Here is a 57,671-nt window from a genome sequence, read left to right as displayed (position 1 = left end):
AACCTCAACTCGATGTGGAGATCCGTGATGCCGGCGGGCGGCTCCTCGGGATCGCGGATGCGGCGTACCCCGAGTTCCGCGTGCTCGTGGAGGTCGAGGGTCAGCAGCACCGCACGAGCGATGATCAATGGGAGCGCGACCTCACCAAGCACGCAGCCTACGCCGCCGCCGGGTGGGAGGTCGTGCGCGTCACCGGCCGGCGCGTGCGGCGGGGTCAGGCGGTGCCCCTTGTCCGCGCAGTGCTGCGCCGGCACGGCTGGGAGGGGTGAGCCGCCACCTCGTCACGTGCCTGGCACTCGTTGTGGGTTCACGCGTGAGGAGGGGACAACACGTGCCAGGTCATCGCGTGGGCGCGGCCCGGCATCCACTTCCCGGGCACTCGTTGTGGGCTCACGCGTGAGCAAGGGGCAACAAGGGACACGGGAGCCGCAGCCAGCGGCCCCTGGGATGTACTCGGCCCCGGAAGCTCAGTCCGGGATGCGCTGGAGGTGGAACTCCTCGTCGCCGAGGAAGAAGTGCTCCCCCACCTCGAGCCCCCCGCCGGGTTCGACCTCGACCTCGTCGCCCATGAGGGTGCGCACGAGCACGCCGTTGGTCGAGCCGAGGTCGGTGACCGTCCACGCGCCGCCCTGCAGCTCGAGCCGCGCGTGCGTCTTGGACACGGTGCGCGCCGCGCCCGGCACGGCGACGAGCTGCGCGGCGGGGAAGGTCGCGTCGCCCGACGGCCGCCGCCCGAGGATCACGACATCCGAGGTCAGCGGAACCGGCGTGCCCGATTCCGGCACCAGCTGCCACGTCGGCTTCTTCGCGCGCCGGGTGATGACCGTGCGGTCGAGGTCGTCCGGGTCGTCGACGACTTTGCGGATCGTGTCGTCGGGCGCGTCGAACCGGCGCTGCTGCGCCGACACCGAGCTCAGCGCCGAGCGCGGCGCGCCGGCGGCCGGCGATCCGATCACGGCGGACACCTCGCCGGACATCTCCGGGAACGCGTCGGGGTCGATCGGCGCCACGGCACGACGACGTGCCGGGGGTGGCGTCACGGCAACGTCGGGCGCTGCGGCAACGTCGGGCGCTGCGGCCAGTTCGGGCGCTGCGACCACCGGCGCCGGAGGCTCGGCGGTGGCGCGACGCCCGGGCACGTGGTCGATCGGCTCGTCGTCGTCGAGCACGGGCGGCACGATGTACGCGCGCCCCGCCGCCGAGCTCGGCGTGAACTGCGAGGGCGCGATGGCCGACACGTCGTCGATCTCGGAGGGCCACCGCTCGTCGTCGCCCGGCACCGCCGGGCCCGGGTAGGCGCGCGGAGGCTGCGTGAGGGGCGCATCCGCGGGCGCCTCGCCCCAGCCCGCCGGGGCGGCGCCGCGGGGCGGGGCGAACGGCGCGGCGGGGGCGATCCCGGGCGGCGTCCAGTCGGGGAGCGCCTCGACCACGGGCGGCGCGAACGCGTCGAGCCCCGACGGGGCGGGTGCGGGCGGCGCGGCATCCATCGACGCGGAGGCCGCGGGGCTCGCCGCGGGCGGCGCGGCAGGCGGCGGGGAGGTCGGGGGCGGAACGAGCCCGGCCGGAGGGGCCGGCAACGGCGGGAGGGGCGGCACGGGAGGGATGCCGGACAGCGCTGCGTACGGCGCCGGCCCGCCGACGGCGGGTGCGCGCGGCGCCTCACGCGGCGTCTCGCTCGGCGCCGCGCCGACCGTCGCCGGTCCGCTCGCGCCCGGGGCCTTGGCGGGCGCCGGCGTCCACGATGCCGCGCGCGCGCCGAGCCACCGCGCGGGGCCGAACCCTAGGATGCTCGCCCAGATCACGAACAGCAGCGCGGCGAGCACGGTCATGCCGCCGCCGTAGCCGAATCCGGGGTTGATGCGGTGGGCCGAGACGATCAGCAGCACCAGGACGATGATCGGCCCGACGACCGGGATCAGGCCCAGCAGGATCAGCCAGGGGTTGAATCCGCCCCACGTCAGCACGGTCGCCTGGTTGAGCAAGGGCACCCAGCCCTTCCAGGGCTCCTCGCCCATCTTGCGGAACATCGCCGACAGCGCCAGCGCCATCCAGACGTAGACCGCGAGCCCGAGCGCGAGCCCGACCAGGCCCAGGAGTGCGGCGAGGGAGTCGTCCACCAATGGGGGGTTCATGACCTGTAGGCTATCCGGTCCGCGCGGCGCCTTCATCCCCGGCGGCACCCGGATGCGGTCCACCCGCGCGAACCCGGCCTGGCGGGCAACCGCCGGGAGGGCGCATAACTCAGGCAGAACCGGTGCCGACGGGGCGGAACCGGGCGGTTCGAGCCGATTGCCTGAGTTGTGATGCCGCGCGACGGACAGTGGCGCCCGACGCGAAGCCGGACACCGCTCAGGAGGATGCCGACGCCGCCGGCTCGGCCGCCCGAGCGGCGCCACGCGGACGCGCGCGCCGCGCGGAGACGCCCCGCGGCGCGCGCGTGCGCAGCGCGGCGGGCAGGAACGACCGCAACGACAGCGCCGCGCGCCAGCGGCGCCAGCCGGCCGGTGCCAGGGCTTCGCGCTCGGCCTCGACGATGCGCCAGAACTCCTCGGCGTCGTCGGCCGTCGCCGGCTGCGACGAGAACACCGCCTCGTCGGCCCGCGCGGCGAGGCCGGCTGCCCCGACCGGCGCGGTCGGCGCAGCGGCGGCATCCGCGGCGAGCTGAGCGTCCGCAGCGGGCTGGGCATCCGCGGCGAGTTGGGCATCCGCGGCGGCAGCGGCATCCGACCCCGCGGCCACAGCGGCCACCGCGGCCACACCGGCCCCCGCCCGCACCGAGGCTTCGAGCGCGGCGGCCACCTCGGTGCGCGTCGCGGCGGCGGGCGCGGCGTGGCCGGCATCCGTCGCGGCGTCGAGATACTCCTCCCACCCTCCCGCGATGCGGTCGACCGGTTCCGGCGCGCGGCGACGGCCCCGGCGGCGCACGGCCTTGGCGACGAGGATCAGGACGAACGGCCCCGCGATCAGCGCGGCGCCCGCGACGACCAGGCCCGACACCCGCAGGGTCGCCCACAGCCACGCCAGGTCGGGACCCTGGTCGGCGGCGGCCGTGCCCGATGAGTCCTCCTGGGTCGACTTGGGCGGCAGCACCTCGTCGACGCCGTCGGGACGCACGGCGGTGCCGATCGTCGGGTCGGGCTGCTCGGTGACCTCACGACTCGGCGCCTGCGTGTGCTGCGGGGTGACGTCGACGGCGATCCACTCGCCGCTGGCGGCGCGCACCTCGACCCACGCCGAGATGTCACCGGCGCGACAGGCGCCGGCCTGGCAGGTCGCGACGCTCGCATCGTCGGAGGTCAGGCGCGCCCCGACGACGATGCGCGCCGGAAAGCCGAGCTCGCGCGCGATGAGGGCGACGGCGACCGAGAACTGCTCGTCGTCGCCGACCGCCGCGACGTAGTTGCCCGACGCCGCTGCCCGCGGGTCGGCCTCGCGCTCGAGCAGGTCGGTGAACAGGTCGTCGATGCGCGCGAGCGAGTGTCCCGACGCGCTGGGGGCGAACTCGTACCCGCCGAGGTCGTTCATCCACAGGGCCGTGCCCGGATCGGTGAGGGCGTGGCTGAGGTAGCCGCGATTGCGCAGCAGCGCGACGAGCTGCTCCAGCGCCGCCCCTCCCGTACCCGACACGTGCTGCTCGACCCACGTGCGCAGGCTCGCGGGAGCCTCGACGCCGTCGAGCTCGCCACCCTGTCCGCTCCCCTGCCCGCCGGGAGCGGATGCCGCGCTCAGCGCGGGCGAGGACGGCTGCACGGCCCGGAGGCGATAGGCGTCCCCGGGCAGCCACGGCGTGGTCTGCACGGCCGCCGACAGCGCATCGCTGACATAGAACCCGTCGGAGAGCGTCGCCGCCCGCGACCCCTGGAACGTGACGGAGGCGAGCGTGCCCGCCGAGGGCATCCAGATGCCGGTGGGGAAGGCGGCCCCGAGCGTGCCGAGCGTCACGTCGATGTCGACGGCCGCGCCGGCCCCGGCATCCCGCGCCGACGCGACCCGCACGAACGGCGCCCCGTCGGGATCGGTGCGGAACGTGGCGCCGTCGTAGTCGTCGAGCACCGCCAGGCGCACCCGCGCGGGCGCATCGTCGCCGGTCACCGTGAACAGCGTCTGCTCGAAGACGTCGTCGGCGAACAGGCCCCGGTAGGCGGTGAGCGGGCTGACCGCCTGCGACAGCTCCATCCGGGGCCCGTCGCGGCCCGGAGCACGGACCGCTCGGTCGGCACGGCCGCCGCCGGCACCGCGAGGGCCGCGATGGCCGCCACGGCGACCATGCCCGCCCCGAGGGCACCGCGACGCACGTCGGCGGCCGACACCGCCGACGCCGTACGACGCGGCATGTGCACGCCGCTGGTGTCGGCGGCGCGGCGCAGCGCCCGCACCCGCTGGTCGCGGCTGCGCCAGGCGAGCCAGAGCACGCCGGCCAGGAGCGTCCCTGCGCCGACGGCGGTCTCGGCGGGGGCGTCGAGGGTCCACGGCCCGATCGCGATGGGCGCGCTGACCGCAGGGCGGCCGAACAGCAGCCCGAAGGCCGCCATCGCGATCGCCACCGGCACGGCGCACACGGCGTAGACGTCGGTCCGCCAGGCGAACAGCAGCAGGCAGGTCGTGCCGACGAGGAAGATCACGAGCGCGGGCACCAGCAGGTTGCGATACGACCCGACCGGCAGTTCGACCGTCAGCAGATCCTTCCACCCGAGCACCGCACCCGTGGCGAGCTCGCCGAGCCCCTGCAGCAGGTCGCTCGGCCCGCCCAGCCGGCTCGGCACGGCCAGGGGCACGCCCACGACGAAGAACACGGCGACGGCGAGTCCCGCGGCGGCCCAGCCGCTCCAGCGGCGCCAGGTCGCGGCGGCGGCGATGCCGGCGCCGAGCACGGATGCCGCGGCCACCAGCACGACGAACGCGCCCGACCGGTAGATCGGCCACGCGGCGACGGCGGCGAGCACGACGGATGCCGCGGCATACAGCCCGCCCGCGAGGATGCGCATGCCGCTCCCCGTGCTCTGCCGTCCTGACCTCCCCGACCCGGCGCGCCCGCTCACGATGCCGACCCCCGCAGGAGCAGCCCGGCGAGGTCGTCGAGCGTGCCGACCGTGATGACGGTGAGCGAGCCGACCACCTGCGAGCGCGGATGCGCCCGCTCGTCGCAGACGACGGCGATGAGCGCCGCGTCGACCGGGAAGGCCAGCGCCGCCTGGCGCAGTCGGGCCAGGCCCACCCGCGACCCCGTGACCATGACGGCGATCGACAGCTGCTCGTTGGCCTCGGCCGTCAGCCGGCAGACGTCGGGGAACGCCATCGTGTTGGCGAGCGCGTCGACGCCGCTGAAGCCGTCGAGGGCGGCGCGCGGCGACGCGGCGGAGATGTGGCGGATCGCGCGGAGCCGTCCGCGCACGACGCGCGGGATCTCGGCGCCGACGACGATGTCGAGATCGCGCGCGTCGTGCACCGCGCGCAGGGCGAGCGAGGCGGCGGCGCTGACGGCGAGCTCGAACTCGCTCGGCGAGGCGTACTCCGCCTCGGCCAGGCCCAGCACGACCGCCATGCGCGAACGGCGCGACTCCTCGTACTGGCGCACCATGAGCCGGCCCGTCTTCGCGGTCGACTTCCAGTGGATCTGGCGGCGGGCGTCGCCGGGCGCGTACTCGCGGATCGCGTGGAACGACATGTCGGCGTCGACGAGCCGGCGCGTGGGGGCACCGTCGAGGTCGCGGATGAGCCCCGCGCTCGTGGAGGGCACCGCGACGGTCCGCGGGTGCACGTAGAGGTCGTGCACGTCGTCGAAGGCGTGCTCGCGCCGCAGCAGGCCGATCGGGTCGGTGCGCACCGTCGTGGCGGGGCCGATCCGCACGATGCCGCGCGGCTGCGGCGGCAATTCGAGCGCCTGCTCCGACACGGCGCCCGCGCGCAGCAGGGGCACGGCGAACTCCACGAGACCCGCGCCGACCGGCACGTCGATGCGTCCGGGCAGGGCGATGCGCGAACCGCTGTTGCGGACGGTCACGGTCGCGCTGACCGCGCTGCCGGCGACGACGCGCTCGTGACCGAGCGCGAGAGCGACCTCGTAGGCGCGGGCGTGGAGCAGGAACGGGACACCGAGCAGCAGCAGGACCAGCGCCGCGACCCCGGCCACCATCGCCTCGACCCACCCGAACACGACGCCCGCCCCCAGGCCCGCCGTCACGGCGGCCAGGACGAGCGCGCCGGCCGGGCGGATCGTCGCCTTGCACCACGCGGCGAAGACGCGCAACCCGGCGCCCACGGCGGCCCACGCACGCGATGCGCGCACCGCGGCGCCCACGAGGGCGCGGCTGCGCTGGCTCGTGACCTCGGTGCGCTCCCCCGTGACATGCGCGGTGGACGTGCGGGTCAGGCGGGTGTCGCCGAGGCGTGACGAAGAACGGGTGTCGGTGGGCGTCACGGCGCCTCCCGGCGGCTCGACGCGCCGCGGCGCGCGCTCATGATTCCTCGCGGCGCGTGGGCGGCTCGACGTCGAGCAGCACCTGGCCGATGACGGCCTCCTGTGTGACCCCGTCGAACTCCGCCTCGGGGTGCAGGATCAGCCGGTGCGCGAGCACCGCGACGGCGAGGCGCTTGACGTCGTCGGGGGTGACGTAGGTGCGGCCGTGGGCGGCCGCCGTCGCGCGCGACGCGCGGGTGAGCGCGAGGGCGCCGCGGATGCTGACCCCGAGCCGCACCTCGTCGGCCGAGCGCGTCGCGTCGACGAGGCGGGCGATGTAGTCGAGCACCAGGGCGTCGACATAGACGCTCGCGGCGAGCTCGGCCATTCCGGCCAGCGCACCGGGGGTGATGACGGGGGCGAGCTCGCCCGTCGCGACGGCCGCCTGGTCGAGGATGCGCACCGTCGCCGCGTGGTCGGGGTAGCCGAGGGAGGTGCGCAGCAGGAACCGGTCCAGCTGCGCCTCGGGCAGGCGATAGGTGCCGGCCTGCTCGACCGGGTTCTGCGTGGCGAGCACGAGGAAAGGCTTGCCGACCGTGCGCGACACGCCGTCGATCGTGACGCGGCCCTCCTCCATGACCTCCAGCAGCGCCGCCTGCGTCTTCGGGGAGGCGCGGTTGATCTCGTCGGCGAGCACGATGTTGGCGAAGACGGGGCCGGCGTGAAACTCGAACGCCCCCGTCTTCTGGTCGTACACCGTGATGCCCGTGATGTCGCCGGGCAGCAGATCGGGCGTGAACTGGATGCGCGTCGTCGTGCCCTGCACCGACTGCGCGAAGGCGCGGGCGAGCGAGGTCTTGCCCGTTCCCGGCACGTCTTCGATGAGCACGTGCCCCTCGCTGAGCATCGCCGTCAGCACCAGCTCGACGATGTGCCGCTTGCCGAGCACGGCGCGCTCGACGTTGTCGGCGAGCTGGGCGAAAGTCTGCTGGAACCAGGTGGCCTGTTCGGTGGAGATCGTCATGGGGTTTCCTCGGCGGGATCGGTCGGAGTGGGTGCGGGGGTGCAGCTGCCGGACAGTTCTGCGGAGGCGGCGTCGAGGTTCCAGCCGCGCGCCGACCAGTCCACGACGACCCGGATGCCGGACACCTGCGTCGCGGTGTCGGGCACCACCCACGGGTCGGAGCCGGTCGGCAGCACCGCTCCGGACGCATCGAGGTAGACGATATCGTCAGCGGAGAACGAGATCGCGGCGAGGCTCCCCGTGGACGATCCGGTCGGGGCGAGGCTGCCGCCTCCGGTGCACACACCCAGCGACCAACTCGCCTGCACCTGATAGGGCGCGCTGCCCGAGGCGGGCGTGACCGTCCCCCAGGCCGACTGCCACCAGCCCGACGTGTGCTCGTACCGCACCCGGATCTGCGGGTCGGTGTCGAAGATCGACGTCGGCCAGCCGCTGAAGGCGACGACGTTGTCGTTCGGGATCCGCTCGCTCGAGGTCGGAGCCGTGTCGATCGTCCAGGTCGACCGGCCCGAGCCGACGTGCGCGGTCGGGCCGACGACGAACCTGTAGCCGGTCGGCGCCTGGCCGCTCTGCACGGCGCGCACCTCGGCGCTGGTCGTCGCACGGCCGTACGAGACGCCGTCGTACCACGACTCGACGCACAGGACGAAGGTGTAGGCGCGGCCGTCCGCCAGGCCGCGGAACACCCGCGTCGGGCCGTCGGTCGAGACCTGGCACTCCTGCCCCTCGCGGACGATGCCGAAGCGCACGGTCGCGCCGTCGCCGCCGGGCGTGGCGGCCCCCGTGGCGGTGATGTCGGCGAGTCCGTTGCCGGTGTTGACCGCGCTGAGGGTCAGCGCGAGCCCCGTCGGCGCACCGATGCCGTTGGCCTGCACGATCGTCGAGCCGATCACCGGCCCGGGCAGCCCCGGCGGCACGTCGTAGCGCGACACCGGCGTCACCGTCACCGGCGTCGCCGTGTTCGATCCCACCCGGAACGTCGGCACCGACACGGTGGTCTGGTCCGCCGCCACGGTCACGGTCTGCGTCTCCCCCGTCGGGCTGGAGATGATGAGCGCACTGGTGTCGGGGACATCCACCCCCGTCATGGTCAACGCGGCCACCCCGCCGTCGGAGCCGGCCACGACGGGCCGCGCCGACACCGAGGTCGGTGCGGCGGGCGGATCGTACGCCCACGCCGTCGTGCTCACCGACTGGCGCGACGTGCCGACGGCGTTGACGGCGAAGGCCTCGTACACGCGCTGCTCGCCGTTGGGCGCGGCCACGGCGGGACACACGCCCTGGGCCGAGCACTGCGCCACCGTCTGTCCGCCCTGGCGCACCTCGAAACCGGTCACGGCCGGATAGGCGGTCTGCGCGGCGCCCGGGTCGACGCGCAGGGTCAGGGTGCCGTTGCCGTAGGCCGATTGCGCGATGCTCGCCGGGGCCAGCGGGTACCCCTGCAGATCGAGCACGAGCCGGCCATCGCGCGAGCCGGCGCTCTGCCGGCCCTGCGCATCGCGCACCGTGAAGGTCGCCGTGCAGGTCGCTCCGGGCGCGTCGGCGGTCCAGCTCGCGACGATGCGGGTCGCGGATGCGACCGAGAACGTCACCCCCGCGCACGTGCTCGTGGCGGCGACCGAGACGACCTGCAGCGGCGTCGCCGGCAGCGGGTTGACCTCGCCGGTCGCACCGATCACGTCGATCGCGCACGACGAGCCGCCGGCCTGGCTGCACTGGTGCGACACCGTCCCGCCCTGCGGCAGCGCCGACGGCGCGGCCCCCACGCGCAGCGTCATGCGGGCAGGGGCGACCCCGGAGTGGCTGGTCACCTCGACCATTACCACCTCGACCGTGCCGGGCAGCGCGTCGTCGCGGCCGCGCACGGTCAGCTGCGTCCCCTCCAGCGTCACGTCGAACGACGCCGCGGTGTCCTCGACGCGATACGCGATCGCCTCGGCGCTGCCGTGCCAGGTCGTCAACGAGGTCAGGTCGTAGACGTACGTCTGCCCCGGCGACACCTCCAGGGAGGCCGGCGCGAGAATCGGCTGCGGGTCGACCGGGACGACGGTGATGGGCACGGACAGGACCGTCCAGTTCGACTGCCCCGCCAGGCGCACCTGCACGAGACACGCATCGACCCAGGGGGCGTCGGCGCCCGCGACATACCGCACCGTCGTGCCGGTTGTGGCCGTGCACGTCGCGTTCGCACGGGCTCCGGATGCCCGCACCGCAGGCCCGACTTCGAGCGTGCTGCCGCGGGGCAGGGCGACGAGTGCGGCCAGGTCGAAGTCGGTCTGCTCGCCCTCGCCCACCGTGACCGGCGCGGCGCCGGCGCGCAGCGCCAGCGCGACGTCGGAGGCAGCCGGGATGCGCAGGAAGGCGTACGTCGTGACGGTGCCCGATGCGGTCTCACCGGTCACCGAGAAGGGGATGATGCGAGCACCGTCGCCGACGTCGCCGCGCAGTTTGCCGCCGACGACGCTGATGCCGTCGGCGGGGGCGCCGTCCCACAGCCCGACGGTCAGATCCGCGGCCTCGCCGCCCGACCACAGCACCTTTCCGCTGAGGACGTCGACCCCGCGCGCGAGATCGTCGCGCGTGTCGGCGGTGAGCACGGTGTCTTCGACGACGGGGAAGTCGGGCACCCGCTGGGCGACGACCCGCACGACCAGCAGACCCTGCGCCGTGTTGCCCGACGAGGACGTGACGTCGTACAGGAACGTCATCGTCCCCGGTGCGTCACCCGCCGCGATCGTGACCGTGTCGTCGGTCATCGAGATGATGCGCTCCTTCAGACGCGCGTACTCCTCCGACGGCGTGCCGTCCTGCGCGTACTCGGGCAGGTCGGGCGTGACGGCGGTGAGCGTGAGCGTGCCGCGCATCGGGTCGAGGTCGTTGGCGAGGGGGTGCACGCGGATGACGCTGTCGGCGCCGGCCTGCACGTGCACGTAGTCGGTGTACGTGATGGGGCTCGGATTCGCGTCGCCGCTGAGCACCCCGATGCGCACGGTGCCGATGCCCGTCGCCCCGTAGGGGTCGACGACGCGGTAGGTGAACGTGTCCTGACCGCTCGTGCCGGCGATGCTCGTGTACACGATCGAGGTGCCGTCGGCCGAGATCATCGCCGTGCCGTGGCTCGGCTGGTCGACGATGCGGTCGAGCCGCACGACGTCGCCGTCGGGGTCCATCCCGAACCCGTCGACGGAGATCGTCGTGGACAGTCCGCTGAGCACGCGCCCCGAGAGCCGTCCCGGCAGGGGTTCGCGGTTGGCGTCGTCGCCGACGACCCGCACCCGCACCGTGGCGATGTCCCCGAGCGCGGGCGACCCGGTCGTGAAGGCCCGGTAGCCGATCGTGTACTGCCCGGGAGTGTCGGGCGCGAGGTAGCGCAGCACGTCGCCGGACGCGAAGGCCAGGGCATCCGCGCTCGACGACTCGATCGACTCGGGGTCGAGCCTCGGACGGGCGCCCGGGGCGGCGACGTCGTTGTCGAGCACCGGGATGTCGATCTGCGCGCCGGCGCGCACCACGACGGTGTCGTCGACCGCGATGGGGGCCTGCTCGGCCGCGGGCGGCAGCAGGTACACGGTCGCCTCGCCGGTGACCTGCGAGCCCTCGTCGGCGGTGCCGTCGCTGACCCGGTACGACACCGTGCCGAGAACGCCCGACTCGCCGGATGCCGTCGACCCCGACACGCGCAGCTGGCTCTGGCCGACGGCATCGGCCTTCAGCGACGAACCCGCCGCCGCGTGCACGACCACGTCGCTCAGCAGCAGCACCCGGCCGGTGGGGTTGGACACCGCCGCGAACACGTCGACCGTCGCGTCGGCCTGCGGGCGCACGAAGGCGACGACCGGCGCCGTGGACAGCCCCGCGGGCGCGTCGGGCGGCAGGAGCGTGATCCGCACCGTGCCGGTGGCCTCCACACCGCCCGCCGAGACGGTGACGGCGACCCGGTAGGCGCCCGCCGCCGCGGCGGCGAAGTCGAACTGCGTCGAGCCCCCGACGACGGTCGCGGTCGCCTCGGCGTCGTCGAGCACGCGCGCCGCCGTGATCGTGAGGTCGCCGGCCGTGCCGGTCACGTGCGAAGCCACGTCGACGGTGAGGCGGTCGCCGGCCGTGTCGACGACGGCGAACGACTGCAACTGCGGCTGGGGAGCATCGCGTACGCGCACGACGAGGTTCTTGCTCGACGCCGCGCCGCGCGTGTCAGCGACCGTCAGCGCGACCGACGCGACCTGCTCGCCGTCGTCACCGGAATCGACGTGCTGGAACACGACATCGCCCTCGGGGGTCGTCGCCACCTGCCCCAGGCCCGACTCGTCGACGGCCGACAGCAGGATGATCGGGTCGCCGTCGGGGTCGACCCAGTCGCCGAGCACGGGCAGGCTCACGGTGCCGCCGGGCGCGACCTCCGGTGACGGCCAGTCCTGCTGACAGCCGTCGACGCCGCACCACACCGGGGCGGAGTTCTCGTCTTCGGGCACCACGCGCAGCGTCACGGTCGCGGGCTGCGACAGCAGCCCGCCGTCGCTCGTCCCGTCGGAGACGGCGTAGGTGAACGTGGCCGTCCCGGTCGCGTCGGCGGCGACCCGCACCGCGAGCCGTTGCCGGTCGTCGGTCGTCGTCAGGGCGCCGAAGGCGGGATCGAGACCCGCGACCGACGACGCCTCCACCGCCAGCACGTCTTCGTTCGGATCGTGGTCGTTCAGCAGCACCGGCAGCGTCACGAGAGCGCCCGCGCGCACGCCGAACGCGTCGTTCTCCGCGACCGGGGGCCGCGGGTCGATGACGGCGGGCGGCTCCTGATCGTTCGTGGTGGCGGCGGTGTCGACACGGTCTTCGAGATCCCAGTCCTGGCTCGAGGGCAGCAACGCGCCGCTCGGAACCGACCACACCCACCCCGAACGGGCGTCGTTGAGGATCATCCCGTCGCCCGCCTGCACGAAGACCGGGCGGCGCTGGGTCGACAGGGTCTGGCCGGCGTAGTCGAGCGTGACGTCGCCCGCCGCGGACGTCCACAGCGTGCCCGGCCCCGCCCCCTCGGCCAGCCACGCGGCATAGACCGTGCCGTCCTGCACGACCGGCCGCGCCGGCGTGCCCCGCGCCGTCGTGCTGTCGCCGAACACGCGCTCGGCGGTGCCGTCGTCGGTGTCGATGCGCACGAGGCCCGTCTCGTCCGCCAGGTACACCGCGGTGCCGTCCGGGTCGGGCCGGCTGACCGCGATCGTGCCGGTCGTGTCGGTCGAACCCTCGCCGTCGGCGGTGACGAACCGTCCCGTCGCGGTGTCGACCAGCACCCAGGCGTCGCCGGCCGCCGTCATCGTCGGCGCGTCGATCGCCGCCGCACTGTCGGTGCCGCGCACCTCACCGCTGGCGATGTCGAAGCGCACCACCGTGCCGGCGTCGGCAGAGTAGCTGAACAGGATGCCGCGGGCGTCGACGGCGATCGCGTCGGAGGCGACCCCGGCATCCGTCCGGTCGCCCTCGGTGTCGCCGGTCTCCTGCGCGTCGGGCCCCTCCATCGGATTGAGCGAACCGGTCGACAGCCGCCCCGCGTAGACGGCGCCGGAGTCGGTGCGGTAGGCCACGAAATCGCCCGCCGTCGCGATCTCCGTCGCCCCCGACGGTGCGGTCGCCGCCGACTGCAGCCGCTCGGTGTCGAGATCGACCGGCACGGCGTCGTCGATGAGGATCCGCTTCGCGTCGCTGTCGGTGAACATGTAGGCACCGGTCGAGGTCGTGACGATCCGGCTCGGGTTGCTCACCGACCGCACCGTGTCGAGTTCGCCGATCGCCGTGTTCACCCGCGCGTAGCGCAGTCCGTCGGCCTGCAGCACCCACGCCGAGGCGACCTGCGGCGGCGTCTGCTGCGCGTCCAGGCCCGGCCAGACGACGCTCGCGCCGGCCACGAGCGCGAGGACCGCCCCCGCCGAGATCAGCCCCGCCGCCGTGCCCCGCCGCATCAGGCCACCAGCGCCCACACCACGGCGATCAGGGCCGCCAGCACGATCGTGCCCCCGATCGCACCGACGATCCACGGCCACGCCCGACGGCGCACCGGCTCGCTCGTCACGCCGTCGCTGTTGTCGCTCGGGCGGCGCACCGTCGTCTCCAGCGGCGCGGCGGCGCGGCGTCCGTCGTGCTCGACGTGGCTGCGCACCGTGCCGCGGGTGGTCACATCGGTGAAGTCGACGGCGGCGGATGCCGGCATCCATTCGTCCGTCGGCACCTCCATCGGCGTCGGCGAGAGCCCCTCGGCCCGCTGCACGGCCCGCACCGCCTCGCCGAACTCGCGCGACGATCGATAGCGACGGTCGGGATCGCGCGTCATCGCCGTCGCGAGGACGTGCTGCAGCGCATCGGGCACGTCGGCGCGGGCGATGGGCACGAACGTCGCGCGCGCGATGCGTCGGCGCATCAGTTCGCGCGTGTTCTGCCCCTGCTCACGGCGCTCGAACGGACTGTGCCCGGCCAACAGCGAGTACACGGTCGCCCCGAGGCTCCACACTTCGCTCTCGACCGTGCCGCCGACATGCTCGGCGACCACCTCGGGCGCGCTCCACGGAATCGACATCGCGAGGACGTCGGGTGCCGCGCTGCGCGCCAGCGACGACGCGATGCCGAAGTCGGCGAGCACCGCCGAGCCGAAGCTCGTGACGAGGATGTTGCTGGGCTTGATGTCGCGGTGGATGAGTCCCGCCCGGTGCGCCGACTCGAGGGCGCCCGCCAGCCGCACGGCGATCGCCATGACCTCGTCGACCGGCATCCGTTCGATGCGGTAGCGCTGCGCGAGCGAGCCGGGACAGTACTCCATGACGATATAGGGGCGCCCGTCGGCGGAGATCCCCGCCTGATACACCGTCACGATCGCCGGATGCGCCGACAGGTGCGCGAGCACGTCGGCCTCGGCGTTGAACATGCGCATCAGCTCGGGGTCGCGTTCGCCCGCGGGCAGCACCTTGACCGCCACCTGGCGGCGCGGCATGTCCTGTTGATAGAGGAAAACGTCGGCGAAGCCGCCCGATCCGAGGGGGCGGACATAGTCCAACCCGGGGAGCAGGGGCGGCGCCGACGGCAGCCTGCGCGTCATGACACCCCTCTCTGCTCTGCGACGGCCCCACAGACGATGATGGGCCGGAGCCTGGGGGGATGGAACGGCCAATGCTAACAAAACTGTTTGTGAGAGTGCTCTAATGTTCCGCTGGGTAATCCGCAGGGCCCGGATCCGGCCCGGAATCGAACGGCGCGTCGAGCGAACGGGTCAGTTCTTCGAGCATCGCCGCGATCTGCGGCTCGACGTACTGCGAGATCGCCGCCTGGATGCGCAGGCGGTGGTGCAGCAGCACCGCGCACGCCTCCCGGCCGATCATGTTCGCGTAGTCGTCGGCGAGACCGACCTCCTGCCGCAGCGCCGCCTTGGCCTCGTCGCTGAGGGGCGGCAGGGCGGGGATGTCGGCATCCACCTCCTCGGCGAGACCGCCGATCGTGAACAGGAAAGGCGCCCCGGGCACGGGTTCGGGATCGAGCGGCAGACCCTCGAACTCGGGGTCGAGCCCCTCGGCGGGCCGGTAACTGCGGGCGCGGTTGCGGGCGGCCTGCTGGTCGAGCTCGGCCTGCAGCATGGGGAGGTTGCGCGAGGTGTACTCCGCGACGGCATGGTCGACGATCGTCTTGATGCGCGTGGACAGCCCGTGCTGCACGCCGTGCGGCACGTCGGACCCGAGGCCCGCGGCCGACAGCACCGGCGAACCGAAGCAGCGCCGGCACGGCGCCACCCGGCCGCGGTGCGTCGACGGCTCCCAGCGCGGCAGCCAGCGCAGCCAGGCGTCCACGGCCTGGCTGACCTGGGTCTCGATCGACCGCTCCACGCTGTCCATTGTCGCGGGCCCGCGCCGGAAATGCCCTGATTGGGCGGTCTACGGCTCGTCGTCGTGCTCCCAGGGCCACCGCGGTCGGGCGGCGCGGGTGCGCACGAGCGCGATGCACGCCCAGCCCGCGACGAGCGCGGCCGCGGCCAGCACGACGGCGAACCACGACGTCGCGAAACCGCCGATCGCGGCGAGGGCGAGGCCGGCATCCGTCCCCGCCAGCACCGCGCCGACCAGGAGCCCCAGCAGGTAGGCGAGAAACGCCGCCACGGCCGCGACGCCCGCCGACGCATACGACGGACGCCGGCGATGCGCCGCGATCCACATGATCCCGCCGAACGCGAGCGTCGCCAGGCCCGTGCCGACGACACCCGGCACCTGTCCGAGGCCGGGCACGGCGAGGATGTCGGCGCCCGAGTACAGGCTCACCAGGCCGAACCCCGCGATCAGCAGGGCGAAGAAGCCGACCACCGCGAAGCCCACCGCCACCGGCGGTGCGACGGAGCGGCCCGGCTCGGACATCAGCCCTGGTGGATGCGCGGACCCGCCTCGAGCGTCCGCTCGTACTCGCGCTGGGCCTCGTTGTTGAGCTCGGTGATGCGCCGGCCGCGGGCGGCGACCCACGCGCCGAACCAGATGGTCAGCTCGCGGCCCAGCACGAACGCGACGATGGCGAGCGGGGCGAGCAGCTGCGCCTCCACGAGGTCGGCGCCCTCGCGCGCCGTGAGCATCCAGAACGGCGCCTGGAACAGCTGGCCCAGGATGTGGCCGCCGTACGCGACGGCGCCGACGAGCAGGCCGAAGATCACCCAGATGCCCCAGCGCCCGCGGTTGATGATCGCGCCGAGCAGCCAGAACCCGAGGAAGAACACGACCACCGGCACCCAGAACCACCACGACAGCAGCGCCGCGGTCGCCTCGGTGCCGACGTTCGACCCGGTGACCTCACCGGTCGAGGCGCGCAGCGCGAGCGCGCCGCCGAGGTACAGCACACCGAACGAGATCGCCGCCAGCAGGCCGATCAGGCCCGCCGCGGCGCGGTTGCCGCGCGGGCGGGGCGCCTCGGGCGCCTGCACGAAGATCGGCTGCGGGGCGGGCGCTGCGACCGGGGCCACCGGCTCGGGCGCGGTGACCGCCACGGCGCCGGCCGCCGCGGCGTCTTCGGCATCGGTCGCGTAGGTCTCGTACGGGAGGGTCAGCTCGGCGTCGCGCGCGTACGACTCGGTGGGAGCATCGGCGGCACCGGAGACCGTCGTGGCGACGGTGCCGGCGTCGGCGGCGGCATCCGCGGCGTCGGTGGCGGCGTCGGCAGCGTCGGAGGCGGCGTCGGCGGCGGCATCCGCAGCGTCGGTGGCGGCGGCATCCGCGGCGGCCTCACGCGAGGCCGCTTCGGCATCGGCCAAGCCCTCGTGCGCGCTCGCGACGGCGTCGTCGATCGACGTCGCCTCGTCGGCCGGGATGTTCTCCTCGACCGGCTCGCCGTAGTTGGGGTCGCTCATGGCGTGTGCTCCTCACGCGGGACGTGTGCCGCCGCACAGCGAGCGTAACGCCGACCGCCGCCGACGACGTGGAGCGAAGCCGCCGTGTCTCGACGCCGCGCGGCACATCGGCGCCTATCGTGGACGCCATGTCCCCGCCCCGCTGCCTCGCGCTCGTCGTCGCCGCGGCGGTGCTCGCCCTCGGTGCGCTCACCGCCTGCGCCGGCACCCCCGACACCGGCGCCGCAACCGGCGGCACCGCGACCGGCGGCACCGCGACGACACCCGCCGCGACCTCGACCACGGCGGCGATCGCCGACCTCGAGGAGTTCCCGATCGGCCCGTCGACCTCGACGACGCCGCTGCCCGCCGACCTTCCGCAGGGATGCCGCGACCTCCTCACCGCCGCCGTGCTCGATCAGCTCGAGGACGTGCCGCTGAATGCCGAGGGCATGGGTGGCGGCATCCGTTCGGACAGCGCGCGGGTCTGCGTGTGGGGGGATCCGGATGCCGCCGCCACGCGCCTGGTCACGGTCATCGGCTATTCGCCCCCGCGCGAGGCGCTCGACGAGCTGTACCGGCTCGGCAACGAGGGCTTCACGTGCTACGAGCCGCAGGACGGCATCCGCTGCGAGAAGGTGTGGGACCACCCGACGTTGCCCGTCGAGCAGGGCCGCACCCTCTTCTACCGCGACGGCGTCATCATCGACACGCAGTACACGAACCTCGCGCCGACCGGCTACACCGACGCCATCATCGCGGCGCTCTGGCCGCCCGGCGGCCGCACCGCGACGCCGACGCCGACGCCGTAGTCCGCGCCGACCTGTCGGCGGCATCGATGACGACGGATGCCGCGATCGTCTGCCGCCCGGTCGCGCGGCGCCGGTCAGCCCCAGACGCGGTCCGCGGTGCGGTTCGCGTAGTCCTCCGGATGCCACCCGGTCTCCGTCGTCGACAGCCACACTCCGCCGCCGGCCTCGATCGTCTCGACGAGGTCGCCGTCGGTGCGCGTGCAGCGGGTGCGCTCGCCCTCGGTCGTGCAGGCGAAGCCGACGCCGGGCAGGGCCGCGGCCGCGATGGCGCCGGCATCCGTCGGGACCGTCGCGAGGGTCGTCGAGACGATGCCCTTGTCGGAATGCCACGAGCACGTCAGCGTCACCTGCGGCTGCAGCGCCGCGACGAGCGACTCGGCCGTGGTCACCGGCGCGGCGGTCGAGGGGGTCAGCACGGACCCGCTGGCGAACCGCAGCGACGCCCACAGCGCCTCGTCGTAGAGCTGGTCGCACTCGGTCGGCGGGCCGGCGGCGCCCGCCCCGTCACCGGTCGCGACGGCTTCCGGAGTCGCCGTCTCGTTCATCGCACTGGACACCCACGCGACGGATGCCGGAATCATCGGCGCCGCGAGCAGCGCGAGCACGCCGACGATCGCCGCGCAGCAGACGCCGACGATCCATGCGAAGGCGGCGTTGCGCCCACCGATCCGAGCCACGCCTCCAGGCTAGGCGGCACTGGCCCGCCGCCGCCGCTCCCCACCCGCGCGCCGCCAGCTTCCCCCGCCACCCCCTTCCCCCGTCCCCCGCGAAACCTCACATATGTCCGTTTCGCGCCGGCGTGTCGCGGCGTGTCGCGTACATTTGCGAGGTTTCGCGGGGTGGGGAGGGCGGGCGCGGCGAAGGCCCCAGGCAATGCCTGGAGCCTTCGCGCTTCGATCAGGTGCTCGCGCCTCGATCAGTTGTAGGTGCCGGGCGTGAAGTCGTCGGTCGTGAAGCTGTCGAAGTCGACGTAGCTCAGGTCGGCGTCGCTGTAGGCGCCGTCCGAGGCGAAGATGCGGTTGGGGTACCGCTCGCTCTTGGCCTCCTCCGTCGCCTCGACCACGACGTTGCGGTACTTCGCAAGGCCGGTGCCGGCGGGGATGAGCTTACCGATGATGACGTTCTCCTTGAGGCCGACGAGCGGGTCGCTCTTGCCCTCCATGGCCGCCTGCGTGAGGACGCGGGTGGTCTCCTGGAACGACGCCGCCGACAGCCACGACTCCGTCGCGAGCGACGCCTTCGTGATGCCCATCAGCTCGGGACGACCCGACGCGGGGCGCTTGCCCTCGGCCACGGCCTCGCGGTTGATCTGCTGGTAGCGCTTGAAGTCCACCAGCTCACCCGGCAGCAGCGAGGTGTCGCCGTGGTCGACCACGGTGACCTTGCGCAGCATCTGGCGCACGATGACCTCGATGTGCTTGTCGTGGATCGGCACACCCTGCGAGCGGTACACGCCCTGCACGCCGCCGACGAGGTACTTCTGCACCTCGCGGGCACCCTGCACGCGCATGACCTCCTTGGGGTCGAGCGTTCCGACGAGGATCGGCTGACCCACCGTGACGTGCTGCCCGTCCTCGACCAGCAGCGTCGCGCGCTTGAGCACCGGGTAGACGTGCGGCTCGTCGCCGTTGTCGGGCGTGAGGATGACCTTCTTCGACTTGTCGGTCTCGTCGATCGTGATGCGGCCGTCGGCCTCGGCGATCGGCGAGGCGCCCTTGGGGGTACGCGCCTCGAAGAGCTCCTGCACGCGCGGCAGACCCTGCGTGATGTCGTCGGCCGACGCGGAACCACCGGTGTGGAAGGTACGCATCGTCAGCTGCGTGCCGGGCTCACCGATCGACTGCGCCGCGATGATGCCGACGGCCTCGCCGATGTCGACGAGCTTGCCGGTCGCGAGCGAGCGGCCGTAGCAGCGCGCGCAGACGCCGACCGCGGAGTCGCAGGTCAGCACGGAGCGGACCTTGATGGACTCGACACCGGCATCCACCAGCTTGTCGATGAGCACGTCGCCCACGTCGTCGCCGGCCGCGGCCACGACCTCGCCCGAGGGCGCGACCACGTCGGCGGCCAGCGTGCGGGCGAACACCGAGTTCTCGACGTTCGCGTCGCGCACCAGCGTGCCGTCGGCACCCGGAGCGGCGATCGTGAACTCGAGGCCCTTCGCGGTGCCGCAGTCGTCCTCGCGGATGATGACGTCCTGCGAGACGTCGACGAGACGGCGGGTCAGGTAGCCCGAGTCGGCGGTGCGCAGGGCCGTGTCGGCCAGACCCTTACGGGCACCGTGCGTCGCGGTGAAGTACTCCGCCACGGAAAGCCCCTCGCGGTACGAGGAGATGATCGGGCGGGGCATGATCTCACCCTTGGTGTTGTTCACCAGACCCCGGATGCCGGCGATGTTACGAATCTGCAGCCAGTTACCACGGGCACCCGACGAGACCATCCGGTTGATGGTGTTGTCGGCCGGGAAGTTGGCCTTCATCGCGGCCTGCACCTCGTCGGTCGCCTCGGTCCAGATCTTGATCTGCTCCTGACGACGCTCGGCGTCGGTGACGAGACCCTTCTCGAACTGGCCCTGGACCTTCTGCGCCTGCTTCTCGTACTTGGCGATGATCTCGCCCTTGTCCGGCGGGGTCAGGATGTCGGAGAGAGCCACCGTGACGCCCGAGCGGGTCGCCCAGTAGAAGCCGGCATCCTTGATGCGGTCCAGCGATGCCGCGACCTCGACCTTGGGGTACTCCTCGGCGAGCTTGTTGACGATCTGCGACAGCTTGCCCTTGTCGGCCTGTTCGCGCACGAACGGGTAGCCCTTGGGGAGGGTGTCGTTGAAGATCGCCTGACCGAGCGACGCGTCGACCAGCCCGTGCCCCTTTTTCTGGACGGTCCCGTCACCGTCAAGGACGTCCCCGTAACCCTCGGGCGCTTCGCCCTCGAGGAACGACAGACCGGGGATGCGGACGCGGACCTTGGCCTGCAGGTCGAGGGTGCCCTCGTCCTTCGCCAGGATCGCCTCGCCGACCGAGCCGAACACGCGACCCTCGCCGCGCGCACCCTCCTTGACCGTGGTCAGGTGGTGCAGGCCGATGATCATGTCCTGCGAGGGCAGGGTGACCGGGCGGCCGTCGGACGGCTTCAGGATGTTGTTCGACGCGAGCATGAGCACGCGGGCCTCGGCCTGCGCCTCGACCGACAGCGGCAGGTGCACGGCCATCTGGTCACCGTCGAAGTCGGCGTTGAACGCCGCGCACACGAGCGGGTGCAGCTGGATGGCCTTGCCCTCGACGAGCTGCGGCTCGAAGGCCTGGATGCCGAGGCGGTGCAGCGTGGGCGCACGGTTGAGCAGCACGGGGCGCTCGCGGATGATCTCCTCGAGCACGTCCCACACCTCGGGGCGCGTGCGCTCGACGGCGCGCTTGGCGGCCTTGATGTTCTGCGAGTGACCGAGGTCGATGAGGCGCTTGATGACGAACGGCTTGAACAGCTCGAGCGCCATCTGCTTCGGCAGACCGCACTGGTGGAGCTTGAGCTGCGGGCCGACGATGATGACCGAACGGCCCGAGTAGTCCACGCGCTTGCCGAGCAGGTTCTGGCGGAACCGGCCCTGCTTGCCCTTGAGCATGTCGCTCAGCGACTTCAGCGCACGGTTGCCGGTACCGGTGACCGGGCGGCCGCGGCGGCCGTTGTCGAACAGCGCGTCGACGGCCTCCTGCAGCATGCGCTTCTCGTTGTTCACGATGATCTCGGGAGCCCCGAGGTCGATGAGGCGACGCAGGCGGTTGTTGCGGTTGATCACGCGACGGTACAGGTCGTTCAGGTCGCTCGTGGCGAAGCGGCCACCGTCGAGCTGCACCATCGGGCGCAGCTCCGGCGGGATCACCGGGACGACGTCGAGCACCATGGATGCCGGGGTCATGCCGGTCTGCAGGAACGAGTTGACGACCTTCAGGCGCTTGATCGCGCGGATCTTGCGCTGGCCCTTGCCCTCGGAGATCTGCAGGTGCAGCGACTCGGCCTCGGCGGCCAGGTCGAACGCGATCAGGCGACGCTGGATCGCCTCGGCGCCCATGTAGGCCTCGAAGTACTGGCCGAAGCGGTCCTGCAGCTCGTGGAAGACGTCGTCCTCCTGCTTGAGCTGGCCGACCTCGAGGCCGCGGAACTCCTCCCACATGCGCTCGAGCTTCGCGATCTGCTCGTCGGCGTTCTTGCGGATGGATGCCATCTCCTTCTCGGCGGCATCCTTGACCTTCTTCTTCTGGTCGGCCTTGGCACCCTCGGCCTCCAGGGCCGCGAGCTCGTCCTCCAGCTTCTGCAGACGCGTCGCCACGCGGGCGTCGCGGCGGTCGCCGAGGTTCTTGATCTCCAGGCGCAGGTTCGCCTCGTGGGTCGGCAGGTCGCGGTGGCGCGCCTCTTCGTCGACCGAGATCACCATGTACGCGGCGAAGTAGATGACCTTCTCGAGGTCACTTCGGCGCCATGTCGAGCAGGTACCCGAGGCGCGACGGGACGCCCTTGAAGTACCAGATGTGGGTGACGGGCGCGGCGAGCTCGATGTGGCCCATGCGCTCACGGCGCACCGACGACTTCGTCACCTCGACGCCGCAGCGCTCGCAGACGATGCCCTTGAAGCGCACGCGCTTGTACTTGCCGCAGGCGCACTCCCAGTCGCGCGAGGGGCCGAAGATCTGCTCGCCGAACAGACCGTCCTTCTCGGGCTTGAGGGTGCGGTAGTTGATGGTCTCGGGCTTCTTGACCTCGCCGTACGACCAACGACGGATGTCGTCGGCGGTGGCCAGGCCGATGCGAAGCTGTTCGAAAGTGGTGGACTCGAGCACTGGTTCTCCTGTGTCGGAATTCTGTAAACGGATGCCGGTGGGTCGCGTCAGATCTCGTCGATCGACGAGGACTCGAACCGGGTGGAGATGTTGATGCCGAGCTCTTCCGCCGCGCGGAAGGCCTCATCATCCGTGTCGCGGAGGTTGACCGCGGTGCCGTCGGCGGCGAGGAACCTCGACGTTCAGGCAGAGCGACTGCATCTCCTTCATGAGCACCTTGAACGACTCCGGGATGCCGGGCTCCTGGATGTTCTCGCCCTTGACGATGGCCTCGTAGACCTTCACGCGGCCCACGATGTCGTCGGACTTGATCGTGAGGAGCTCCTGCAGCGCGTACGCAGCGCCGTAGGCCTCGAGGGCCCACACCTCCATCTCGCCGAAGCGCTGGCCGCCGAACTGCGCCTTACCACCCAGCGGCTGCTGCGTGATCATCGAGTAGGGGCCGGTGGAGCGGGCGTGGATCTTGTCGTCGACCAGGTGGTGCAGCTTCAAGATGTACATGTAGCCGACCGAGATGGGCGCCGGGAAGGGCTCGCCGGAGCGGCCGTCGAACAGCTGGGTCTTGCCCGAGCTGTCGATCAGCCGCACGCCGTCGCGCGTCTTGGTGGTCGAGTCGAGCAGGCCCGCGATCTCGGCCTCGTGCGCGCCGTCGAACACCGGGGTCGCGACCTTCGTGCCGGGCGCGGCCTCGCGGGCCTCCTCCGGCAGGTGCACGGCCCACTCCGGGGTGCCCTCGACCTTCCAGCCCTGCTGGGCGATCCACCCGAGGTGGGTCTCCAGCACCTGGCCGAAGTTCATCCGGCCGGGGATGCCGAGCGGGTTCAGGACGACGTCGACCGGCGTGCCGTCGGCGAGGAACGGCATGTCCTCGACCGGCAGGATCTTCGCGATGACGCCCTTGTTGCCGTGACGGCCGGCGAGCTTGTCGCCCTCGGTGATCTTGCGCTTCTGGGCGATGTAGACCACGACGCGGCGGTTGACGCCCGAGCCGAGCTCGTCGTCGCCGTCCTCGGCGTTGAACTCCTTGACGGCGATGATCGTGCCCTGCTCGCCGTGGGGCACCTTCAGCGAGGTGTCGCGGACTTCGCGGCTCTTCTCGTTGAAGATCGCGCGCAGCAGGCGCTCTTCGGCCGACAGCTCGGTCTCGCCCTTGGGCGTGACCTTGCCGACGAGGATGTCGCCGGGGCGCACCTCGGCGCCGATGCGGACGATGCCGCGCTCGTCGAGATCCTTCAGCAGGTCGGGGCTGACGTTGGGGAGGTCACGGGTGATCTCCTCCTTGCCGAGCTTGGTGTCGCGGGCATCCACCTCGTACTCCTCGATGTGGATCGAGGAGAGCGTGTCGTTCTTGACGAGATCCTGGCTGAGGATGATGGCGTCTTCGAAGTTGTGACCCTCCCACGTCATGAACGCGACGAGCAGGTTCTTGCCGAGCGCGAGCTCGCCGTTCTCCGTCGCGGGGCCGTCGGCGATGACCTCGCCGGCCTCGATGCGGTCGCCCGCGCTGACGATGACGCGCTGGTTGTACGACGTGCCCTGGTTGGAGCGGTCGAACTTGCGCAGGAAGTAGTCCTGCGTGCCGCCCTCGTCGAGCTGGATCGTGACGACGTCGGCCGAGACCTCGGCGACGACACCGGCCTTGTCGGCGGTGATGACGTCACCGGCGTCGATGGCCGCGAAGCCCTCCATGCCGGTGCCGACGACGGGCGACTCGCTGCGCAGCAGCGGCACGGCCTGACGCTGCATGTTCGCACCCATGAGGGCGCGGTTGGCGTCGTCGTGCTCGAGGAACGGGATGAGGGAGGTCGCGACCGACACCATCTGGCGCGGCGACACGTCCATGTAGCCGATCTCGTCGGCGTGGAACATGTCGACCTCGCCGCCCTGGCCGCGGCGGGCCAGCACGCGCTCGGTGGTGAACTTGCCGTTGCGGTCGAGCTCGGCACCGGCCTGCGCGACGATGTAGTCGTTCTCCTCGGATGCCGTCAGGTAGTCGATCTGGTCGGTCACCTTGCTGTCGACGACACGACGGTACGGGGTCTCGATGAACCCGAACGCGTTGATGCGCGCGAACGACGCGAGCGAGCCGATGAGGCCGATGTTCGGGCCTTCCGGGGTCTCGATCGGGCACATGCGGCCGTAGTGCGACGGGTGCACGTCGCGGACCTCGACGCCGGCGCGCTCACGCGACAGGCCGCCGGGGCCGAGCGCCGACAGGCGGCGCTTGTGGGTCAGGCCCGCGAGCGGGTTGTTCTGGTCCATGAACTGCGACAGCTGCGACGTGCCGAAGAACTCCTTGATCGCGGCCACGACGGGGCGCACGTTGATCAGGGTCTGGGGCGTGATCGCCTCGATGTCCTGCGTCGTCATGCGCTCGCGGACGACGCGCTCCATGCGCGACAGGCCCGTGCGCACCTGGTTCTGGATGAGCTCGCCCACGGCGCGGATGCGGCGGTTGCCGAAGTTGTCGATGTCGTCGACGTCCAGGCGGATCTCGGCGGGGGCGCCGCCGCGGATGCCGGGGATCGAAGCGTCGCCGCGGTGCAGCGCGACGAGGTACTTGATCGTCGCGACGATGTCGGCGACGGTCAGCACCGAGTCGCTCAGCGGAGCGTCCAGGCCCAGCTTCTGGTTGATCTTGTAGCGACCCACCTTGGCCAGGTCGTAGCGCTTCGAGTTGAAGTAGAAGTTGTCCAGCAGCGCGCGGGCGGCCTCGGCGGCGACCTGCTCGCCCGGACGGAGCTTGCGGTAGATGTCGCGCAGCGCATCTTCCTTCGTGAGGATCGTGTCCTTGCTCAGCGTGTCTTCGATCGACTCGTAGCCGGCGAACTCGGCCAGGATGTCCTCGCTCGACAGGCCGAGGGCCTTGAGGAACACGGTGACCGACTGCTTGCGCTTGCGGTCGATGCGCACGCCGACCTGGTCGCGCTTGTCGATCTCGAACTCGAGCCACGCACCGCGGCTCGGGATGATGCGGGCGCTGACGATGTCCTTGTCGGAGGTCTTGTCCGGTGTCTTGTCGAAGTAGACGCCGGGGCTGCGCACCAGCTGGGAGACCACGACACGCTCGGTGCCGTTGATGATGAACGTGCCCTTGTCGGTCTGCAGCGGGAAGTCGCCCATGAAGACGGTCTGGGTCTTGATCTCACCCGTGAGGTGGTTCATGAACTCGGCCTCGACGTACAGCGGGGCGGCGTAGGTCTTGCCGCGCTCCTTGCACTCCTCGATCGAGTACTTCTCCGGCTCGAGGTAGGGGTTCGTGAAGCCCAGCTGCATCGTCTCGCCGAGATCCTCGATGGGCGAGATCTCCTCGAAGATCTCCTCGAGGCCGCTGGTCTCGGGCACGTCGGTGCGCCCGGCATCCTGCGCCTGTGCCACGCGAGCCTTCCAGGCGTCGTTGCCGACGAGCCAGTCGAAAGACTCCGTCTGCAGCGCGAGAAGGTCGGGGACCGTCAGCGTGTCGGAGATCTTGGCGAACGACAGGCGCGAAGCGCCGCGGCCGTTCTTGGGGGTGGTGGTGGAGTTGGTTGCGTTGCGCGCAGCAGCCAAGGGAATTACCTCCATGAGCCCGGGCAGGGGCTGGTTTCCTTGTCGTCAGGTGGAGTGCTCCCGATCCGCCCGCGCGACTGATTCAGCGCGGGCACACGCCGACCACCATATGAGGGCATGGGGGAAGGGAGCGCAACTACCCACTATAGCCCGCGCGACGCGCCATGTCCAATCGGTTCCTTGACGCTTCGTGCCTGCTGCGGTATAACCCGCCGCCCGCCCCGCCCTGCACCCCCGCGAAACCTCGCATATGTCCGCGTTCGCACGGCGTGTGACGGCGTGTCGCGGACATCTGCGAGGTCTCGCGAAACCTCGCAGATGTCCGGTTCCGCGGAGCCCGCGGGACCTGCGGGGCGCGGGATCACCACGCCGCCCGCACCTCGATGCCGGCCGCGTCCAGCGCGGCCCGCACGGCGCGCGCCATCGCGACGGCGCCCGGCGAGTCGCCGTGGACGCACAGCGACACGGCATCCGCGGCGACGAGCGAGCCGTCGACCGCCTCGACCACGCCCGCGCAGGCCAGGCGCACCGCGCGCGCCGCCACCTCGTCGGGGTCGTGCAGCAGGGCGCCGGGGGTCTCGCGCGGCACGAGTCCTCCGCCCGGCAGGTAGCCGCGGTCGAGGAACGCCTCGCGCAGGAACGGCAGCCCGGCGCCGGCGGCGGCGCGGGTGATCTCGCCGTCCAGCCCGAGGATCGGGACGGCGCGGCCCAGGCGCTCCGACAGGGCAGCGACGGCATCCGTCACGGCCTTCGCCTGCGCGCGATCGTCGCGGATGGCGTGATAGAGCCCGCCGTGCGGCTTGACGTAGCGGATGTCGGCCCCGGCGTCGGCGAGCGCCGTCAGTTGCGCGGCGACGCTCGCACGCAACTCGGCGACCGGGAGGAGCATGCGGGTGCGGCCGAAGCCGGGCCTGTCGGGATAGGACGGGTGCGCCCCGACGGCGACCCCGCGGGCCGCCGCGCGGGCGACGGCCTCGCGCATCGAGGAGAGGTCGCCGGCGTGCCCGCCGCAGGCGATCGAGGCGCTGGAGACCACGGCGAACATCGCCGCGTCGTCGGCCGTCGGCACCCCGTCGACGGTCTCGCCGAGGTCGGCGTTGAGGTCGATCGCGCGCATGGCCCCACGCTACCGGCCCACCCTGCCCTCACCCCGCCCCCGCCTGCCCCGCGAAACCTCGCAAATGTACGCGACACGCCGCAAAACGCCGTGCGAAACGTACATTCGGGAGGTTTCGCGAGACCTCGCAAATGTACGCGCGTGGGGAGGTCGGTAGCGTGGGGGGATGGCCCGGGCACGCGTGGAGGACGACGCCGCGCAGACACGCCTGTCCGACGGCTCGATCGCCCGCGTCGTGCCCAGCCGCTTCGCCGGCGGCTACGAGCTCGACGTCGACGGCACGCCGCAGTCGCACGTCGACCTCGACGACCCGAGCCACCTGCACTTCGAATACGTCGCGCGGATGGGCGCGGTGATCGACCGGCTGCGGATGCCGGGGCAGCCCCTCACCGCCGTCCACCTCGGCGCCGGCGCGCTGACGCTCCCCCGCTACGTCGCGCACACGCGGCCCGGCTCGCGCCAGCAGGTGATCGAGCTGGAGCAGCCGCTCGTCGACCTCGTCCGCGACCGGCTGCCGCTGCCGCGCGGCGCCCAGGTGCGGGTGCGCATCGGCGACGCGCGCACCGTCGCCGAACGGCTGCCCGCGGGGCTTCGGGGCACCGCCGACCTCGTCGTCTCCGATGTCTTCGCCGGAGCCCAGACCCCCGCGCACCTCACGACCGTCGAGTACTTCCGGACGCTCGCGGGGCTCCTCGCGCCCGGCGGCGTGCTGCTCGTCAACGTCGCCGACGGCGCCGGCCTCGCATTCGCGCGCCGCCAGGTCGCGACCGTGCGCGCCGTGCTGCCCGAGGTGATCGTGCTCGCCGAGGTGCAGACGCTCAAGGGCCGCCGGTTCGGCAACCTCGTCATCGCCGCCTCGCCCGCCCCGCTGCCCGTCGAGTGGCTGCCACGGCTCATGGCGGCCGGACCGCACCCGGCGAAGGTGGCGCAGGGCGCCGAGCTCGACGAGTTCGTGCGCGGCGCGCGGGTGGCCACCGACGCCGATGCGACGGCGTCGCCGAAGCCGGCGGCATCCGTCTTCGAACGCTGAACCGGCGTGGCCTGTCCGCATGCGGCGGATGCCGGGCGACACTGGTTACGGGCGCGCGCCGCACGACGGAAGGGGATGCCGGTGAGCTACATCAAGGGATACGACCCGGAGACCCTGCGCGAGATCGTCGACGCGCACCAGTGCCGCGAGCGCCTGGACGAGCTGGGCGACCAGCGCAGCCTGCCGGCGCTGCTGGAGCGGGTGTGGCTGCTCAAGGTGCTCGGCCGGCTGGAGGACGCCCTCGTCGTCTCGGAGCAGTCGGTGCGCGTCGCCCGGATGGGCGGCACCCGCAAGGATCTGCTGCGCGCACGGATCCTGCACGCCAGCGTGCTGCAGCTGCGCGGCGCGTACGCGGCGGCGCAGCAGGAGCTCACGACGTGCGCGGAAGAGGCCGAGGGCCAGGGCTGGGCGTCGCTGGCGGCGTTTGCCTACCAGCACCGCGGCAAGGTCAGCTTCGACGCCGAGGAGTATCTGCAGGCGCGCAGCGACTTCAAGCGGTGGCTGCTGCTGCGGCAGGAATCCGGCGCGCCGGACGACGAACTGGAACCGGCGATCGTCGCGATCGAGGCGGCGGAGCGGCGCCGTTCGTCCGCCGTCGCCAGCTGAATGTCGGACGTCCCGCGTAGCGTTTCGCGCATGCGCAAATGCCGGGGGGTGAGGTGCGATGTCTGATCGGCTGTGGGTCGTGATCGCCGCCGAGGCGCTCATCGCCCGGCACCTCGACGACTCGTGGACGTTCGCGTTCGACAATGCGAAGCGCCGTGCCGGCGCGTGCGACTACACGCGCAAGCGCATCACGGTGTCGCGGTACCTGTCGGCGCGCTACGACGACGAGACCAACCGGCAGACGCTGCTGCACGAGGTCGCGCACGCCCTCGCCGGGGCGCGCGCCGGACACGGCCCGGTGTGGAAGCGCATCGCCCGGTGCCTCGGGTACACCGGCGGCACGACCCACCACGGCGAGACCGCCGTGGAGCTGGCGCCGTGGGTCGGGACGTGCCCGGTCGGCCACGTCGTCTACCGGCACCGCCGGGCGACCCGCGCGACCTCGTGCGCGCGCTGCTCGCGCACCTTCGACGAGCGGTTCGTGTTCGCGTGGAGCCGCCGCGAGATCACGCCCGCCACCCGGCGCGCGGCGCTGACCCCGCGGGAGTTCAGTACGCCGTGAACACGCCGTCGCGCAAGACGGGGACAGAGGCGGCCGCATCAAGAGCTGCCGCCGCCAGCGCCTCGTCGCGGGCACCGCGGTCGATGAGCTCCTGACCCGAGCCGCTCGCGGTGAGGAGGTGGCGCGTCGCGCCGCGGAGCCCGCGGAACGCCTCGCCCGCGGCAGCAGCCTCGGGCGACGTGTGGTCGAGGCCGAGGGCGCCGAGCGCGTCGATGACGGCGCCCGCACCGAGCAGGTCTTCGACGGCGAAGCGCAGGGCGCCGGCCGTCATCGCCGCGGCATCCGCTGCGGGCACCGACCCGACCGGCGCCGCCCGGTGCTCGCGCTCGCCGCAGGCGATGACGGCGACGCTCGTGCGCGCGGCCCGGCGGCGCTGCTCGGCGAGCACGACGCCCGCGACGGCCGACGCGTTGCGCAGGCATCCGAGCAGTACGGTCGCACCGGTGGCCGCGGCCGCGCGCGCGACGACCGCGCCGTCGACGGACCTGCGGGCACCGTCGCCGGCAAGCGGCACGGCGTGCCCGGCATCCACCCGATCGGTGACGGCCGTCGAGAACCGCAGGACGTCGACGACGACCACGAGGTCGCTCGGCGCGAGCCGGGCGAGCCCCGCCGCACCCCACTCGAGACGCACCTGATAGCGGGACTGGTCGAACGGCGAACTCACCCGACCAGGCTACGACCCGCCCCACCCGCGCCCCGCGTGCCAAACGCAGGCTCAACCGACCACCCAGACCCCCACAGAGCTCCCTGAGGGCGTTTCACCCTGCATTTGGCACAACCTCTCGGCGTGCCCGCCGACCGCGCCCGCCCCGCCGGCCCTGCCGGTGCCGGGCGGCCGCGCCGCCCGGTACCGGCGGGTGCCAGACTGGCGGCATGCGCATCATGCTCAAGCTCGTCTTGGACTGCGACGCCGACGCGGCGTGGCGCGCGCTGCACTCGCCGCGCGTGGTTGCCGACCTGTACGGACCGATCCTCGACCTCGAGCCGATGGCGGCGGGCGGGATGCCGGCCACCCTCGACCGCGGCGCGGACATCCCCGTGCGCCTGCGCCTGGGCGGGGCGGCATCGGGCGTGGCCCGCGGGGTCACGCTGGGGAGCCAGCTCATCCACATCAGCGAGCGGACGGCGTCCGACGACGGCGAGGTGCGGATCCTGCGCGACAGCGGCATCCCGCTCACGGGCCCGCTGGCCGCCCTGGACGTGTGGGACCACCAGATGGCCGTCGCGCCCGCGCCCGGCGACCCCGCCCGCACGCTGTGGCGTGAGCGCCTCGTCATCGGCGGCGCCGCCGCCCTGCCGCTGTGGCCCGTGCTGTGGACGACGTGGCAGTGGCGCGGGGCGCGCCTGCGCGCCCTCGCTCCCACCTGGGCGTACGACCCGGAAGCCGAGCAGGTCGGGGACTGAGGCCGGCGCCGCCGCTGTCACGACGAGGGCGCCCCCGGAATCCCGGCGGCGCCCTCGTGGCATGCGGGATGCCGTCAGACGACGAGTCCCAGGAGCAGCACACCGGCCAGGCCCACGACCGAGACCGCGCACTCCATGAGCGACCAGGTCTTGAAGGTCTGGGTGACGGTCATGCCGAAGTACTCCTTCACCAGCCAGAACCCGGCGTCGTTGACGTGCGACAGGAAGACGGATCCCGCGCCGATGGCGAGCACCATGAGGGCGACGTGCGTGTCGCTGAGCTCTCCCACCAGCGGCGCCATGATGCCCGCCGCGGTGATCGTCGCGACGGTCGCCGAGCCGGTCGCGATGCGGATGGCGACCGCGACGAGCCAGCCCGCGAGCAGGAGCGGCATGCCGGACCCGGCGATGCCGCTGCCGATCACCTGACCGACTCCGGAGTCGACGAGCGTCTGCTTGAAGCCACCACCGGCACCCACGATCAGCAGGATCGAGGCGATCGGAGCGAAGGATGCCCCGGTCTCGCTCGCGACCTCGGCTGTCGAGCGTCCGAGGCCGAGACCGAGCACCCACATCGCGTACAGCGACGTGATGAGCAGAGCCTGCAGCGGAGTGCCGATGAAGACCAGCACCTGGCCGACCGGGCTGGTGTTCAGTGCCAGCGCCTTCACCGTGGTCATGATCAGCATGAGCACGACCGGCATGAGCACGACGGACAGCGCGATGCCGAACGACGGCCGGCGTCCGGTGTGGGCGCGGTCGGCCGGGCCGAGCAGCTTGTCGGACGCGTGGATCGGCACCCACCTCGCCATCGGCTTCGCGATGATCGGGCCGGCGACGATCACCGTCGGGATCGCAACCAGCAGCCCCAGTGCGAGGGTGAGCCCGAGGTTGGCGCCGAGCGCGTCGATGGCGATCAGCGGGCCCGGGTGCGGCGGCACGAGGCCGTGCAGGGCGGAGAGGCCGGCGAGCGCCGGGATGCCGACCAGGATGACCGGCAGCTTCGCCCGTTTGGCCACGAGCATGACGATGGGGATCAGCAGCACGACGCCGACCTCGAAGAACAGCGGGATGCCGATGATGAACGCGGCGAACGCCATCGCCCACGGCAGTCGCTTGGCGGGCGTCTTGGCGAGGATCGTGTCGACGATCTCGTCGGCGCCGCCGGACTCGGTGAGGAACCGGCCGATCACCGCGCCCAGCACGATCAGGACGCCGACACCGCCGACGGTGGCGCCCAGGCCCGTGGAGAACGACGTGAACGAGTTCTCGAAGCCCATGTTGGCGGCGACCGCCATGACCGCCGAGCCCAGCATGAGGGCGAAGAACGGATGCATCTTCACCCAGATGATGAGGACCACGATCAGGAGGATCGAGACGATCGCGGCGATGATCAGCTGGACGGTGTCCGCGGCGGGGGCCGTTGACGAATCCGCCAGGGGAACGATCGTGGCCACGGCGGGAAGGATCGAGGAGAGAAGACTCATCCGCGGCACCTCCCCGTGGTGACGGATGCGATGGGTGAGTGCATGACGTGTGCTCCTTTGCTGCATGCCCGAGTCCGCGTCGTCGCCGGCTCGGAAGGTGCCGCTCACACTACTCGCCCGGAGCCGCCGGCCGCGACAGGATATGCGGCCACCCGCGCTCTCCGTTAGCATCGGCGCCAAGGTGTCGCCGCGAGCGGACCGATCACCGCGATCGAGGGAGATGGCATGGTCCGATACGAATTGGTGGATACGAGCGATGTCTCCACGATTCCGCACGCCCGGTCCATCCCGCTCGCCGAAGCGGCGGGGCCGCTCGTCCTGGCGATCGACATCGGCTCGGGATCGACCCGATGCTGCCTCTACGACGGATACGGCCGCCCCATCAAGAGGCGCACGGTCAAGGCCGACCATGCCTTCACCGAAGCCGCCGACGGCACCGCCGAGATCGACGCCGATCAGGTCACCGACGAGGTGTCGGCCGTCATCACCGGCGTCGTCGCCGATCTGGAACCGGGGGCGATCGCGGGCGTCGTGATGGACACCTTCGCGTCGTCGCTGGTGTGCGTCGATGCCCAGGGCGACGCCCTGACGCCCTGCTTCACCTACGCGGACTCGCGCTCGGCCGCGCAGCTGGCGGCGCTGCGCGAGCGGCTCGACGAGTCGGCCGTCCACCAGCGCATCGGCGCGCGGCTGCACACCAGCTACCACCCGCCGCGCCTGCTGTGGCTCCGCGACACCATGCCCGAGGTCGTCGCCAAGACGGCGAAGTACCTCTCGCTCGGCGAGTACATCTACGCCAAGCTCGCCGGCATCGCGGGGGCGGCGACGTCGACCATGGCGTGGGCCGGCATCCTGAATCGTCACACGCTGGAGCTCGACGAGGAACTGCTCTCGGCCGCCGGCGTCACGAAGGACCAGTTCGCGCCGATCGTGGACCCGGATCAGCCGATCCGCGACGTCTCCCCCGCGGTCGCGGAGCGCTGGCCGGCTCTGTCCGGGGCGGCCTGGTTCCCCGCGATCCCCGACGGCTATGCGTCGAACATCGGCGTCGGCGCCGACACCCCGTCGGTCGCGGCACTGTCGGCGGCGACGTCCGGGGCGATCCGGGTCATCGTTCCCGGAACCCCCGAGGTTCTCCCGCCCGGCCTGTGGGCGTACTCCGTCTCGCACACCCAGTCGATCGTCGGCGGCGCCCTCAACGACGTCGGTCGGGTCATGGCCTGGCTGCAGTCCACGCTGGCCCCCGTCGCCCCGGAGGAGGTACACGACGCCCTCACCGCACCGCCGCGCTCCGACACGCCGCTCGTGCTGCCCTTTTTCACCGGCGAGCGCGCGACCGGGTGGGCGGGCAACGCCCGCGCCGTGTTCACCGGCGTCTCGTCGTCGACCACGACGCTCGACCTGTGGCGCGGGGCGGCGGAGGGCGTGGCACTCTCGTACGCCCGCGTCTTCGAGCAGTTGGTGCTCGCCAACCCCCAGCTGAAGCGGGTGATCGCCTCGGGCGGGGTGACCGGCGACGTCCCCGGGCTGATGCAGATCGTCGCGCAGGCCATCGGCTTCCCGGTGCAGGTCGTCGATGTCAAGCGCGTGACCATGCGCGGCGCCGCCGTGCTGGCGGCCTCGGTGCTGCAGCCCGGTCGACTGGCGGCCCTCATCCCGCCCACCGAGTTGACCGAACCGAGCGCCGACCAGCGGGCCTACTACGCCGACCTGCTCGCGCGCTTCACCGCCGTGTACGAGGGCGTCATCGCCCAGTAGTCGCGGCGATGATCGGCGCCCGCGGCGCCGAGCGGCCCGGATCACGCCGGGGCGAGCGGGCGGTGCTCGTAGAACGTCTGCAGCACGACGGTCGTGCGGGTGCGGACGTTGGCGGCGAGCCGGATGTCGCGCACGAGATCCTCCAGTGCCCGCGGCGACGCGACGCGCGCGAACAGCATGTAGCTCGCCTCGCCGGCGATGGAGTGGCACGCCTCGATCGCGTCGAGCTGCTCGAGCAGCTCGGGCGCGTTGTCGGGCTGCGCCGGGTCGAGCGGGGTGATCTCGATGAACGCCGCGAGCGGCCGGCCGATCGCGGCGGCATCGACGACGGCGCGATAGCCGGTGATGATCCCGCGCGTCTCCAGCCGCTTCAGCCGGGCCTGCACGGCCGAGACCGACAGCCCGACCTCGGCGGAGAGATCGGCGAGCGTGGCGCGTCCGTCACGCGAGACCGCGGTGACGATGCGCTGGTCGACAACATCCTCCATGCATGGAAGAATATCGGATGCAGAAGAGTTCTGCCGTAATTTTTCCTGTTTTCGTCGCGCACGATCGGAGGTTCCCTGCCATGTCCGTTCTCACCCCCACCGCGAAGCCCGTCATCGGAGAGCCCGAGGTCGTCGAAGAGGCGGCCACTGTCGAGGATTCCGCCGCCTGGCTGACCCTGAAGGATGCCGCCACCGCCCTGCAGGAGCTGCAGGCGCAGGACGGGTCGGTTCCCGAGGCGGCCGACCATCCGCACGCCCGCGTCCTCGTCGAGACGATCGTGGCCTCGATCCGCGAGCTGGCGCCGCTGTTCCCGCACGATGCGGAGTATCTGGCGGCATCCGTCCACGACATCGAGCGCTGGGCCGACGGCGGCTTCGGCGTGCCCGACTTCCTGGAGTCGCTCGTCGCGTTCCAGCCGCAGCAGCACCGCGTCGACGGCCTGCGGCACCTCGTCGTGTTCCCGATGTACACGCAGAACGGGTCGCGCAGCCGCCACGTCGAGGCCGTGCTGTGCGAGGTGATCTGGCCGGAGTTCATCGCGCAGCTGGAGACCGAGTACACCAACCGGCTGTTCGTGAGCCTGCGGCTGATCGACTTCACGCCCGGCTACGACACGAACTCCGCCGTGCTGTTCCCCGAGACGGTCGCGATGCGGGAGATCCCGACGTTCACGTGGGGTGCGATCTTCCAGGACCGGGAGGCGGCGCGGTATCGCCGGGTGGTGGCGGCGGCATCCGAGATCACGAAGCTCGAGCTGCCCGCCGACGCGGCGCGCATGCTCGCCGACCAGCAGCTGACCGAGAAGACGTTCGTGATGTGGGACATCATCCACGACCGCTCGCACATGCGCGGCGACCTGCCGTTCGACCCGTTCATGATCAAGCAGCGGATGCCGTTTTTCCTCTACTCGCTGGAAGAGCTGCGGTGCGACCTGACCGCGTTCCGGGAGTGCGTGGGGATTCAGGCGCGGCTGTCCGCGCGCGGGAAGGCGGAGCTGACCGCCGCCGAGGCGGAGATGCTGGAGCACGCGCGGCTCGTGCAGTACGCCGTCATCTTCGACCGCATCTTCCGGTTCGCGATCACCGGGACGCGCGTGCGCAACTACGACGGGCTCGGCGGGCAGCTGCTGTTCGCCTGGCTGCACCAGCGCGGCGTGCTGCACTGGACCGACACCGCGCTCGCGTTCGACTGGGACGAGGTGCCCGGCGCCGTCATCGCCCTCGGCGACGCGATCGACCACCTGTACTGGGAGTCGATCGACCGGCCGAAGGTCGCGCACTGGCTCGCCGCGTACGACCTCGTGCGCTCGGTGGTGACCCCGCATCCGGCGTCGCAGTGGGCGCGCGGGCTGCCGCTGGAGGTGCTCGCCGGGCTGCCGAAGGGGTACACCGACGCGGTGCTCGACGACGAGTTCCCGCTGTCGATGTTCTTCGAGGCGCTGGAGAAGAAGATGCGCGACGTCATCGCCTCGACGTCGGGGATCACCGGACGCGACACCTGACGCTGCGTCTGCGTCGAGCCGGCTGGTTAGCGTCGAGCGGGCCGCTTGCGGACGGTGCACACAGGGTGGACTCGACACGAAGGGGCTGGCTCGACGACGGCGGCGCGCAGCCGGGGTGCGGTGCTGGCGGCAGCCGGGGGCGGCTGACTCCTGACCTGCGGGAACCGGGGCCGAGCATCGAGGTGTGCGAAAAGCAGGCTGAGATGGCGCTCAGACCGCTCTGCGGCACCGAAACGACGGTTTCGCCCTGCTTTTGGCACGCCGAACGGCGCACACGACAACAGTTCGGCACATCGACCCGAGCCTGGCGCAAGTAGATTGGAGCACCGTGACGACAATCCACGACACCGCCGTGCGCGGCTTCGCGAGCGACAACTACTCCGGCGTGCACCCCGAGGTGCTCGCCGCGATCGCCGCGGCGAACGACGGGCACCAGATCGCCTACGGGGAAGACGACTACACCGCGCGCCTGCAGGAGGTGTTCGCCGGTCACTTCGGCGACGGCGTGCAGGCGTTCCCGGTGTTCAACGGCACCGGGGCGAACGTCGTCGGGCTGCAGTCGATGCTCCCGCGGTGGGGGGCGGTGATCGCGGCGTCGACGGCGCACATCAACGTCGACGAGGGCGGCGCACCCGAGCGGGTGGCGGGCATCAAGATCCTGAACGTGCCGACCACCGACGGCAAGCTCACCCCCGAGCTCGTCGACCGGGAGGCGTGGGGCTGGGGCGACGAGCATCGCGCGCAGCCCCTCGTCGTGTCGATCACGCAGTCGACCGAGCTCGGCACGCTGTACACGCCCGACGAGATCCGGGCGCTCGCCGACCACGCCCACGGGCACGGGATGCGGCTGCACCTCGACGGCGCGCGCCTCGCCAACGCCGCGGCCGCGCTCGATGCGTCCCTGCGCGCGTTCACGACGGATGCCGGGGTCGACGTGCTCAGCTTCGGCGGCACGAAGAACGGCGCCATGCTCGGCGAAGCGGTCGTCGTGCTGCAGCCGGCGGCATCCGAGGGGCTCGTGTACCTCCGCAAGCTCAACATGCAGCTGTCGAGCAAGATGCGGTTCGTCTCGGCGCAGCTGATCGCGCTGCTCGAGGGAGACCTGTACCTGCGCAACGCGCGGCACGCGAACGCGATGGCGGCGCGGCTGCGGGCGGGCGTCGAGGCGGGCCTGGCCGACGGTTCGATCGCGGGCGTCGGCTTCACCCAGCCGACCCAGGCCAACGGCGTGTTCGCCACCCTGCCGCCCGGCGTCGCCGACCGGTTGCGCGAGGCGTTCCGCTTCTACGACTGGGCGTCGGCGGCGAACGAGGTGCGCTGGATGTGCTCGTTCGACACGACCGAGCAGGACGTCGACGCCTTCGTCGCGGAAATCGCCCGCCTGACGACGGGTCACTGATCGGACAGAGCCGCCGCGTCCTGCACGGCGATCCTGCGATAGCGGCGGTTCCGGCTGGTGAGCAGCACCGACGCGACCGCGGCGGCGATCAGGGAGGCGAGCAGGATCGCGACCTTGGCGTGATCGTGGTGCGCGTCCGCCGCATCGAAGCTGAGCTCGGTGACCAGGAGCGAGACGGTGAAGCCGATGCCGGCGAGCAGGCCCACGCCGACGATGTCGATCCAGTGCAGGGCGGGGTCGAGCCGGATGCCGCGGGCGCGGGTGGTGAGCCAGGTCGCCAGGAGGATGCCGATCGGCTTGCCGGCGACCAGGGCGAGGACGATGCCGATGGTCACCGGGTCGGCGAGCGCGGAGGCGAGCCCGTCGATGCCGCCGAGGGCGACGCCGGCGGAGAGCAGTGCGAACAGCGGGACGGCGACGCCGGCCGACAGCGGCCGGAACCTGTGCTCGAACACCTCCGCGAGGCCCGGCTCGGCGTCCGGAACCCGGTCGCGCCGGCGATGCAGGACGGGGATCGTGAAACCCAGCAGCACTCCGGCGATCGTGGCATGGATGCCGGAGGCGTGGATGAACGCCCAGGCGACGACCCCGATCGGCAGCAGGATCAGCCAGGCCGCCGCGGGTTTGAGATGGAAGAACTGCCGGTACCGCTGGGCGAGGATGCCGTAGCCGACGATGGCGAGCAGCCCGAGAAGCAGCGGCACGACGACGATCGTCTCGGTGTAGAAGACGGCGATGATGGTGATCGCGATGAGGTCGTCGACGACGGCGAGGGTGAGCAGGAAGATCCGCAACGGGCCGGGCAGGTGTGAGCCGATGAGGGCGAGCACGGCCACCGCGAAGGCGATGTCGGTCGCGGTGGGGATGGCCCACCCCCGCAGCAGCTGCGTGTGCGGGTGGACGATGGCCGCGTAGATGACGGCGGGGACGATCACTCCGCCGGCCGCGGCGACGACGGGGACGATGGCCGTGCCGATGCGACGCAGGTCGCCGGCGACGAACTCGCGTTTGAGCTCGAGCCCGACGAGGAAGAAGAAGATCGCCAGCAGCCCGTCCGAAGCCCACGCGCCCAGGGTGAGGTTCAGGTGCCACGGCTCGTAGCCGACCTCGAGGTCACGCAGCGCGAAGTAGGAATCGGCCCAGGGAGAGTTCGCCCACACGATGCCGATGGCCGCCATCACGACGAGCAGGGCGCCCCCGACGGTCTCCTTGCGCAGCAGTGCGCCGATGCGCAGCGCTTCGCCGCGGCTGCCGCGGGAGGGGAACAGTCCCCCCTCAGGGATACCGGGGGCGGGCCGGGATGAGGTCATCGGAGGCTCCGATCGGGTCGACGAGGGTCAGCGTCGACCAGACTTCCCGACTCACCGCACCCAGCGTATAAGAGGTTCCGCCGACAGGTCGCCCCGCGAGGAGCGCAGCGACGAGACGCGGTTCTGTGCCGATCACGTCGTTTCGTCTCGCTTCGCTCGCGGGGCGACCGTAGCTATCGGCGGAACGTCTTACCAGGAGGCCGCGGTTCAGGCCTCGCCGGGCTCGTCCGCCTCGGCGGCGGCGGCATCCGCCTTCGGCGCCTTGCGCGCCGTGCCGGCGCTGGCGGCCTCGCCCGCGGCGGCATCCCCCGCGGGCGCCTCGGGGCGGATCAGCTCCTTGACCTCGGTCATGAAGCTCGCCAGCTGCTGCTGCTGCCAGCGCAGCGAGCGCGCCCGGTCGTCGGCGTCGCGCAGCACCGACTGCGAGTGCGCGGTGACGGTGTCGATGATCTTCTGCGCCTTCGTGCTGGCGCGATCGACGATCTCGCGCGCCCGCAGCTTGGCGTCCGCCTCGAGCTGCTGCGACTGCGCACGCATGAGCTTGTCGAAGTCGTCGGCCTTGGCGGTGATGCGCTGCGAGTGCTCGACCGACGCGGCGACCTGGTCGTTCGCGTCGGCCGTGATGCGCTCGGCGTGCGCGACGGCCTGGTTGTGCAGCATGAGGAACTCCTGCTGCGCGTCGTCCTGCCTGCGGGTCAGCGACTCCTCGAACTCGAGCGCGCGCATGCGCTGCTCGCGCACGGCCTCCTCGGCCTCGGCGCGCGACTGCTCGGTCTCGCGCGCGACGAGCGAGCGCAGCGACGCGGCGCCCTTCTCGGCCTCGGTGCGGATGGCGGCGGCCTCCTGCTCGGCCTGCGCCACCTTCTCGGCGGCGTGCGCGGCCTCGCGCTCGATCTGCGCCTGGTGCGCCGTCAGCTCGGTGTCGATGCGCAGGCGCGCCTGCTGCGCGTCGGACTCGGCCTGCGAGAGCAGCACGTCGGCATCCGTCTGCGCCTGCGCGCGGCGCGCGGCGATGTCCTCGCGGGCCGCCTCGAGCAGGCGGTCGGCCTGCACGCTGGCGTTCTTGATGATGACGCTGGCCTGCTCCTCGGCGACGCGCAGCACCTCTTCGAAGCGCTCACGGCCCTTGCTCGACTCGTCGGCCGCGTTGACGAGCTCATTGCTGAGTGTCGCGACCTTCTCTTCGGCGTTGCTGGCCCGCGCCGCCTCGACGGCGAGGTCGGCTTCCAGGCTCGCCGTGCGCGCCTGCAGCTCGTCGATCGTCGCGAGGTGCGTCTCGATCGTCGCCGCGGCGCGCTGGTACTTGTCCTTCAGATGCGCGACCTCTTCGGTGCGGCCCGTGTGCTGCGCCGTGAGCTCGGCGATCGCGGCGTCGACCTCGGCCTTGTCGTAGCCGCGGAAGGTCGTCGTGAACGCCCCGGATGCCGCGGGCGCACCCGACATCAGTTCGTCGAACGGCGACGGGTTGTCGCCGTGAATGGGCTGCTGGTCGGACATGTCTCTCCGAATCGGCGCGGGCGGCGCTGCGCGCCGCGAAGGGTGGGGGGTCGCCGGCCCCGGGTCGGCCGACAGGGAGAACGATACCGGACCAACCTCGACTGCGCCCGGGGAATTCGCACCGCGCAGCACGGATACCGGGGGGCGCTCAGGCGCCGGCGAGCCAGGCCGAGTAGGCGTCGAACGCGTACGGGCGGCCGAGGAACGACTGCACGAGGTCGGCGGCGTCGCGGCTGCCGCCGGGCTCGAGGATCTCGCGGCGGTAGCGGGCGGCGGCATCCGGGTTCATCAGGTCGCCGCCGAAACCGCTGAGCAGGTCGCGGGCGATGACGAGGCTCCACTGGTACGTGTAGTAGCACGAGCCGTAGCCGGTGAGGTGGCCGAATCCGGCGTACGGATGCCCGCCGCGCAGCGGCTTCACGGGGTTCGTGACGTCGTACCAGTGCTCGGTCGCGGCCTGCAGGTCGGCGGGGCGGTCGACGTGCAGGTGGTACGAGACGTTCGCGTGGCCGAGCTGGCGGCGCACCTCGAGCGCGCGGCCGAAGGCGTCGGCCACCTTCATCCGGGCGACGAGGTCGGCGGGGATGGGGGTGCCGTCGGCATCGGCGGTGAAGCCGGCGAGGACGCCGGCATCCCACGCCCACTCCTCCAGCAGCTGGCTGGGCGCCTCCACAAAGTCCCACTCGGTGGCCACGCCCGAAAAGCGCGCGAAGCGCTGGTCGCCGGCGAGAATGTCGTGCACGAGGTGCCCGAACTCGTGGAAGAACGTCACGACCTCGTCGTGGGTCATGAGGCCACGCGCGAAGTTGCACAGCAGCACGGCCTCGGGCAGCACGCGCCCCGCGATCCCCGGCGCCAGCCCGAAGCACGCGGCGTGGGTGAACTTGCCCTCGCGCGGATGCAGGTCGAGATGGATGCGGCCGATCCGGATGCCGCCGCGCACGACATCGTAGGTGTGCACGTCGGGGTGCCAGGTGGCGACCTCGACCGGCACGTATCCGATGCCGAGGAGGCGCCCGGTCGTGGCGAGGACCCCCGGCAGCACGCGGTCGAACGAGAAGTACGAGCGGACGAGCTGCGCGTCGACGTCGTGCAGTTCGTTGCGCAGCGTGCTGAGCAGGAAGAAGAAGTCGGCGATCGTCACCTCGTCGGCGGCCGGATCGTCGCGCCGCAGGCGCTCGAGCAGCAGGGGGTACTCGGCCTCGGCGGCCGGCAGCGATGCATCGTCGAGCCGCGCGAGGAAGTCGACGATCGCCGCGCCGGATGCGATCATGCGGGTCTCGGTCTCGTAGTCGGCCCAGTCGCCGTAGCCGAGCAGGGCGGCGCGCTCGGCCCGGACGGCGAGCAGCTCGGCCAGGACGGCGTCGTTGGCGGGCCAGGCGAGGTCGTTGTAGGCCGCGACGAGGGCGGTGCGCGTGGCGCGGTCGGTGGCGTACTCGCGCACCGGCATGAGGTCGGTGTAGTCGGTCGTGAGGACGACGAGGCCGTCGTCGCCGGCGGGATGCTCGTCGATGAAGTCCTGCGGGAGGCCGGCGAGCGCCTCGGGCGCCACCCGGATCTCGCGGCGGCCGTCGCGGATGTTGCGGGAGAACTCCAGGCCGAGCTCGGTGTCGCGCTCGGTGAGCTCGCGCACGCGCTCGCGCTCGGCGTCGGGCAGAGCGACGCCGCCGCGACGGAAGTCGCGCAGCACATGGTCGAGCAGGCGCCGCTGGCCGGCGCCGAGGCCGGCGGCATCGGCGTCGATCGCGGCCAGCGCGTCGAACAGGTCGCGGTCGAGCAGGCGGGCGGCCGAGAGCGCCTCGAGCCGCTGGACCTGGTCTTCGGCGGCCGTGCGGACGGCGGCATCCGGGTGCGCCTCGCTGAGGAGGTACACCTCGTGCGTGGCCCGGCGCAGGGCCAGGTCGGCGTCGTTCCACAGCTCCAGCCGGGCGGCGGCATCGCCCTCACCGGCCTTCAGCCGGGCGTCGATGGCCGCCGTCTGGGCGATGGCGGCATCCGGCCGCTCGGACGCGAACGCGAGCCAGCCGTCGGCGTCGGTCGGGAAGGTCAGCGGCTCGGGTGCACTCATGCGGTCGAGCCTACGGCGCGCCGGCGACCCCGTCACGGTCGCGGCGGCTCAGCGCAGCGCGCCCACCGACGCGAGCGCCAGGCGGATGAGCGTCGAGCGCCCACCCTCCATCTCGCTCGCGAGGGTGTCGGATGCCGCCTCCTCCGGCGACATCCACGTCACCTCGAGGGCATCCTGGCGGGGTTCGCACGTGCCGGTGACGGGGATGACGAAGGCGAGCGACACGGCGTGCTGGCGGTCGTCGTGGAAGGCGCTGACGCCGGGGATCGGGAAGTACTCGGCGACCGTGAACGGCACCGGCTGCGGCGGCAGCTGCGGGAACGCCATCGGCCCGAGGTCGTTCTCCAGGTGCCGGAACAGCGCGTCGCGCACCGTTTCGCCGTAACGCACGCGCCCCGACACGATCGAGCGCGTGATCTCACCCAGCGGCGTCGCCCGCAGCAGCACGCCCACCTGGGTGACCGCTCCGACGCCGTCGGTGCGCACCGGCACCGCCTCGACGTACAGGATCGGCAGTCGGCGCCGCGCCTCGGCCAGTTCGATGTCGGTGAGCCAGGCCGGGTTGGCGGCATTGCCCGGCGCGGGCGAGCCGAACGTGCCGTCGCCGAGCGGGTGGCCCATCGCCCCGCCCGCGCCGCTGCCGAACGATGCACCGAGGCCCCGCAGCGGATCGCGCGGCGTCCCGTCGTCGTCGCGCTCGTTCGGGTCGGGGTCGGGGGTGCGAACGGCCATGCTCCATGTATACCCCGACCTCGCTCCCTGCCCCCACTCCGCGCCCACCTCGGCGGCGCGCCGACGACATCGGCGAGGTTTGCGAGAATGACGGCATGACCCAGATCCCACAGCTGGATGCCGACGCGGTGCTGTGGTCGGCGCCGCCCGAGGAGCGCGCGGGGCGACCCCTGCTCGTGCTGTTGCACGGCTACGGCTCGAACGAGGGCGACCTGTTCGGGCTCGTGCCGTATCTGCCCGCAGAGTTCGTCGTCGCGGCGGTGCGGGCGCCGCTGGCGCCGCCGTTTCCGACGCCGGGCTGGTCGTGGTTCCCCATCGAAGGGCTGCACGCCCGCGATTCGGCGGGCACGACGGCGGCGACCGAACGGTTCCTGGAGTGGCTCGACGCGGCGACGGATGCGGCATCCATCGGCCTGCTCGGATTCTCCCAGGGCGCCGTCATCGCCCTGCAGGCGCTGCGGCTGCGGCCGGAACGGTTCGCGTTCGCCGTGAACCTCGCGGGGTACGCGGATGCCGGCGCCCTGCCGACCGACGCGGAGTTGGCCAGAGTGCGGCCGCCGGTGTTCTGGGGGCGCGGCGCGCGCGACGAGGTGATCCCCGCCGACCGCGTCGCGCACACGATCGCGTGGCTGCCGGCGCACGTGGAGCTCAGCGGCCGCGTGTATCCCGGGCTCACCCACAGCGTGTCGCAGGAGGAGCTCGATGACGTGCGCGCGTTCCTCGACGGGCGGCTCGCCGCGGGCAGCTGACCGCGACCCCGGGCCGCGCCAGCCTGCAGGACCGGATGTGACTCGACGGCCGTTTTCGGGCCGCCGAGTTCACTTCTGTCACAGGTGATCCTGCAGATTGGTGGATCACCGCACCGGGCGGCTGGGGTACAGTGGCAGCGGCCCTGCCCCCGACCGAGGAGTTCCGTTGAAGATCGACGCGTCCGCGCTGTAATCCCGCGCCGGCTCCCGTCGACTCCGAACCCTCGACGACGTCTGCGCACTTCACCCCTCGCGCAGACCGTCGGCATCCGGCCCTCTTCAGGCATCCCGCTGTCGCGCGTCCGCGCACCGACAGACGGGAGGCCTCATGCCTGCAAAGAACTCTGTACCAACCCCCGCGATCGTTCTCGACCGCGTCACCTTCACCTGGCCCGACGGCACCACCGCGCTGCACGACGTCTCGGGCGCCTTCGGCACCGGACGCACGGGCCTCGTCGGCCGCAACGGCGCCGGCAAGTCCACGCTCCTCGCGCTGGTCGCGGGATCGCTGACTCCGGCATCCGGATCGATCCATCGCACCGGCGCGGTCGACCTCCTGCCGCAACGGCTCACGCTGCAGACCGGCCGGCGCGTCGCGGAGGTGCTCGGCGTCGGCGACGCGCTGGATGCCGTCCGCGCGATCGCCGCGGGCGAGGTCGACCAGCGCCACTTCGACGCCGTCGGCGACGACTGGGACGTCGAGGCGCGCGCCGTGGCGGCCCTCGCCGAGGCGGGGCTCCCACCCGACGCCCTGGATCGGCGCATCGGCGAGCTCTCCGGCGGCGAGGGGATGCTCGCCGCGCTCGTCGGCGTGCGCCTGCGCGGCGCGCCGATCGCGCTGCTCGATGAGCCGACCAACAACCTCGACCGCGACGCACGGGCGCGCGTGTACGACCTCGTGCGCACGTGGCGCGGCGCGCTCATCGTCGTCAGCCACGACACGACGCTGCTCGAGCTGATGGACGACACGGCCGAGCTGTACGGGTCGTCGTTGTCGACCTTCGGCGGACCGTACTCGCAGTGGCGCGGGTGGCTGGATGCCGAACAGGCCGCGGCCCGGCAGGCCGAGACCGCGGCGCGCCAGGCGGTGCGGCGCGAGAAGCGCGACCGCATCCATCAGGAACAGGTGCTGGCCACGCGCGCCGCGATGGGACGGAAGGCAGCGGTCGAGAAGCGCGTGCCTGGGATCGTGGCGAACGCGCGCAAGCGCGCCGCGCAGGTGTCGGCGGGGCGGCTGCGCGGCGAGGCCGCCGGAAAGGAGGCCGAGGCCCGGGCCGTGCTCGACGCCGCCGAGCGGCGCGTGCGCGACGACGCGATGGTGCGCATCGACCTGCCCGACCCCGGCGTCGCCGCCGGCCGCCGCATCGCGACACTCGGCGACGGCGTGCGATCGTGGACGATCCAGGGACCGGAGCGGGTCGCCCTCATCGGGCCGAACGGCGCGGGCAAGACGACCCTCGTCGAACTTCTCGTGGGCCGGGCGGCGGGGACGGGTGCGGCGCACCCCGATGCGGCAGCGGCCGATGCGGCGCACAATTCAGGCTGGATGGGTCTGGCGCCGGATCGGGCTCGGAGGCCCGGATTGCCTGAGTTGTGCGCCGCCCGTTCGCGCGCCGCAGTGCACGCCGAGGCGCGTGCCGAGGCCCACACCGACCGCATCGGCTACCTGTCGCAGCGCGTCGACGGGCTCGACGACGACGCGACACCGCTGGAGAACCTGCGCCGGGCGGCTCCCGGGGTCGGCGACGTCGAACTGCGCAACCGGCTCGCGCGGTTCCTGCTGCGCGGCGACGCGGTGCTCCGGCCGGTGGCGGCGCTGTCGGGCGGCGAGCGGTTCCGGCTGGCGCTGGCGTGCCTGCTCATGGCGGATCCGCCGCCCCAGCTGCTCGTGCTCGACGAGCCGACGAACAACCTCGACCTCGACACGGTCGACCAGCTCGTCGCGGCGCTGAGGTCTTACCGCGGCGCGGTGCTGGTCGTGAGCCACGACGACGGCTTCCTCGCCCGCCTGGACCCCGACCTCGTGCTCGAGCTGCGGGGCGGGGAGCTGACCGAGAGGGGGTGACGGTACGGCAGCGGGTCGCAGGTGGTCGGAATGCGCACGCCAGAGCGGCAAGATGCGACCCGCTCGAGCGGTGGTGAGCGAGGCGGCATCCCCTCGCCTGGCAGTCGTTGTCGCATCCCGCGCGATGAGGCAACAACAACTGCCGACTCTTGGGCGGATGCCGCGGCCTCCGCCCGTTCGCCCGCCGCGAGCGGCGACCCGGATGTCGGCGGTGCACGCGAAGATGGACGGGTGGCCGACGTGCTCGAGAGATTCGGTCCTGCGACGCAGGACTGGTTCCGTGGCGCCTTCGCGCGGCCGACCGACGCGCAAGTCGGCGCGTGGGAGGCGATTTCGGCCGGCCACCACGCCCTCGTCGTCGCCCCGACCGGGTCGGGCAAGACGCTGTCGGCGTTCCTCTGGGCGATCGACCGCGTGTTCCACGACAACGCCCCGGCGCGTGCCGCCGGCAAGAAGACGAAGGATGCCGGGCGCACCCGCATCCTCTACGTCTCGCCACTGAAAGCGCTCGGGGTCGACGTCGAACGGAACCTCCGCTCCCCGCTCGTCGGCATCGGGCAGGCGGCGCGGCGCCTCGGCATCGCCCTGCCCGACGTCACCGTCGGCGTGCGATCCGGCGACACGACCTCGGCCGACCGGCGCAAGCTCGTCGCCGACCCGCCCGACATCCTCATCACGACGCCCGAGTCGCTCTACCTCATGCTCACGAGCCAGGCGGCCGAGACCCTGCGCGGCGTGCACACCGTCATCGTCGACGAGGTGCATGCGGTCGCGGCGACCAAGCGCGGCGCACACCTGGCGGTCAGCCTGGAACGGCTCGACGCCCTGCTCGAGGGCCCGCCCAGCGCATCGGGCTGTCGGCCACCGTGCGCCCCATCGACGAGGTGGCGCGCTTCCTCGGGGGAGCCGCGCCCGTGGAGATCGTCGCCCCGCGCGCGACGAAGGCGTTCGACCTCAGAGTCGTCGTGCCCGTCGCCGACCTGCTCAATCCGCCCCCACCGCCGGGCGCGACGGGGAGTACCGAGGGCGGCTCGGCGACGCGCAAGACGCCGGATGCCGGGGACTCCGACGGCGAGGGCGACTGGTTCGGCCCCGCGCAGCCCACCGAGGTCACCGGGTCGGTGTGGCCGCACGTGGAAGAGGCGATCGTCGACCGCATCCTCGCGCACCGCTCCACGATCGTCTTCGCCAACTCGCGCCGGCTCGCCGAACGCCTCACGGGGCGGCTGAACGAGATCTACGCCGCGCGGCTCGGAGAGGGTCCCTCGACGAGCTCGGGGACGGGCGGGAGCACCGGCAGGATGCCCGCGGCCATGGGGGTCCACGGAGCAGAGGCTCCGCGCGGCGCGGATGCGGCGCGTGGGGGGGCGAACGGGGAGGCGCAGGCGGGCGTCTCGTCCGGCGCGGAGCCGGTGCTCGCGAAGGCGCACCACGGGTCGGTGTCGAAGGAGCAGCGCGCGCAGGTCGAGGACGAGCTGAAGTCCGGCATCCTTCGCTGCGTCGTGGCGACGTCGAGTCTGGAGCTGGGCATCGACATGGGCGAGGTCGACCTCGTCATCCAGGTCGAGGCGCCGCCGTCGGCGGCATCCGGTCTGCAGCGGGTCGGCCGCGCGGGGCACCAGGTCGGCGAGGTCAGCCGTGCGGCGCTGTTCCCGAAGCACCGCGGTGACGTGCTGCACACGGCGGTCGTCACCGAGCGGATGCTGGCGGGCCAGATCGAGGCGATCGCGGTGCCGCAGAATCCGCTCGACATCCTCGCGCAGCAGACGATCGCCGCGTGCGCGGTCGGGCCGGTCGACGTCGAGGGGTGGTTCGAGACCGTCAAGCGGTCGGCGCCGTTTCGCACGCTGCCGCGCTCGGCGTACGAGGCGACGCTCGATCTGCTCGCCGGTCGCTTCCCCTCCGACGAGTTCGCCGAACTGCGCCCACGGGTCGTGTGGGATCGAGACCGGGGAACGCTGGTCGGCCGCCCCGGGGCGCAGCGCGTCGCCGTCACGAGCGGCGGGACGATCCCCGATCGCGGCCTGTTCGGCGTGTTCGTCGCGGGCGAGACCCGGGGTGCCCGCGTCGGCGAGCTCGACGAGGAGATGGTCTACGAGTCGCGCGTGAACGATGTCTTCACGCTCGGCACGACGAGCTGGCGCATCGTCGAGATCACGCACGACCGCGTCACCGTGCTCCCCGCGTTCGGGCAGCCCGGGAAGCTGCCGTTCTGGCACGGCGACGGCCTGGGCAGACCCGCCGAACTCGGCGAGGCGCTGGGCCGGTTCTCGCGGGAGGTGGCGGCATCCGCCCCCGAGAAGGCGGCCGAGCGGCTGCGCGAATCCGGCCTCGACGACAACGCGATCGGCAACCTGCTGTCGTACCTGGCCGAGCAGAGAGAGGCCACCGGCAGCCTGCCGACCGATCGCACCCTGACGGTCGAGCGCTCGCGCGACGAGGTCGGCGACTGGCGGATCATTCTGCATTCCCCATACGGCATGCATGTGCATGCGCCGTGGGCGCTGGCGGTGAATGCGCGCATCCGCGAGCGCCTCGGCGTCGAGGGCTCGGCGGTCGCGAGCGACGACGGCATCATCGTGCGGGTGCCGGATGCCGAGGCCGAGCCGCCCGGCGCGGAGCTGTTCGTCTTCGCACCCGACGAGCTGGAGCAGCTCGTGACCGACGAGGTCGGCGGGTCGGCGCTGTTCGCCTCACGATTCCGCGAGTGCGCCGCGCGCGCCCTGCTGCTGCCGCGCCTGCACCCGGGCAAGCGGGCGCCGCTGTGGCAGCAGCGCCAGAAGTCGGCGCAACTGCTCGAGGTCGCGCGGCGCCACCCGACGTTCCCGATCATCCTGGAGACGCTCCGCGAGGTGCTGCAGGACGTCTACGACCTGCCCGCGCTGCTGCGCATCGCACGGTCGATCGGCGACCGCCGCATCCGCCTCGTCGAGACGACCACGACCACGCCGTCGCCGTTCGCCCGCGACCTGCTGTTCGGATACGTCGGCGCGTTCATGTACGAGGGCGACTCGCCGCTGGCCGAGCGCCGCGCCGCCGCGCTGTCGGTCGACCCGGCGCTGCTTTCCGAGCTGCTCGGCAAGGTCGAGATGCGGGAGCTGCTCGACCCCGACGTGATCGCGCAGTTCGAACGCGAGGCGCAACGCCTCGATCCGTCGCGACGCGCGCACGGCGTGGAGGGCGTCGCCGACCTGCTGCGCCTGCTCGGGCCGATGGATGCCGCCGAGGTCGCCGAGCGGCTGGAGCCGGGGGACGTCACCGACGTTTCGTCTCGTCGCTTCGCTCCTCGCGGGGCGACCGAGGGTGAGCACGCCCCGGTCGTTGAGCGAGCGCAGCCCCCGGTCGTTGAGCGAGCGCAGCGAGACGAAACGCCACCGGACGAAGCGGAGGCTCCGGACGCCGAGCAAGCCCCGGTCGTTGAGCGAGCGCAGCGAGACGAAACGCCCCACGCACCCCCCACCGAAGCCGCCGCACACCTCGAGGCGCTGGTTGCGGCGCGGCGGGCGATCCGGGTGACGATCGGCGGCGCCGAGCGGGTCGCCGCGATCGAGGATGCCGGGCGCCTGCGCGACGCGCTCGGCACCGCGCTGCCGGTCGGCATCCCGAACGCCTTTCTCGAACCGGCCGCCGACCCGCTCGCCGATCTCGTCGCCCGGCACGCACGGACGCACGGGCCGTTCCGCACCGTCGAGGTCGCGACGCGGCTCGGCGTCGGCGCAGCCGTCGCCCGGCAGACGCTGCAGCGACTGGAGTCGCAGGGGCGCATCGCGAGCGGCTTCTTCCTGCCGGAAGGGTCGGGCGCGGGCTCGGGGACCGCGGACGGCTCGACGGACGATCTGGAGTGGTGCGACAGCGAGGTGCTGCGCCGGCTGCGCCTGCGTTCGCTCGCCGCCATCCGCGGCACGGTCGAGCCGGTGGCCCCCGAGGCCTACGCACGGTTCCTCCCGGTGTGGCAGCACGTGACGCGGCCGCTGGAGGGCATCGACGGCGCCCTGGCCGTGATCGAGCAGCTGGCCGGAGTGCCGCTGCCGGCGAGCGCGTGGGAGTCGTTGATCCTGCCCTCCCGCGTCGCCGACTACTCCTCCGCGATGCTCGACGAGCTGACCGCGACCGGCGAGGTGGTCTGGTCGGGCCACGGATCGCTGCCCGGGCGCGACGGCTGGATCGCCCTGCACCCCGCCGACGCCGCGCCGCTCACGCTCGTGGAGCCCGCCGACCCCGAGCCGCCGACGGCGCTGGAGCAGCGCATCCTCGACGCGCTCGGCGCGGGCGGCGCCTACTTCGCCGCGCAGCTGGCCCCGATGACCGGGGCGGGCAGCGAGCAGGAGGTCGTCGACGCCCTCTGGAATCTCACCTGGACGGCCCGCGTCACCAACGACACGTTCGCGCCGGTGCGTGCGCTGCTCGGCGCCGGTTCGCAGGCGCACCGCGCCGTGCGGCGCACACCCCGCACCCGGATGTTCCGCGGCACGCCGCTGGCCGCCGTCCCTCGCACCACACCGCAGCGTCCGCCCCTCATCGGGGGCCGCTGGTCGCTGCTGCCGGCGCCGAGCACCGACCCCGCGCTCCGCGCGACCGCCGCGGCGAGCCTGCTCCTCGATCGCTACGGCGTCGTCACGCGCGGCAGCGTGCAGACCGAGGGGATGCCGGGCGGCTTCGCGCAGGCATACCGCATCCTCGCCGGATTCGAGGATGCCGGCCACTGCCGCCGCGGCTACGTCATCGAGAAGCTGGGCGCAGCGCAGTTCGCGGCATCCGCCACCGTGGACCGGCTCCGCGACTTCGCGACGCTGCCCGATCCGGCGCCGCTGCAGGCGATCACGCTCGCCGCGACCGACCCCGCCAATCCGTATGGGGCGGCGCTCGCGTGGCCCGCCCTCGACGGCGTCGCGCACCGGCCGGGCCGCAAGGCCGGCGGCCTCGTGACGCTCGTCGACGGCGCCCTGGTGCTGTACCTGGAGCGCGGCGGGCGCTCGGCCCTCGCCTTCACCGACGACGCCGCGACCCTGGATGCCGCGGCCCGCTCGCTCGTCGACACCGCCCGCGGCCGCCGCCTCGACGCGCTGACGATCGAGCAGGTCTCGGGAGAGTTCGTCTACAGCACCCCCGCTGGCCGCGCCCTGCGCGAGGCGGGTTTCGTCGAGTCGAGTCGCGGCCTCACCCTGCGCCGGCAGCGGTGATGCGTCGTGCCCGAGGGTGATTCCGTCTTCCAGACCGCGCGGATGCTGCACGCCGCGCTGGCGGGCCATGAGGTCACGCGGTTCGAGCTTCGTGTGCCGCGCGCGGCGACCGCCGACCTGACCGGCGAGACCGTCCACGACGTCACGCCGCGCGGCAAGCATCTTCTGATACACATCGGGGAATACACGCTCCACTCGCACCTGAAGATGGAGGGCCGCTGGCAGGTCTACCGGCCGGGCGAGCGCTGGCGGGCGCCGGCGTTCCAGGCACGCGCGATCGTCGGCGTCGGCGATGTCGACCGGCGGACGGATGCCGTCGGCTTCGAGCTCGCCATGGTCGAGCTGCTCCGCACCGCCGACGAGGACCGCGTCGTCGGACACCTCGGCCCCGACCTGCTCGGACCCGACTGGGATCCCGTCGTCGCCGCGCAGAACCTCGCCGCCGACCCGCGGCCGGCGCACGTCGCCCTGCTCGACCAGCGCAACCTCGCGGGCCTGGGCAACGAGTACGCCAACGAGGTGCTGTTCGTCCGCGGCATCCTGCCGACGCGACCCACGACCGGTATCGACGCGCCCGCGCTCGTCGACACCGCGTCGCGCATGATCCGCGCCAACCGCGACCGGCCCATCCGCACGTTCACCGGCGACACCCGCCGTGGGCAGGGGAACTGGGTCTACGGTCGAGGCGGCAGACCGTGCCGGCGTTGCGGCACGAGCATCCGTCGTGGCGAGCTCGGCGCCGACCCGACCGCCGAGCGCATCGCGTTCTGGTGCCCGCGCTGCCAGCGCTGACGCGCTCTCCCTTGACGCAGCCCTGTGTGATTGGTACCGGATCGGATCGCATCGGATTTCGTCGGCGGTCGCGTGGACGTACGCACACGGGACGAGTTGGAGACGGTCGGGGATTTGCTGCTGTGGAGTCACGGCAACGATGCGATTCTGGCGCGCACGCACGCGGAGTTGGAGGGGACGAACGCGGTCCGCGACGAGGACACCGGCGAATGGATCAGCGACGCCGAGGTCGCCGAGGCTCCGTTCACCGCGTTCGTGTCCCGACCCAAAGACGAGCACATCGCCTGCCGGCTGATCGTGCGCCGCGTCAAGCGCCTGAACGTCAACGCCGCGCAGGGGCAGGAGACGCTGTTCGACACCTGGCGGTATCACGCGTTCATCACCAACAGCGACCTCGACCGGATCGAGGCGGACAAGCTCCACCGCGGTCACGCGATCATCGAGCAGGTCATCGCCGAGCTCAAGAGCGGCCCACTCGCTCATCTGCCCTCCGGGAAGTTCACCGCGAACCACGCCTGGCTCCAGCTCGCAGTCATCGCTCACAACCTCTCTCGCGCCGCAGCCACTGCCGCCGGCCTCGGCAGAGCACGCATGGCGACGCTACAGCGCACCATCATCAGCACCCCCGCAAGACTCGCCTCGACAGGGCGGCGGCTCGTGATGCACCTGCCCGCGCACTGGCCCTGGGCGCCAGCATGGGCGCTGCTCTGGGCGACCGCGACCGACCCGCCACGCACGGCAACGCCCTGACCACCCAGCCCATGACGGGCGCGACCGGAGCCGAAGTGGAAGAGCCAGAGCACCAGCTGGCAGCACCCGCACGCCCACAAAGGCCACCACTGAACCAACACCAGAGTCCCACCCCGTCAAAACCGACACGGTGGATCAGGGCTCAGGCGACGGGCGGCCGTCCACCCCTACGCACGCTGCTCCGTGACAGCGAAGCGCATCTCCGCACACTTCACGTCGCTCTCGTACAACTCGAACGCGTAGTCCCCCTGGAGCGTCGACCGTGAGGTGCGCTACTGGCTGCGGGATGCTCATCGTCACGATGTCGGTCATGGCATCACGTTCGCGATTGAGTTGGCCAGTCAGCTCCGCAATGAGGACAGAGGATTCTGGTGCCCCCACCTTGAAGAGCTGAATCTTGATCGCGACCGCCACACTCGCGTCCACAGGAATATCGAACTCGACGACTACCGCGAGGTCTGCATCGAGCGTCGCGGGAAACTCAGCGCGCGACAGCAGGTTCAATCCGCCATTGACCGTCGTCAGCAGACCGTTGCGAACGACGACAGAATCGGCCAAATCAAACTGCCGCACTCTCATCGCACTGCCCCGACCTGAGTCACGGACACGAGAGATACCTGGCTGACACTATTGCTTTCGATCTTGTGCGGCCCGCCCCCAGACCCGGCAAGAACACCGTGAGAAGTGGATGAGCGATTGACCTCCGCGACGGCGTGAACACCTCCGCGCTGCGCGAGATCCCGGTCTCTGAGAGTCAGCTCAGCGACACGGGGCGCGCGTCGCTCGCGAATCGATACCGCCACTTCGCCCATTCTTGTGGGCAACAGATCGAGTTCGAATCCGAGGACACCCACGTATTCGCTCAAGGTTCTGAGCGTGACGTTGCCGTTACCTTTCAGCGTTGAGTTCACCGCGGAACGCCCGACACCAAGGCGTCGCGCCAGCTCCGCCTTCGATACGTGCGAGGCCCCCATCGCACCGTGGATGAGTGCGAGGGCGCGAAGGCGCAACCGGCTGTCCGCACGCAGAACCGCGACGTCTTCCACAGCTGGCGTCACCGCTCCAGCCGCGCGAACTCGCTCAACCTCGCTCATCGTCTACCTTCTTGATCGCCTCGGCCTTGCGGATATGGTGCTCCGGCAGCCTGCCTTCCTGGGTCTTGCTCTTCGATTTCTCGCAACAGTTGGTGACTCTCACGACTCGCTTGTGTCGGGAGGTCGCTGACAGTTCGAAGTGGAGGACGCGACCCTCTGCTGTTTTGATCTCCCAGATATCCCCACGCGACTGTCGAAGTTCACGTATCGGCTCAAACCGCCCATAAATCGAGTAGTGCTCGAAACGCACCGCAATGTCCGAGAAGCGCCGCGGATGTCGCCGCTGGAGATCCGCCAGATACGCGTCGGCCTGTGGCATCGGTTCCACCGAATCAGCGAGTTCGATGGTGAGTGAGGCGCCGTCCGCATACATCCACCTCTCACACTCGCCGTAGGAACAGTCTCCTGCGAGGTCGAACTGTACAGTCAAAAATGCACTCCGCTCTACGCCGATGCACGCCTCACCAACATCGTGAGACAGATGCTACTGGCCGCTATTGACGTTGCTGGGCGCAGCTCAACATGCAGGAAGGGCCATGTATCTCGTCTCCTCGTCGTCGATCCTTGTGCTATCCACATGCGTGCCGGACATCATGCATCTCGGATCGGCCGCCTCAGAAGCAGCGCGAGCATGAGCACCCCTGAGACTGCCTGGCCGATGACGACGATCGCGACAGCGGGCCAGGCGCCCACCACGATGCCCGTGGCGACGACACCGAGGGGCATCAGCGACGACGATCCCATATTGTCGAGGCTGAAGACACGGGAGAGCATCCGAGGGTCGACGTTTCGCATCAACAGATCGTTCCACAGAGTCCCACCCAATCCGGACAGGATTCCGCGAATACCGGACAGCACGATGGCGACGGTCGCGGAGGTTTGCCCGAACGTCAGGGCGGTTACGAGGTGCGCGACTCCCCAGGAGCCGAATATGATCATCGCCGGCCGACGTCCTCCGCCGAAATGGCCGGTAACGAGAGCCCCGATCGCGGCACCGCAGCCCACGAGGGCGTTCATCCATCCGATCGTGCTCGCGTCGCCGTTCAGGCGGTCGGCGATGAGTTCGGGGGTGAGAACGGCGGTCGGCGCGTCAGCGATGAAGAGGGCGACTGCTGCCACGGGGATCGAGACGAGTACCGGAACCTTCGTTAGGTAGACGATTCCGCTCCGCACGCTCCGGGCGAACTCTTCCGGTTGCTCCTCGGGAGGACTCGAATCACCGCCGCGTGCACCCTTGTCTGACAGTCGCGAGAGCAGAAGCGCCGAGGCGGCGAACGACGCCGCATTGAGCAGGAACACCGTCGCAGAGCCGACCGTTGCATAGAGCACGCCGCCCGCCGCCGCGCCGATCACGACGCCGGTGGATCCCACGAAGCCGAGCAATCCGTTCGCAGACGTGAGCTTCTCCTCGGGGACGAGGCTTGGTATCGCCCCGCGGAGCGCGGGGTCGAAGAAGCCGTCGACCAATCCGGCGAGTCCGGTGAGAGCCACGAGAATCGGCAGGCTGAGGGCGTCCGTGGCCACGAGAGCCCCGAGGGCACCGATGAAGGCTAAGCGGAACAAGTCGGACGCGACCGCGACCCACTTGCGATGCACTCTGTCGGCGACGGCTCCGCCTACGAGAAGCGATACGAGCGTGCTGACCGAGACCACGCCGAGGACGAGACCCACCGCTCCGCTGAACCCCGCGAACTCATAGGTGAAGAATGCCAGAACGGCGGCGTAGGCCGCGTCACCGAGCGTGGAGATGGATTGCGCAGTGAAGATCAGGCGAAAGTCTTTGACAGACAGAGCCGCCCAGAGGGTGGTTCGTGGCGCGTCCGCAGGGGCGAGGTCTGGATGCGCGGTCATGTTTCCGCGGCCTCCCCCGGTGGTGTGCGAACAAGTTCGATAGGCTTCTGACACGCACTAGAACGCTTAAGTCTCGTGTACGCCACCTTGCCGCATCTCCGCGTGCACTGCAATCAAAATGTCGGAATTTTTCCCTGCCAACTCCACTCCTGCGTTTCGACGGTTGACCACTTGAACGTTTTAGGCTTACTGTGAAGGCCAGAGTTGCGCGAGGGCGCGGGACTCCCGAATCGGGGTGGATCGATGGCCGAGAACGAGGAGCTTCTTCCCTGGTTTCCTGCCGATTCCGAGACTCGAATCGCCGTATCTCAGGCATGGATGCCCTCGATCACGACACCCGCCGACGTCTGCCTCGGCGCCGACATCGTGCGTCGGTACTGCGCGCAGGTCGAGGACCAAGCCCGACGACTCGGATATCGTGACGGCGACCTGATCGCCATTGCCGACATGTCACCGTGCGACGTCGCCCTGGGCCGTATCGCGTGTGCGATTCTCGGTTATCTCTTCGCCTCTGAGAACGCGGTCACGGAGGAGGTGACGCTTCGATTGCGCTCCCATTGGGACGGCTCCGAGCCCAGCCCCGTGCTGACCCGCGTCAAATCTCAGCGGCTTCCCCGGTTGCGCGAGCTCGCCGACGCAGCGGGCACACGGCCCTGCTACGTCATGACGACCTCCGGCTCGACGGGGGCGTCTCGTCGGGCGGTCATCCCGGTCCGCGCGCTCAACCATGTCTTCTCGGCACTCGCCTCACGGCTGGAGGACACCATCACGGCCGGCGTGCCGTGGATGGGGTTCCATTCCCCATCGTTCGGATTCAGCCTCTTCGAACTCTTCGGCTGCATCTCCTTCCGCGGTGACCTCAGGCTCGTCGCTCCTCCGGAACGCGGCAACTACTCGGCCCTCGTGGCGGAGATTCGGTCGGTGAACCGCCAGTGCGTCGTGTCGCTGACTCCCTCGGAGCTGTCTCTGTTCCTCAGGGACGTCGACGGACAGGAGGACGTGCTCCCGGCGTGCATCGTGCTGAGCGGTGAAGCGGCGTCGAGGGGCGGACTGGGGCGTCTCTTCGCACGTCCCGATATAGCGGATTCCGTGGTGATCAACACCTACGCGGCTGTCGAGAGCGCGGGACAGATCGCAGTCCTCCTAGTCGACCGAGACAATCATGCGTCCGTCTACCAGGGGAGGGTCGGCTCCCCGCTCCCGGGGATTCACGTGTCCACCGATGCCGAAGATGGACGAGGACCGGGCGAGATCCTCGTCAGCGGCCCGACGATCGCGCTCGGCTATCTCGAGCGAGCCGCGACAGAGGCTCGATTCGAAGGCAGCCCGCCTAGGCTCAGGACAGGAGACCTGGGATACATCGATGACAGCGGTCAGATCTTCGTCACCGGACGTGTGGCCGACACGCGGAAAGTCGGAGGCAGGTGGCTTGACTTCGGGCTCCTGGAGCGACGCGTAAACGAGCATCCGGCCGTGAGTGATGTCGCGCTGTGCGCACTTTCTGCGGATCCTCAGTCGGAGACCGCTGACATTCTTGGCGTGCTGATCGTGCCCGCGCAGAAGGACGCTTCTCGGCAGATACGCCGGTTCTTCGTCGACGAACTCGCTGTCGTTCAGACCATCCGCATCGAGACGGCCTCAGAGATACCCTCGCGACGCGGAGGCAAGCGTGACCTCGAGAAGATCACCACCCTCCTCCAGTTCCCGGTCTCGTCGCACGATCTGACGACTCGAGACATCCTCCGCCTGTGGCGGGATGTACTCGGCAGGGGAGTCGACGTCAACCGGAACCTCTTCGAGAGCGGTGTCGACTCTCTCGGGATCTCATACGCCGCAACGCGGCTCAGTGAGGTTCTCGGACGTACGGTCGCCCCTGCCGAGCTTCTCGCGTTTCCCACCGTTCGGCTTCAGGCGATGTGGCTGGGCGGCGACACCTCGGCGAGTTCATCACTGCGGGAGTCGCGTGCTGCACGTCGAGCAGCGTGGCGCGAAGCCAGGGCCGGTTCGAATCCCAGACGAGCATCCAGAGAAAGAGAGACGGAAACATGACAACGTCGGTTGCCATCGTCGGCTACGGGGTCCGCATCCCCGGCGCCTCCACGCCGGACGACTTCTGGTCGGTCACATCCGCGACGTCAGACCAGCTGTCACGATTGCGGTCGAACGTGGGAGTCAACCAGGGGGGACGTGTGTCCGCTTACGGCCGGCTGCACGGCTGGGAGCAGTTCGCAGCCTCCCGCTTCGGCTACTCCGACCGAGAGGCCCGCGAGATCGATCCCCAGCAG

General features: G+C 71.6%; 38 protein-coding genes and 5 pseudogenes (2 of these 43 cut by a window edge). 18 read left to right on the top strand and 25 right to left on the bottom strand.

The window, feature by feature from the left end; genetic code table 11:
* A protein-coding gene (locus QM720_RS07045) for a hypothetical protein (protein WP_415125422.1) crosses the window boundary here: on the top strand, positions 1 to 269 show its 3' portion. It extends 706 nt beyond the left edge of the window; the window shows 269 of its 975 coding nt (coding positions 707–975); its start codon lies off the left edge, out of view; the stop codon is at positions 267 to 269.
* 198 nt (positions 270 to 467) lie between these two features.
* Here QM720_RS07045 and QM720_RS07040 read toward each other — a convergent pair whose 3' ends face one another.
* The 10 genes from QM720_RS07040 to QM720_RS06995 all read right to left on the bottom strand — a co-directional run bounded on the left by QM720_RS07040 (position 468) and on the right by QM720_RS06995 (position 16,773).
* Positions 468 to 2,132, bottom strand: a complete 1,665-nt coding sequence (locus tag QM720_RS07040) for a DUF5684 domain-containing protein (protein ID WP_415125421.1) — start codon at positions 2,130 to 2,132, stop codon at positions 468 to 470.
* A gap of 217 nt (positions 2,133 to 2,349) precedes the next feature.
* Positions 2,350 to 4,176 (bottom strand): transglutaminase domain-containing protein, encoded by a 1,827-nt coding sequence (locus QM720_RS07035; protein WP_415125420.1) that lies wholly within the window; start codon positions 4,174 to 4,176, stop codon positions 2,350 to 2,352.
* The gene (locus QM720_RS07030) at positions 4,089 to 4,985 is read right to left on the bottom strand and encodes a hypothetical protein (protein WP_415125419.1); all 897 of its coding nucleotides are present in this window, start codon (positions 4,983 to 4,985) and stop codon (positions 4,089 to 4,091) included. Before QM720_RS07030 ends, QM720_RS07035 begins: the two co-directional genes overlap by 88 nt.
* A gap of 50 nt (positions 4,986 to 5,035) precedes the next feature.
* On the bottom strand, positions 5,036 to 6,418 hold the full coding sequence (locus tag QM720_RS07025) for a DUF58 domain-containing protein (protein ID WP_415125418.1): 1,383 nt from the start codon (positions 6,416 to 6,418) through the stop codon (positions 5,036 to 5,038).
* 37 nt (positions 6,419 to 6,455) lie between these two features.
* A complete protein-coding gene (locus QM720_RS07020) occupies positions 6,456 to 7,421 on the bottom strand; it encodes an AAA family ATPase (RefSeq protein ID WP_415125417.1) in 966 nt (321 codons plus the stop codon).
* Positions 7,418 to 13,369, bottom strand: coding sequence for an Ig-like domain-containing protein (locus QM720_RS07015; RefSeq protein WP_415125416.1), 5,952 nt, complete (start codon positions 13,367 to 13,369; stop codon positions 7,418 to 7,420). Before QM720_RS07015 ends, QM720_RS07020 begins: the two co-directional genes overlap by 4 nt.
* Complete coding sequence (locus tag QM720_RS07010; RefSeq protein WP_415125415.1) at positions 13,369 to 14,496, bottom strand: serine/threonine-protein kinase; 1,128 nt, start codon at positions 14,494 to 14,496, stop codon at positions 13,369 to 13,371. Before QM720_RS07010 ends, QM720_RS07015 begins: the two co-directional genes overlap by 1 nt.
* A 100-nt stretch (positions 14,497 to 14,596) precedes the next feature.
* Positions 14,597 to 15,274, bottom strand: a complete 678-nt coding sequence (locus QM720_RS07005) for a spermidine/putrescine ABC transporter substrate-binding protein (RefSeq protein ID WP_415125414.1) — start codon at positions 15,272 to 15,274, stop codon at positions 14,597 to 14,599.
* A 48-nt stretch (positions 15,275 to 15,322) separates the two neighbouring features.
* Positions 15,323 to 15,796 (bottom strand): hypothetical protein, encoded by a 474-nt coding sequence (locus tag QM720_RS07000; RefSeq protein ID WP_415125413.1) that lies wholly within the window; start codon positions 15,794 to 15,796, stop codon positions 15,323 to 15,325.
* Positions 15,796 to 16,773, bottom strand: a complete 978-nt coding sequence (locus QM720_RS06995) for an ABC transporter (protein WP_415125412.1) — start codon at positions 16,771 to 16,773, stop codon at positions 15,796 to 15,798. The genes QM720_RS07000 and QM720_RS06995 overlap by 1 nt, the downstream gene beginning before the upstream one ends.
* 128 nt (positions 16,774 to 16,901) lie before the next feature.
* Here QM720_RS06995 and QM720_RS06990 point away from each other — a divergent pair, with 128 nt between their 5' ends.
* Entirely contained in the window at positions 16,902 to 17,564 is a 663-nt protein-coding gene (locus QM720_RS06990) for a hypothetical protein (protein ID WP_415125411.1), read from the top strand.
* A gap of 74 nt (positions 17,565 to 17,638) precedes the next feature.
* Here QM720_RS06990 and QM720_RS06985 read toward each other — a convergent pair whose 3' ends face one another.
* The 4 genes and pseudogenes from QM720_RS06985 to pxpA form a co-directional block, all read right to left on the bottom strand.
* Complete coding sequence (locus QM720_RS06985) at positions 17,639 to 18,241, bottom strand: hypothetical protein (protein ID WP_415125410.1); 603 nt, start codon at positions 18,239 to 18,241, stop codon at positions 17,639 to 17,641.
* A 239-nt stretch (positions 18,242 to 18,480) separates the two neighbouring features.
* Positions 18,481 to 22,393, bottom strand: a pseudogene (gene rpoC, locus QM720_RS06980) (DNA-directed RNA polymerase subunit beta').
* 47 nt (positions 22,394 to 22,440) lie between these two features.
* Positions 22,441 to 25,942: pseudogene (locus QM720_RS06975) on the bottom strand (DNA-directed RNA polymerase subunit beta).
* A gap of 361 nt (positions 25,943 to 26,303) precedes the next feature.
* Positions 26,304 to 27,059, bottom strand: a complete 756-nt coding sequence (gene pxpA / locus QM720_RS06970; protein WP_415125409.1) for a 5-oxoprolinase subunit PxpA — start codon at positions 27,057 to 27,059, stop codon at positions 26,304 to 26,306.
* Positions 27,060 to 27,225: 166 nt separating this feature from the next.
* On the opposite strand from pxpA, the gene QM720_RS06965 reads away from it, so the two are divergent.
* The 3 genes from QM720_RS06965 (at position 27,226) to QM720_RS06955 (ending at position 29,257) form a co-directional block, all read left to right on the top strand.
* Positions 27,226 to 28,089: a spermidine synthase gene (locus QM720_RS06965; protein WP_415125408.1), complete on the top strand. Its 864-nt coding sequence runs from the start codon at positions 27,226 to 27,228 to the stop codon at positions 28,087 to 28,089.
* 81 nt (positions 28,090 to 28,170) lie between these two features.
* On the top strand, positions 28,171 to 28,695 hold the full coding sequence (locus QM720_RS06960; protein WP_415125407.1) for a hypothetical protein: 525 nt from the start codon (positions 28,171 to 28,173) through the stop codon (positions 28,693 to 28,695).
* Between the two features lie 58 nt (positions 28,696 to 28,753).
* Positions 28,754 to 29,257, top strand: coding sequence for a SprT-like domain-containing protein (locus QM720_RS06955; protein ID WP_415125406.1), 504 nt, complete (start codon positions 28,754 to 28,756; stop codon positions 29,255 to 29,257).
* Here the strand turns inward: QM720_RS06955 and QM720_RS06950 are convergent.
* Positions 29,244 to 29,924, bottom strand: coding sequence for a 2-phosphosulfolactate phosphatase (locus QM720_RS06950; RefSeq protein WP_415125405.1), 681 nt, complete (start codon positions 29,922 to 29,924; stop codon positions 29,244 to 29,246). The genes QM720_RS06955 and QM720_RS06950 overlap by 14 nt on opposite strands.
* Positions 29,925 to 30,133: 209 nt before the next feature.
* Between QM720_RS06950 and QM720_RS06945 the strand changes: the two genes are divergently transcribed.
* Complete coding sequence (locus QM720_RS06945) at positions 30,134 to 30,664, top strand: hypothetical protein (RefSeq protein WP_415125404.1); 531 nt, start codon at positions 30,134 to 30,136, stop codon at positions 30,662 to 30,664.
* 74 nt (positions 30,665 to 30,738) lie between these two features.
* On the opposite strand, the gene QM720_RS06940 is transcribed toward QM720_RS06945, so the two are convergent.
* Positions 30,739 to 32,151 (bottom strand): GntP family permease, encoded by a 1,413-nt coding sequence (locus QM720_RS06940; RefSeq protein WP_415125403.1) that lies wholly within the window; start codon positions 32,149 to 32,151, stop codon positions 30,739 to 30,741.
* A gap of 225 nt (positions 32,152 to 32,376) precedes the next feature.
* Here QM720_RS06940 and QM720_RS06935 point away from each other — a divergent pair, with 225 nt between their 5' ends.
* On the top strand, positions 32,377 to 33,909 hold the full coding sequence (locus QM720_RS06935) for a gluconokinase (RefSeq protein ID WP_415125402.1): 1,533 nt from the start codon (positions 32,377 to 32,379) through the stop codon (positions 33,907 to 33,909).
* Positions 33,910 to 33,950: 41 nt separating this feature from the next.
* Here the strand turns inward: QM720_RS06935 and QM720_RS06930 are convergent, their stop codons facing one another.
* Positions 33,951 to 34,397 carry an Lrp/AsnC family transcriptional regulator gene (locus QM720_RS06930; RefSeq protein WP_415125401.1) on the bottom strand — a complete coding sequence of 149 codons (447 nt, stop codon included), beginning with the start codon at positions 34,395 to 34,397 and terminating at the stop codon, positions 33,951 to 33,953.
* 80 nt (positions 34,398 to 34,477) lie between these two features.
* On the opposite strand from QM720_RS06930, the gene QM720_RS06925 reads away from it, so the two are divergent.
* Both QM720_RS06925 and QM720_RS06920 read left to right on the top strand, forming a co-directional pair.
* The gene (locus QM720_RS06925; RefSeq protein WP_415125400.1) at positions 34,478 to 35,899 is read left to right on the top strand and encodes a DUF6421 family protein; all 1,422 of its coding nucleotides are present in this window, start codon (positions 34,478 to 34,480) and stop codon (positions 35,897 to 35,899) included.
* A gap of 328 nt (positions 35,900 to 36,227) precedes the next feature.
* Entirely contained in the window at positions 36,228 to 37,298 is a 1,071-nt protein-coding gene (locus QM720_RS06920; RefSeq protein ID WP_415125399.1) for a threonine aldolase family protein, read from the top strand.
* Here QM720_RS06920 and nhaA read toward each other — a convergent pair.
* From nhaA to QM720_RS06900, 4 genes are all read right to left on the bottom strand, one after another.
* Positions 37,292 to 38,608: a Na+/H+ antiporter NhaA gene (gene nhaA / locus QM720_RS06915; protein ID WP_415125398.1), complete on the bottom strand. Its 1,317-nt coding sequence runs from the start codon at positions 38,606 to 38,608 to the stop codon at positions 37,292 to 37,294. The two genes, QM720_RS06920 and nhaA, sit on opposite strands and share 7 nt — an antisense overlap.
* Before the next feature lie 207 nt (positions 38,609 to 38,815).
* Positions 38,816 to 40,105: a DivIVA domain-containing protein gene (locus tag QM720_RS06910; protein WP_415125397.1), complete on the bottom strand. Its 1,290-nt coding sequence runs from the start codon at positions 40,103 to 40,105 to the stop codon at positions 38,816 to 38,818.
* A 148-nt stretch (positions 40,106 to 40,253) separates the two neighbouring features.
* Complete coding sequence (locus tag QM720_RS06905) at positions 40,254 to 42,173, bottom strand: M3 family metallopeptidase (protein WP_415125396.1); 1,920 nt, start codon at positions 42,171 to 42,173, stop codon at positions 40,254 to 40,256.
* A 48-nt stretch (positions 42,174 to 42,221) separates the two neighbouring features.
* Positions 42,222 to 42,905 carry an NUDIX hydrolase family protein gene (locus tag QM720_RS06900; RefSeq protein WP_415125395.1) on the bottom strand — a complete coding sequence of 228 codons (684 nt, stop codon included), beginning with the start codon at positions 42,903 to 42,905 and terminating at the stop codon, positions 42,222 to 42,224.
* 95 nt (positions 42,906 to 43,000) lie between these two features.
* On the opposite strand from QM720_RS06900, the gene QM720_RS06895 reads away from it, so the two are divergent.
* The 7 genes and pseudogenes from QM720_RS06895 to QM720_RS06865 all read left to right on the top strand — a co-directional run.
* A complete protein-coding gene (locus tag QM720_RS06895; RefSeq protein WP_415125394.1) occupies positions 43,001 to 43,654 on the top strand; it encodes an alpha/beta hydrolase in 654 nt (217 codons plus the stop codon).
* Positions 43,655 to 44,081: 427 nt separating this feature from the next.
* Positions 44,082 to 44,453: pseudogene (locus QM720_RS06890) on the top strand (ATP-binding cassette domain-containing protein); the annotation flags it as partial.
* Complete coding sequence (locus tag QM720_RS06885) at positions 44,445 to 45,719, top strand: AAA family ATPase (RefSeq protein ID WP_415127835.1); 1,275 nt, start codon at positions 44,445 to 44,447, stop codon at positions 45,717 to 45,719. The pseudogene QM720_RS06890 and the gene QM720_RS06885, both read left to right, overlap by 9 nt.
* Before the next feature lie 30 nt (positions 45,720 to 45,749).
* Positions 45,750 to 46,481 (top strand): annotated as a pseudogene (locus tag QM720_RS06880) (DEAD/DEAH box helicase); the annotation flags it as partial.
* A gap of 104 nt (positions 46,482 to 46,585) precedes the next feature.
* Positions 46,586 to 50,899 carry a helicase-related protein gene (locus QM720_RS06875; protein ID WP_415125393.1) on the top strand — a complete coding sequence of 1,438 codons (4,314 nt, stop codon included), beginning with the start codon at positions 46,586 to 46,588 and terminating at the stop codon, positions 50,897 to 50,899.
* 6 nt (positions 50,900 to 50,905) lie between these two features.
* On the top strand, positions 50,906 to 51,691 hold the full coding sequence (locus QM720_RS06870) for a DNA-formamidopyrimidine glycosylase family protein (protein WP_415125392.1): 786 nt from the start codon (positions 50,906 to 50,908) through the stop codon (positions 51,689 to 51,691).
* A gap of 168 nt (positions 51,692 to 51,859) precedes the next feature.
* A pseudogene (locus tag QM720_RS06865) lies at positions 51,860 to 52,441 on the top strand (transposase); the annotation flags it as partial.
* Positions 52,442 to 52,576: 135 nt separating this feature from the next.
* Here the strand turns inward: QM720_RS06865 and QM720_RS06860 are convergent.
* The 4 genes from QM720_RS06860 to QM720_RS06845 form a co-directional block, all read right to left on the bottom strand.
* Positions 52,577 to 53,020, bottom strand: a complete 444-nt coding sequence (locus QM720_RS06860) for a hypothetical protein (RefSeq protein ID WP_415125391.1) — start codon at positions 53,018 to 53,020, stop codon at positions 52,577 to 52,579.
* Complete coding sequence (locus tag QM720_RS06855) at positions 53,017 to 53,535, bottom strand: helix-turn-helix domain-containing protein (protein ID WP_415125390.1); 519 nt, start codon at positions 53,533 to 53,535, stop codon at positions 53,017 to 53,019. The genes QM720_RS06860 and QM720_RS06855 overlap by 4 nt, the downstream gene beginning before the upstream one ends.
* On the bottom strand, positions 53,522 to 53,908 hold the full coding sequence (locus tag QM720_RS06850) for a hypothetical protein (protein WP_415125389.1): 387 nt from the start codon (positions 53,906 to 53,908) through the stop codon (positions 53,522 to 53,524). The genes QM720_RS06855 and QM720_RS06850 overlap by 14 nt, the downstream gene beginning before the upstream one ends.
* Before the next feature lie 218 nt (positions 53,909 to 54,126).
* Complete coding sequence (locus QM720_RS06845) at positions 54,127 to 55,386, bottom strand: MFS transporter (RefSeq protein ID WP_415125388.1); 1,260 nt, start codon at positions 55,384 to 55,386, stop codon at positions 54,127 to 54,129.
* 243 nt (positions 55,387 to 55,629) lie between these two features.
* Here QM720_RS06845 and QM720_RS06840 point away from each other — a divergent pair, with 243 nt between their 5' ends.
* A complete protein-coding gene (locus QM720_RS06840) occupies positions 55,630 to 57,435 on the top strand; it encodes a non-ribosomal peptide synthetase (protein ID WP_415125387.1) in 1,806 nt (601 codons plus the stop codon).
* On the top strand, positions 57,432 to 57,671 hold the beginning of the coding sequence (locus QM720_RS06835) for a beta-ketoacyl synthase N-terminal-like domain-containing protein (RefSeq protein WP_415125386.1). It continues 4,164 nt past the right edge of the window; only the first 240 of its 4,404 coding nucleotides appear in the window; the start codon lies at positions 57,432 to 57,434; its stop codon lies off the right edge, out of view. Before QM720_RS06840 ends, QM720_RS06835 begins: the two co-directional genes overlap by 4 nt.

The organism is Microbacterium sp. (genome assembly GCF_047602155.1).
Lineage (GTDB): Bacteria > Actinomycetota > Actinomycetes > Actinomycetales > Microbacteriaceae > Microbacterium.
This window is presented reverse-complemented; position numbering and strand designations above follow the sequence as displayed.

What these genes read in the sequence shown, in the direction of transcription:
- QM720_RS06910 (WP_415125397.1), bottom strand. Translation starts at nt 40,105, where the DNA reads ATGTCCGACCAGCAGCCCATTCACGGCGACAACCCGTCGCCGTTCGAC.
- nhaA (WP_415125398.1), bottom strand. Translation starts at nt 38,608, where the DNA reads ATGACCTCATCCCGGCCCGCCCCCGGTATCCCTGAGGGGGGACTGTTC.
- QM720_RS07035 (WP_415125420.1), bottom strand. Translation starts at nt 4,176, where the DNA reads ATGGAGCTGTCGCAGGCGGTCAGCCCGCTCACCGCCTACCGGGGCCTG.
- QM720_RS06990 (WP_415125411.1), top strand. Translation starts at nt 16,902, where the DNA reads ATGTCCCCGCCCCGCTGCCTCGCGCTCGTCGTCGCCGCGGCGGTGCTC.
- QM720_RS06860 (WP_415125391.1), bottom strand. Translation starts at nt 53,020, where the DNA reads ATGAGAGTGCGGCAGTTTGATTTGGCCGATTCTGTCGTCGTTCGCAAC.
- QM720_RS06845 (WP_415125388.1), bottom strand. Translation starts at nt 55,386, where the DNA reads ATGACCGCGCATCCAGACCTCGCCCCTGCGGACGCGCCACGAACCACC.
- QM720_RS06840 (WP_415125387.1), top strand. Translation starts at nt 55,630, where the DNA reads ATGGCCGAGAACGAGGAGCTTCTTCCCTGGTTTCCTGCCGATTCCGAG.
- QM720_RS06925 (WP_415125400.1), top strand. Translation starts at nt 34,478, where the DNA reads ATGTCCGTTCTCACCCCCACCGCGAAGCCCGTCATCGGAGAGCCCGAG.
- QM720_RS06885 (WP_415127835.1), top strand. Translation starts at nt 44,445, where the DNA reads ATGCTCGCCGCGCTCGTCGGCGTGCGCCTGCGCGGCGCGCCGATCGCG.
- QM720_RS07015 (WP_415125416.1), bottom strand. Translation starts at nt 13,369, where the DNA reads ATGCGGCGGGGCACGGCGGCGGGGCTGATCTCGGCGGGGGCGGTCCTC.
- QM720_RS06905 (WP_415125396.1), bottom strand. Translation starts at nt 42,173, where the DNA reads ATGAGTGCACCCGAGCCGCTGACCTTCCCGACCGACGCCGACGGCTGG.
- QM720_RS07000 (WP_415125413.1), bottom strand. Translation starts at nt 15,796, where the DNA reads ATGTCCGAGCCGGGCCGCTCCGTCGCACCGCCGGTGGCGGTGGGCTTC.
- QM720_RS06935 (WP_415125402.1), top strand. Translation starts at nt 32,377, where the DNA reads ATGGTCCGATACGAATTGGTGGATACGAGCGATGTCTCCACGATTCCG.
- QM720_RS06955 (WP_415125406.1), top strand. Translation starts at nt 28,754, where the DNA reads ATGTCTGATCGGCTGTGGGTCGTGATCGCCGCCGAGGCGCTCATCGCC.
- QM720_RS06945 (WP_415125404.1), top strand. Translation starts at nt 30,134, where the DNA reads ATGCGCATCATGCTCAAGCTCGTCTTGGACTGCGACGCCGACGCGGCG.
- QM720_RS06965 (WP_415125408.1), top strand. Translation starts at nt 27,226, where the DNA reads ATGGCCCGGGCACGCGTGGAGGACGACGCCGCGCAGACACGCCTGTCC.
- QM720_RS06850 (WP_415125389.1), bottom strand. Translation starts at nt 53,908, where the DNA reads ATGTATGCGGACGGCGCCTCACTCACCATCGAACTCGCTGATTCGGTG.
- QM720_RS06855 (WP_415125390.1), bottom strand. Translation starts at nt 53,535, where the DNA reads ATGAGCGAGGTTGAGCGAGTTCGCGCGGCTGGAGCGGTGACGCCAGCT.
- QM720_RS06895 (WP_415125394.1), top strand. Translation starts at nt 43,001, where the DNA reads ATGACCCAGATCCCACAGCTGGATGCCGACGCGGTGCTGTGGTCGGCG.
- QM720_RS06940 (WP_415125403.1), bottom strand. Translation starts at nt 32,151, where the DNA reads ATGAGTCTTCTCTCCTCGATCCTTCCCGCCGTGGCCACGATCGTTCCC.
- pxpA (WP_415125409.1), bottom strand. Translation starts at nt 27,059, where the DNA reads ATGCGCGCGATCGACCTCAACGCCGACCTCGGCGAGACCGTCGACGGG.
- QM720_RS07040 (WP_415125421.1), bottom strand. Translation starts at nt 2,132, where the DNA reads ATGAACCCCCCATTGGTGGACGACTCCCTCGCCGCACTCCTGGGCCTG.
- QM720_RS07030 (WP_415125419.1), bottom strand. Translation starts at nt 4,985, where the DNA reads ATGCGCATCCTCGCGGGCGGGCTGTATGCCGCGGCATCCGTCGTGCTC.
- QM720_RS07020 (WP_415125417.1), bottom strand. Translation starts at nt 7,421, where the DNA reads ATGACGATCTCCACCGAACAGGCCACCTGGTTCCAGCAGACTTTCGCC.
- QM720_RS07010 (WP_415125415.1), bottom strand. Translation starts at nt 14,496, where the DNA reads ATGACGCGCAGGCTGCCGTCGGCGCCGCCCCTGCTCCCCGGGTTGGAC.
- QM720_RS06900 (WP_415125395.1), bottom strand. Translation starts at nt 42,905, where the DNA reads ATGGCCGTTCGCACCCCCGACCCCGACCCGAACGAGCGCGACGACGAC.
- QM720_RS06995 (WP_415125412.1), bottom strand. Translation starts at nt 16,773, where the DNA reads ATGAGCGACCCCAACTACGGCGAGCCGGTCGAGGAGAACATCCCGGCC.
- QM720_RS06930 (WP_415125401.1), bottom strand. Translation starts at nt 34,397, where the DNA reads ATGGAGGATGTTGTCGACCAGCGCATCGTCACCGCGGTCTCGCGTGAC.